Source organism: uncultured Eudoraea sp., from assembly GCF_947258525.1.
Lineage (GTDB): Bacteria > Bacteroidota > Bacteroidia > Flavobacteriales > Flavobacteriaceae > Eudoraea.
The window spans coordinates 1-57671 of the sequence record NZ_CAMYIP010000212.1 but is presented as its reverse complement, the minus strand read 5'-3'; the positions used below and the strand labels follow the sequence as shown (position 1 = coordinate 57671).

Genomic DNA, 57671 nt, shown 5'->3' with positions numbered 1-57671 from the left:
AACATGGAACCTTAATATGTTTACTCTAATAGGTATAGGGGCAGGTGTAGCCTGGTTGTTCAGCCTGCTTGGGATACTCTTTCCAGATTTTTTTCCCACCCAATTTAAAACAGAATCGGGAAGCGTACATGTCTATTTTGAAGCCGCTACTGTCATTCTTACCTTGGTCTTGTTAGGACAGGTGCTTGAGGCAAAGGCACACAGTAAAACAAATACTGCGGTGAAAGAATTGCTGAAGCTGGCTCCCAATAACGCAGTTAGGGTTGTTAATGGTCAGGAAAGCCAAGTACCTATAGACCTAATACAATTAGGGGATATTCTAAGAGTAAAACCAGGCGACAAAATTCCCGTGGATGGAAAAATTACCGAAGGCGTAACTTCAATTGATGAATCTATGATCACTGGAGAACCTATTCCTGTGAGTAAAGTTCCTGGAGATGCGGTAAGCAGCGGAACTATTAATGGCAATCAGTCCTTTTTGATGAAGGCAGAAAAAGTTGGATCGGATACCTTACTATCCCAAATTATCCAAATGGTCAACGATGCCAGTCGCAGCCGTGCACCTATTCAAAAGTTAGCGGATACGGTATCGGGTTATTTTGTTCCGATAGTTATAATTATAGCGGTAATCACTTTTATAGCCTGGGCTGTTTGGGGCCCGGAACCAACTTATGTATATGCGCTAATCAATGCGATTGCGGTATTGATAATTGCCTGTCCTTGTGCATTGGGTCTTGCTACTCCCATGTCGGTCATGGTAGGTGTTGGTAAAGGTGCACAGAACGGAGTACTTATAAAAAGTGCCGAAGCCCTTGAAACGATGAACAAGGTAGATACGCTTATTGTTGATAAGACCGGAACCATTACCGAAGGAAAACCAACGGTTGAAAAAGTAGGTGCTGTTGGGGGTAATTTTAATGAAAATGATGTTTTAAAATACATTGTAACACTGAATAGTCAAAGTGAACATCCCTTAGCGGAAGCTACGCTGAAATATGCCAAAGAACAAGGGGTGGAAACCCTCAAAGTTGATAGTTTTAATTCGGTTACAGGCAAAGGGGTTGAAGGAACTGTCAATGGAAAGAAAACTGCTCTGGGCAATACCAGGATGATGGAACAGGTCAATGCTTCCCATTTAAAGGAAATGGAATCCGAATCCCGGATATATCAAAAGCAAGGTAAAACAGTTTCTTATCTCTCTGTTGATCAAAAGACCGTTGGCTATATTGTTATTGGGGATAAAATAAAAGAGACAAGTGCTAATGCAATCAAGGATTTACAGGATAATGGGATTGCCGTTATTATGCTAACCGGTGACAATTACGAAACTGCACAGGCCGTGGCAGGAGAACTCAGTCTGATGGATTTTAAGGCGGAAATGCTTCCTGAAAATAAACTACAGGAAGTAGAAAGACTACAAAAACAAGGGAAGCTTGTTGCCGTGGCAGGCGATGGTATCAATGATGCTCCTGCCCTGGCAAAAAGTAATGTGGGCATTGCTATGGGTACCGGAACAGATGTGGCTATTGAGAGTGCAGCTATTACTTTGGTAAAGGGAGATTTACAAGGAATAGTAAGGGCAAGGAACCTAAGCAACAAGGTAATGGAGAACATTAAGCAGAACCTGTTCTTTGCTTTGGTGTACAATACCCTTGGGGTACCAATTGCAGCCGGGGCTCTCTATCCCTTTTTCGGGATATTGCTATCTCCGATGATAGCCGCTGCAGCCATGAGTTTTAGCTCTGTTTCTGTAATTGCCAATTCACTCAGATTAAGAAATGCAATGATAGATTAAACTTGTGGTTCAAAGGAAAATAGAAAAAAAACAGGATAATCACATCCTAATCCAGGAGGTAGACCCATAGATTTGGCTTATTATGTGAACCATATATTAGAAAGACAAAAAAGTAAATTTTTGAATTATGAAAAAAAATATTCTTTATATCGGATTAGCAGTAATCGGGGGTTTGTTGGCCGGATACCTGATTTTTGGAAATAACTCAAGTAAAAATTTATCCGAAGAACATGATCATAGCCAGGAAATGACAGAAAGTCAAATGTGGACATGTTCTATGGATCCGCAGGTTATGCAACCCGAACCTGGTTCATGCCCAATTTGCGGAATGGATTTGATTCCTGCTGAACCCAAAACCAATGGCCTGGAAATAAGTGAGTTTAAATTGACTAAGAATGCAATGGCCCTGGCCAATATTCGTACTACCAAAGTTGGTCTGGCTGCTTCGGGCGATAATGTCCTCAAACTTTCCGGCAAAATAAAGGAGAATGAAAAGGCTTTGGAAACACAAGCTTCCTACTTTGCTGGACGTATAGAGAAGTTATTTGTTAATTTTGAGGGGGAGCAAGTCCGAAGCGGACAACAACTGGCCACAATCTATTCTCCTGAACTTGTATCAGCCCAGCAGGAATTGATTACGGCTGCCAGCCTGAAAGAATCCCAGCCAGATTTGTATCAGGCTGTCAGAAATAAGCTTAAACTTTGGAAATTATCTGAAGAGCAAATCCAGCAAATCGAGAAGTCTGGCCAGGTTAGAGAAAACTTCCCGGTATATGCCAATGTTTCAGGGACGGTAACGGAAATCATGGTAAAAGCCGGAGACTATATCAATCAAGGTTCACCCATGTTTAAAATCACTAATTTAAATACTGTTTGGGCAGTTTTTGATGCATATGAAAATCAGGTCTCTCTTTTAAAGCAAGGTCAAAAAATTGACATAATAACCAAGGCTTATCCGGACAAGAAATTCGATGCTAAAATATCTTTTATAGATCCCGTATTGAATTCGGCCACAAGGACAGTAAAGGTCAGAGCAGTGCTTCAAAATACAAAAGGTCAGTTAAAACCGGGAATGTTTGTGACCGGGAACCTGAGGCTCAGATCGAAAATTATAAATGATATGATTGTTATTCCTGAAAGTGCTGTTCTTTGGACAGGAGAACGCTCGGTGGTCTATGTTAAGACCGCCCCGGAAAATCTAACTTTTGCAATGCGCGAAATTGCCCTTGGCGATCTTATCAATGATGGATATGTTGTCCTGTCGGGCTTAGAAAAAGGCGAGGAAATCGTTACAAATGGAACCTTTACGGTAGATGCGGCGGCACAACTTAAGGGGAAAAAATCCATGATGAACGATAAAGCCGGTAAAGTAACAACAGGTCATGAGAATCATAATTAGAAATTTACGGTTTGTAAATATTATATTTGAGATATCCTGATTTAAATATGTATAGCTAACACCCAGATTTTATTATATCCATTTTTTTATCCACCTTTTTTGAGTTTCCTTACCAAATGTTTGTGATTTAATATTAATGGAAATAAACACGTTGTAAGGAAAACTGATTTCATCACACTAAACAGGTGCAGATGAAAAAGAATGCTTCTACGATCTATCCCTTTTATAAGTTTTATTCTCCTTAGTTTCCCTATGGTATCCCAAACCTGTTGTTCGGGTGGTGTACCTCTATCTAATAATTTAGGATTACCCATAGAAGAAAGAGGTATTTGGCAGTTTGGACTGAACTACGATTACAATAATTTGAATACACTGAACGCAGGTAGTACGAAATTGGATGATAATTCACGCAAAAGGATAACAAATTCAGTTTTATTCAGCAGTGCATATTCCATTACGGACAGGTTTGCACTGGAAGCTCTATTAAGCTGGGTTAACCAAACGAGAAGAATTACACAATTCGGGAACGAAAATTTTACAGAAACTTCAGGCATTGGAGATGCGGTGCTTATGGCAAAGTATGCCTTCCCCGAAGCCTTGGGTGCAAAAAGCACTGTTAATTTAGGTCTTGGTGCAAAAGCACCGCTTGGAAGATCGGATCTTGCGAATGAGGATGGTTTTCTATTAACGGCAGACCTTCAGCCCGGAAGCGGTGCCTGGGACATCCTGGGATGGTTATCGCTCTCAAAGGCATTTGAATTTAGGCCTTCAGCCACTTTTTCAGCTAATTTCATATACAGATCTACAGGAGTTAATAATTCATACTTAAACGGTACTTCTACCTATGAGTTTGGGAATGTCTTTCAGGCAAATGTGGGATATACAGATCAATTTTTACTGTTCAACACTGTTTTTAATCCGGGACTTATCTTTAAATACAGAAATGCATCAATAGATAAAATAAACAGTATTAACCTCCCGAATACAGGAGGCGAGTGGGTTTTTGTCAGGCCTGAATTAAGTGTCAATATAATAACCAATTTTTTGGTTACCCTGCGTTTGGAGTTGCCTATTTACAGTTATGTTGTTGGAACACAATTAACACCAACAACAAGATTTACAGCCGGAGTTTATTTTAAACTCAATAACAAAAACAATACAATAAATTTATAGCTATGAAAAAAATCGTAACGTTTATTATTTGTGCCATGCTATGCCAATTTTCATGTAGTTCGTCAAGCACTCAGGATCAGAACACAGATCCTGATAATGAAAATCCGTCTGAATCTTCTATATGGAGTATACCCGTAGCGGATATTTTTGACGGAGGTCCCGGGAGGGATGGGATACCTGCATTGGAGAATCCGGGATTTGTATCTGTAGAGGATGAGTTTGTGCTTTTAGACCAAGATTTGATTTTGGGATACAAGAACGGCGATGATATAAGGGCCTATCAACATATTGTGTTGGATTGGCATGAGATAATAAATGACAATGTTGGTGATGTTTCCATAGCTGTTACATATTGCCCTTTGACAGGAACTGGTATTGGCTGGAACAGGGTAATAAACGGAAAGGAAACCACTTTTGGAGTTTCCGGATTACTTTACAATACCAACCTTATTCCGTTTGACAGGGAAACAAAAAGCAATTGGGCTCAAATTTTGAATGAATCTGTAAATGGAGAGCTAATAGGTGAAAAAGCAGAATTGATTTCACTGGTTGAAACAGACTGGAAGACATGGAGGACTATGTATCCTACCACAAAAGCATTAAGTTTAAATACAGGTTTTTCAAGAACTTATGGGGTATACCCGTATGTAGACTACAAGACGAATAATAATTTCTTTTTATTCCCGGTTCCAAAAGATAACCGGTTGCCTTTAAAGGAACGCGTACTAGCGGTTATAGACGAAACAGATGCACGGGCTTACCGTTTTACAGATCTGGTTTCGGAAAATCTGGTAAGGGAGACTTTTAAAGGCAAAGAATACCTGATTGTTGGAAATGAAAACTTTATGATTTCGTTTGAGCTCGATGCCAATTATGAGGGCTTGCAGTTTAATTATGTGTTTAATGGTTCTGAAATTGTGTTACTAGATAATGAAAACAACGAATGGAACATCTTTGGGGAAGCAGTTTCCGGTCCGCGTATTGGACAACGGTTGAAGTCAGCAAAGTCTTTTATGGGATATTGGTTTTCTATACCTGCTTTTTATACCACCGAGATTTATAATAATTAAACTGTCACATAAAAAAACCGTTCTTAAGAAAAGAACGGTTTTAAAATTTAAACTATTTAGAGTCTTACATCATTCCAGGCATTCCACCGCCACCCATTGGTGGTCCTGCCGGAGCAGACTCTTCCTTGATGTCCGTTAAGGCGCATTCTGTAGTCAGAATCATTCCCGCAACAGAAGCTGCATTCTCTAATGCTATTCTGGTAACCTTTGCAGGATCAATGATTCCCGCTTCAAGCATATTAACATAGGTCTCGGATTTTGCATCATATCCAAAATCACCTTTGCCATCATGAACTTTTGCAACAACTACAGAGCCTTCACCACCTGCATTGGATACAATAGTTCTTAATGGAGCTTCAATAGCCCTTGTAACTATTTGTAAGCCCGTCTCTTCATCGGCATTTTCTACAGAGACTTTAGCCAGGGCAGATTTTGACCTGATAAACGCAACACCACCACCGGCAACAATACCTTCTTCTACAGCTGCTCTTGTTGCATGAAGTGCGTCGTCTACACGGTCTTTCTTTTCCTTCATCTCTACTTCAGATGCTGCACCAACATAGAGTACTGCAACTCCTCCGGCTAATTTAGCCAAACGTTCCTGAAGCTTTTCTTTATCATAATCTGACGTAGTGGTCTCTATCTGAGATTTAATTTGATTAATTCTGGTCTTTATATTTTTTGCCACACCGGAACCATTGACAATAGTTGTATTATCCTTGTCTATGGTCACTTTTTCACAGCTTCCCAACATATCCAGTGTTGTATTTTCAAGAGAGAATCCTCTTTCTTCTGAAATTACCGTACCACCTGTCAAAATAGCGATATCCTCCAACATTGCTTTTCTTCTATCACCGAATCCGGGAGCTTTTACCGCGGCTATCTTTAAGGAACCTCTTAATTTATTAACCACTAATGTTGCCAATGCTTCACCATCTACATCTTCAGAAATGATTAATAATGGTTTCCCGGATTGCGCTACCGGCTCAAGAACAGGTAACAGGTCTTTCATTGTTGAAATCTTTTTGTCGAACAACAAAATATATGGGTTTTCAAGATTTGCGATCATCTTGTCTGAATCAGTCACAAAATAAGGAGAAAGATATCCTCTGTCAAATTGCATTCCTTCTACAACATCTACATAAGTGTCCGTTCCTTTGGCTTCTTCAACTGTTATTACCCCTTCCTTGCCAACTTTTCCAAAAGCCTGGGCAATAAGTTCTCCTATGTTTTCATCATTATTGGATGAAATAGTTGCTACTTGTTTAATTTTTTCAGAAGAATCGCCTACTTTTTTAGATTGCTTGGCTAAGTTATCTACAATAGCTTCAACTGCTTTATCAATACCTCTCTTAAGATCCATTGGATTGGCACCTGCAGCAACATTTTTAAGCCCTTCTTTAACAATTGCCTGTGCTAAAACAGTAGCTGTTGTAGTTCCGTCACCTGCAAGATCATTGGTTTTCGAAGCAACTTCTTTTACCATCTGTGCTCCCATATCTTCCAGAGCATCAGCCAATTCTATTTCCTTCGCAACGGTAACACCATCTTTAGTTACAACAGGAGCCCCAAACGATTTACTTACTATTACGTTCCTTCCTTTAGGTCCTAAAGTTACCTTTACTGCATTAGCAAGTGCATCAACGCCTCTGCGTAGACCATCCCGTGCTTCAATATCAAATTTTATATCTTTTGCCATTTTCTATTCGTAGTTTTTGGTTATTAAATAATTGCTAAAATGTCGCTTTCACGCATCATAAGATAATCCGAACCGTCAAGCTTTAGCTCGGTACCCGCATATTTTCCATAAAGTACTGTATCACCAACTTTAACTGTCATTTTCTCATCTTTTGTACCCGGGCCAACTGCCACGACTTTTCCATTTTGTGGTTTTTCCTTGGCAGTATCCGGGATATATATCCCCGATGCCGTCTTGGTTTCCGCTGCCATAGGTTCTATAAGGACCCTGTCTGCAAGTGGTTTAATGTTTACTTTAGCCATATTATTTAGTTTTTAGTTTATAAATTTCTCCTTCTATTGGGCAGAAATTATGCCATTGCTTAAAAACTGACATAATGTTAAAATAAAAATGCCAGCTTGTCATTTTTGCTGGCATTAGGATATCTCATTTCTAAGTTCTATTGAATTGTATCGGACGAATTACTACTGTCAGATCCAGGTACTTGTTCAGGAACTTCCTCTGGCACAGTTTCCGGGACTGTACTCTCAATATCATCACCTTGCAGTAATTTGGATTCGGCTTCTGCAAAATTACCTTTTAAGGCAACATTAGATAATAGAATAAGAACTATCAAAAGCGTCGCTAAAGTCCAGGTACTTTTATCCAGGAAATCCCCGGTCTTTTTTACACCCCCAACAATTTGTGTTCCTCCACCGCCAAATGAAGAAGATAATCCTCCTCCTTTTGGGTTTTGAACCATGATAACCAGTATCAACAGTAGACAAACTACTAAGATAAGGACCAAAAAGATTGAAAATGTGCTCATTTATTTTGTGTTTTCCTGCTGTAACTTACGTACTGCTTTAATTCGGTTTGCAAAGAAACTACTTTTTTCTGGATATTTCAAACTTAAAATCTTGTATGCCTGAATAGCTTTTTTATACTTTTTTTGCTCCAGATATACCTTCGCCAATGTTTCAGTCATTAACTCATTTTTATCGAGCTTGGTCGATTCTTTAATATTGACCTTTGAAGTCAGATTCTCTGATGGTACTATTTTAGGTTTGTTTTCTATAAACTTGTCTATTAACTCAAATTTTTTCTTTTTTAGGACTTCTTCCTCTAAAGGAAAATGAATATCCTTCATTTCTGGCTCTTTGAATTTTTCCTTATCCCTTTTTATAGATTTAAATGAGGTAAGCTGTAACCACTCCCCAAAAGAATGTTTTTCCCGTTTTGTGAAAGACAAGGGTTTTCCAAGCTCTAATTCTTCTTCTGCCTTTTTTTTAGCAGCTATTAGTTCGTCTACTTTAGGATCTTTTGAGGCAAATAGAAGTGGATCAAGAATTTTATTTGCATCCTTAGTGCTCTGTGGTAAAGGATGGTCCTGAGAATCTTCGATAAGGTGTGTATCTGTATCCGGATTAGGTTCAACTTCTTCAGAGATGACCTCCTTATCTAACAAGGGTAATGTTTTACCAGAAATGGTGTCCGCTATTGAATTTTGAAGAAATACTCCAGATGTAATAAAATCGAAGAGTATATCCCTGTCGGCGGTATAAGCAGCAGTTGCCTTTAAGGCATTATTATACTTAAAACTATTCAGATTTTTGAGTCCTTTTAAATGAAGAGCACGCGCAGCCTGGAAATACGGATATTCTTTTAGGATATCTTCTAATTGATTGGTCTGGACAGGTTCCAAGACCTTATCCGGATTCTGCAATAAGAATGTAAAATCTGCTACGTTCATACATTAGGGTGTGATCACTTTATTGATTTTTCACAAAATACAAAGCGACTCATACTATATATTCTAATTTATTACCAGTCTGCCAGGGATTCATTAAAAATATCCTGGTTTATTCTTTCAAAAATTTCACTTAGTGCCTCATCTCTAACCGATGAGAATTGCGTATTGGCATCATAATCATAAAAGAAAGAAAATCGCTTTTCAAAATCTACATCTTCCTTTGTTCTGTTAAAAAAGCGAACGTTAACTCCCATGGTCAATCTATTCTGAGCCGCCCGCTGTTGAGCAGTTGCGGTCATTGGAGATATCCGAAATTCTACAATCTCGCCTTCATATACCAAATCTGCATCAGAACTTCTTAAATCCAGACTTGTTTGATTTAGGATCAGATCCTGTAATGCCAAAGTAAAATCTCTATCTAAACCCGGTTCAAAGGTAGACCCAGGGCTTTGAGTTGCATAATTCTGAAAATAATTTACTTGAAACGAGGTTGCCGTACCTACATCACCACCAGTAAAGTTATATGCTCCACAACCAACTAAAAAGAACATCGCGGAGATGCTCAGAATATTAATAAGTGCTTTTTTCAAAAGATAAAGTTCAAAGAGTTATCCAATTAGTTCAATTTAAAATTTGCTTATAAGTCGTATTGTTTAATTTTTCTGTAAAGCGTTCTTTCGGAAATTCCTAATTCTGAGGCGGCAGCCTTTCGTTTACCCCTGTTTCTCTCCAGTGATTTTCTAATTAGTTCAATTTCCTTTTCCTGTAAAGAAAGCGTTTCTTCCTCTTGTATTTCCTCTGCAAAATGGTATTTGTCTTCCTTTACTATTTCAGGGTGTGCTTCAATTCTGGCCTCCGGAAGGGGTAAGACCTTCAAGGCCTCGGTCTTTTCTTCCTTAATATCCTCACCATTGGTGCCGTATATTTTTCGAATCAAATTTTCATTTTCTTCCTGCACTTTAGAGGGATCATTATTTTGCAACATTTTCAAGGTTAGTTTTTTGAGATCATTCAGATCTGCTTTCATATCAAACAAAACCTTGTAAAGAATCTCTCTTTCATTACTAAAGTCGTTTTCCTTTTTCGCTCTTCCGATTACTGCAGGAAGATTAGAGTCGTTTGCATGAGGCAAATACCCATTTAATGTTGTTAGACTTATATTTCTTTCCGCTTCTAGCACAGAGATTTGTTCTGCAACATTTCTTAATTGCCTGATATTTCCGGGCCATCTGTATTTTGTAAGAAGCTGTATAGCATCATCCTGAAGCCTTATAGTGGGCATTTTGTATTTCTGACCAAAATCAGAGGCAAATTTTCTAAACAATAAATGGATATCCTCACTTCGATCCCTTAAAGGAGGAATATGAATATCTACAGTACTTAATCTGTAGTATAGATCTTCCCTGAATTTACCCTCTTTTATTGCTTCTGTCATATCCATATTGGTGGCCGCTACAATTCGAACATTCGTTTTTTGAACCTGAGAAGACCCTACTTTTAGGAATTCTCCATTTTCCAAAATTCTTAGTAATCGTACTTGCGTTGTAAGCGGGAGTTCTCCTACTTCATCCAAGAAGATAGTACCACCGTCTGCAACTTCAAAATAACCCCTTCTGGTTTGTGTTGCACCCGTAAAAGAACCTTTTTCATGACCAAATAACTCACTATCAATAGTTCCTTCCGGGATAGCACCGCAATTGACAGCTATATATTTTGCGTGTTTTCTATGGGATAAAGAGTGAATAATTTTAGGCACTGCCTCTTTCCCAACCCCACTTTCACCAGTGACCAGGACAGATATATCCGTGGGGGCAACCTGTATGGCCTTCTCCAGCGCACGATTGAGTTTTGGATCATTACCAATAATCTCAAAACGTTGTTTTATTGCCTGAACGCTTTCCATGCTTAATTGTTTTCAGAATAACTAACCGCTTTACCTAATAAAGTTGCGGAGGTACAATCTTCTATTCGTACCATTACAAATTCTCCGACAGAATAATTCTCTTTGGGAAAAACCACCACTGTATTCTGAGAATTCCGTCCCATCCATTGTAGTTCAGATTTTTTTGATGTTCCTTCAATGAGGACTTCTTCAACCTTGCCTAAATGTTGTTTTGTTCTATGTAAGCTATGCTTTAATTGGAGATCAATAACCTCATTTAACCTTCTTTTTTTTACTTTCTCAGGGATATCATCCACGAGTTTCCTGGCTGCCAAAGTTCCCGGACGTTCAGAATAAGCAAACATAAAACCAAAATCATATTTAACGTATTCCATTAAAGATAAAGTATCCTGATGATCTTCCTCGGTTTCCGTTGGGAAGCCCGTTATAATATCCTGACTTATGGCACAGTCTGGCAAGATCTTTCTAATGTTATCTATTAATTCAAAATATTCTTCCCTGGTGTGCAGCCTATTCATTGCCTTTAATATTCTATCGCTACCACTCTGAACAGGTAAGTGAATATAATTGCAGATATTTTTGAAATTTGCCATAGTTTCAATAACATCAAGAGTCATATCCTGAGGATTTGAAGTAGAAAAACGAATCCTTATTTTAGGTTGAGCTTCTGCAACTAGCGCAAGTAAATTGGCAAAATTTACTGCAGTGGCTTTCTGCATGGCAGAGGCTGCATCAAAATCTTTTTTTAAACCTCCACCATACCACAAATAACTGTCAACATTCTGTCCCAGCAGGGTTACTTCCCTGTATCCTTTTTCCCAGAGTTCATTTACTTCATGGACGATTGATTGAGGATCCCGGCTGCGTTCCCTGCCTCTGGTAAATGGTACTACACAAAAGGTACACATATTATCACAGCCCCGGGTTATTGATACAAATGCCGTTACCCCATTTGAATTTAATCTCACAGGAGCTACATCCCCGTAGGTTTCATCTTTGGAAAGTATAACGTTAACTGCATTCCTTCCCTCATCTATTTCCTGGATAAGATTTGGAAGATCTTTGTAGGCATCAGGACCAACTACCATATCTACAATCCGTTCTTCTTCCAATAATTTGCTTTTCAGCCTTTCTGCCATACATCCCAATACCCCAACTTTTATATGAGGTCTGGTCTTTTTAACGGCATTAAACTTTTCAAGCCTCTTTCTTACGGTAAGCTCAGCTTTTTCCCGAATAGAACATGTGTTTACCAAAACCAGATCTGCCTCTTCTAAAGATGTCGTGGTATTAAATCCTTCTTGAGCCAGGATGGAAGCAACGATTTCGCTATCTGAAAAATTCATTTGACAGCCGTAACTTTCTATATATAAATTACGGGTGTTTTTCTGATCTTTTTCCAGAGTAAGTGTGGTACCCTGATTTTTTTCTTCAATAATTTTCTCCATGCTATAATGTCTTCCTCGATCTCTCAGACAGTCTGCAAAGATAATACATTCTGCATACTAGTGACAAATTGACAGTTAATTATTTAACAAAATTTACGCAACTGGAATTCAAAACAAGTATCTCATTTAATACAATCCAATACGATTATTTAAACAATCAAGCTATGAAAAAATGTATTATTACTCTGCTCGTTGTCGTAGGTTTAGTATCCTGTGACAAGAAAGAAGAAGGCGATTTTGCTGATTATCTAGTGGCTACGCCAATTACAATGAGTTTGGAGGATTTTAAGAACAGTGTGGATATCGTTGCCCCGAGACCTATAAATGAATCAGGTAAGATCTATGTCTATGAGAACTATATTTTTGTAAATGACAAGTACAAAGGAGTGCATGTTATAGATAATAGTGACCCAGCGTCACCACAAAAAGTTTCCTTTATAAAAATAGCGGGTAATGTAGATATTTCAATTAAAGGAAATTTCCTTTACGCGGATAGTTTAACAGACCTTATGGTATTAGACATTTCCGAAATTAATGCTATTAGAATTGTAAACCGGCTAGAGGATGTCTTGCGAGATAATATAGTTTGGCCAATTGCTGATATTTATGAATATGATGGAATAGATTATGAAAATGAAATTTTGGTAGGATGGGATGTCAAGATTGAGAGCAGATTAATCTCTGAAGTGAATAATAGATTTGACGATCAGATTTTCCTGGCTGAAGCTGTTAATGATGTCCAGGTTGGACAAGGGGGTTCATTAGCGCGATTTAAAATTGTTAACGATTATTTGTATGCCGTAGACAGTCATACAATTAATGTATTTGATATCAGTGATTTGGAAAATCCAAGGGACCTGGAAGATGTTTACGCAGGATTCGATATTGAAACTATTTTTAACAGAGGAAATAATTTGTTTCTGGGAAGTATGCGTGGGATGTATATATATGATATAAGTTCTCCCGCTACACCAACATTTATTTCAGAATTTCAGCACGGTACTGCTTGTGACCCAGTGGTAGTCGATGGAGATTATGCATATGTTACCTTGCGAGGGGGTAATAATTGCGGTGCAACTGAAAGCGGTTTGTTTATTGTTGATATTTCCGATCTGACTTCCCCAGTGCTTGCTACTTCCTATGCAATGGACGAACCTTACGGGTTGGGAATAAAAGACAACAAATTATTTATCTGTGACGGAAAATCGGGTCTTAAGATCTATGACAAAACAGATATTGAAAATCTTGTATCCTTAAATCATTATGAAAATATTATCACTTTTGATGTCATTCCTATGAATGAATCTTTGATAATGATAGGGGATGAAATCTTGCACCAATATAGATATTTAGATAATGATATTGAACTGATAAGTTCTATGAATCTAAACTAAATTCTTTCGGTTTTTAAAGAAAACATCCCATGATTTAGGGATGTTTTTTTGTGTTTTGATATAGGTTGAAAACACCAAATAAAAAATTTGATATACTTTTGTTTTTTCAAAAACTGATGAATGGCTAAGAATTTAGTAATCGTAGAGTCGCCTGCAAAGGCTAAAACAATAGAGAAATTTCTGGGAAAAGATTATAAAGTTGAATCCAGTTTTGGACATATAGCAGATCTTCCGTCCAAAGAACTCGGAGTTGATGTTGAAAATAATTTTAAACCAAAATATATTGTAGACCAGGAGAAGAAGTCAGTGGTAAAAAAGTTAAAGGACCTCGCAAAAAAAGCAGACACAATATGGCTTGCGAGTGATGAAGACCGTGAAGGAGAAGCCATTTCCTGGCATTTGGCCGAAACGCTAAACCTTGATCGATCCAGAACTAAAAGAATTGTATTTAATTCTATTACCAAGTCGGCTATCCAAAAGGCAATTGAAAACCCCAGAGAAATAAATTACAACCTGGTAAACGCACAACAGGCAAGAAGAGTTTTGGACAGACTGGTTGGGTATGAGCTATCACCGGTTCTTTGGAAAAAAATTAAACCAGGGTTATCTGCAGGAAGGGTTCAGTCTGTAGCAGTTCGATTAATTGTTGAAAGGGAACGCGACATTGATGTTTTTAAACCGGAAGCTTCCTACAGGGTAGTGGCGGAATTTAAAACGGAGAATGGGAATGTATTTGGGGCAAAACTGGGAAAAAACTTTCAAACAAAGGAAGAGGCGTTTGAATTTTTAAATAAAAATGCAGGGGCTCTTTTTAACGTTGCAAGCCTGGATAAAAAACTAGCTAAAAAATCCCCGGCGGCACCTTTCACAACTTCTACTTTACAACAAGAGGCATCACGTAAGTTGTATTTTTCAGTAGCAAGAACAATGCAGGTTGCCCAGCGTTTGTATGAAGCCGGTCTAATAACGTATATGAGGACAGACAGTGTAAATTTATCAGGGGAGGCAATTGGGGCTGCAAAAGACACTATAATTAAGAATTATGGTGAGAAGTATAGTAAAGTCAGAAATTACAAAGGCAAATCCAAAGGAGCTCAGGAGGCGCATGAGGCCATACGCCCCACGGATATGAATTTACAAACTCCCTCATTGGAGAGAGATCAGTCTAAATTATATGAATTGATTTGGAAGCGTACGCTTGCCTCACAAATGAGCGATGCAGAATTAGAACGTACTAATGTAAAAATAAAGACCAACTCCTATCAGGAACAATTTACCGCGAATGGTGAAGTCATTAAATTTGATGGATTTTTAAAAGTTTATCTGGAGGGCAAAGACGAAGAGGATATAGCCGAAGAGCAGGAAGGATTGCTTCCGGCAATGAAATCTGGAGATCCGCTTTTCTATAATTACATAACGGCAACCGAACGATTCACAAGACCTCCTTACAGATATACAGAGGCAACATTGGTAAAGAAGTTAGAGGAGCTGGGTATAGGAAGACCCTCTACCTATGCACCAACAATATCTACTATTCAAAATAGAGGTTATGTAGAGAAGGGGAGTGTTGAAGGTGAAGAAAGAAAGTATTCACAACTGATATTGAAATCAGATAAAGTTGAAGAAAAATCACTAACTGAATTAATTGGTTCTGATAAAGGAAAATTAGTCCCCACGGATATTGGGATGATTGTCAATGATTTTTTGGTGAATCATTTTGCACATATTTTGGATTATAACTTTACCGCCAAAGTGGAGAAAGATTTTGATGAAATTGCAGAAGGTCACGAAGACTGGCAAAAAGTATTAAAAGAGTTTTACCAGGATTTTCACCCTAATGTACTTGATGTTGAAGAGAATGCCATGCGTGCAAGCGGAGAACGTGTCCTGGGCACGGATCCAAAATCGGGAAGACAAGTGGCAGTTCGTTTGGGACGATTTGGTCCTATGGTACAAATTGGTACGGTAGAGGAAGAAGACAAACCATTATTTGCCAGTTTACTCCCGGAGCAATCCCTTTCTACAATTACCTATGAGGAGGCAATGGATCTTTTCCAATTACCCAGAAAATTAGGGGTATTTGAAGGAGAAGAAGTAGAGGCCAATGTTGGAAGATATGGCCCTTATGTTAGATTCGGCAAAAAATTTGTATCCCTGGACAAAGGCGAAAGTGCTTTTGATGTTGATTTAGAAAGGGCAATAGAATTAATTCGGGAAAAACAAAAAGCAGATGCTCCTGTAGCGGTTTATGAAAGTAAAGATGTTACCAAGGGCAAAGGACGTTTTGGACCTTTTATCAAATGGGATGGAATGTTCATAAATGTCAATAAGAAGTATGATTTTGATAATCTTACTCAGGCTGACATCATTGAATTGATAGAAAATAAAAAACAAAAAGAGGCGGAAAAGCTTGTCAAGGAATGGACTGATGAGGGTATCCGAATTGAAAAAGCGCGATGGGGAAGGCATAATATTATTAAAGGAAAGACCAAGGTAGAAATTGCCAAAGATGTAGATGCTGCCAAAATCTCGCTGAAAGATGCACAATCATTGCTCGAAAAGAAAAAATCATCAAAAAAGACCAAGAAAACCTAAGATTAGCTTACCCATATGGCATTCGATTTTTTACTTCCTGTAGATGAAATAGCCCTTGCACATTGTGAGCTATTACCACCCCAATCCCTTGGCAGGAATATTAATAAGCATACCGAGAAAAATGGGTTACCTGTTTTAGCCAATGCTTCTTTTGCCTTAATGGGTGTTCTGGAATCCAGAAATGCATTTGAAAAGAAGACAGAACGTCTGGATACTACTGAGATCAGAAATCAGATTTATAAGCTAATGTTGGGTAATTGGAATTCAGTTTTCGTGGATCTCGGTGATATAGAAGAGGGAGAATCAGTTGAGGATACTTATTTTGTGGTAAAGGAAATTGTAGCCGAATTACTTGAAGAAAATGTTATTCCTATAATTATTGGGGCCACTCAGGATATTACTTACCCTACTTATAGGGCCTTCGACAAAATTAAGGACATGGTAAATCTGGTGTCAATAGACAGCAGGTTCGATTTCGGTGCAGATGAGGAGCTTATTTCTTCACATTCCTATATGAGTAAAATAATTACCGATAAGCCAAACAATCTTTTTAACTTCTCAAATATTGGTTATCAGAGCTATTTTAATGCCCAGGAAGAAATAGATCTTATGGACCGTTTGTTTTTTGATGCATACCGCCTGGGAGAAATATCTTCAGACATTTCGCTGGCAGAACCAGTTTTGAGAAATGCACATATCGTAAGCCTTGATGCCCGGGCAATTAAAGCCGGGGAAATAGGCGGGTCAAAGAATTTTTCACCAAATGGATTCAATGGAAGAGAAATATGTGCAATAGCCAGATATGCCGGCATGAGTGATACTGTTGCAATATTTGGTATATATGAAAGTGAGAATACCGTTCAATCCTTTCAATTAATTGCACAGATTATCTGGTATTTTATGGAGGGCTTCAACTATAGAATAAAAGAAATGCCGAGTGCAAAAAGCAAAGACTTCAATAAGTTTAATGTACCTACTGAAACCGAGCAATTAATTTTTTATAAAAGTTTGCTTACGGAAAGATGGTGGGTTGAGATTCCATCAATTTTATCTTCACATAATAAAATAAATTCACCTGCGTTATTACCATGCACTGAACAGGACTATTTAGACGCATGTAATCAAAATATTCCCGAAAGGTGGTTCAAGGCCTATAAGAAAGGTTTTAACTAACATTAAATTATTTTAAAGGATAGACTGTTTTATACAATAAATTACTCAAAATGTAGTTTTAGAGAATAATCATTGTGAATACTGTTTATAGTCTTAATCGAAATTTAACCTAAAGTATGAAGAAGCTATTGTTATTATCTATAGCGTTTGTTTTTTTGCTCACAAGCTGTGGGTCTAAAACAAAAGGAGAACTAGTCGGAGTCCAAGGTAAAAAGTGGTATCCGGAAAAACCTTATGGAATGGAACTGATCCCCAGAGGATCATTTATCATGGGTAAAAGTGAGGAAGACATGGGAAAAGTTCTGAACGCTCCAACTAAAACTGTTACCGTACGATCTTTTTATATGGATGATACGGAAATAACGAACAGTGAATATCGCCAATTTGTAGAATGGGTGAAAGATTCCATCGTAAGAACTAAGTTGGCAATCCTCGCTGATGAATTAGGAATGGGTCCGGAAGACGGAGGCATTGGTGAATTTGCATTTAAAGATGCAGATACTACGAATATGTCTACCTATGACAAATATATGTTGGATAACTATTCCGGCATGGGTGAAACCGGATATGAAGGCAGAGGATTAAACAGGGATGAGGATTTGATCTGGGACACATCGGAATATCCTGATGAGTACTATACCGAAATTATGGATTCAATATATATTCCCGAAGAGGAATCGTATAATGGTCAAAGGACTATAGACGTTACAAAACTAAAATACAAGTACAACTGGATGGACATTGAAGCTGCGGCTCGTTCAAGAGATGCCAGAAGAAAAGATTTTATTAAGCACGAGGAATTGGAGATATATCCCGATACAACTGTTTGGATAAGAGACTTTCAGTATTCCTATAACGAACCAATGCATAATGACTATTTCTGGCATGATGCCTATAGTGATTATCCGGTTGTTGGTGTATCCTGGCAACAGGCCCAGGCTTTTTGCAACTGGAGGACGAAATTTAAAAATGACGATCAGAGGAGTAGAGGCAGACAATTCGTTAATGGGTTCAGATTACCTACTGAAGCTGAATGGGAATATGCTGCAAGAGGAGGAATCGAAAGTGGAACTTATCCCTGGGGTGGTCCTTATGTGATTAGTGATACAGGTTGCTTTATGGCAAACTTTAAACCACAGCGTGGTGATTACGCTGCTGATGCGGCTTTGTACACTGTAGAAGCCAAGTCTTATGAACCAAATGATTATAATCTTTACAATATGGCAGGAAATGTTTCTGAATGGACCAATTCCAGCTATGACCCAAATTCTTACGATTATGTATCTACTATGAATCCAAATGGTGGAGATTATGGAAACAAAAGAAAAGTAATTCGTGGAGGCTCCTGGAAAGATGTTGCTTATTTCTTACAGGTTAGTACCAGAGATTATGAGTATAGAGATTCTGCCAGAAGTTATATAGGTTTTAGGACCGTTCAAGATTATATGGGAGAAGAAGACTCAACACAGTAGTTTTTACGTACATAAATAAATCAAACAATAAACCAAATACTTATTTTTAACATTAAACTTAAATTAAATTTAGAATTATGGCACAGTCAAAATCAACAAAAAAATTATTTAACATGGCCTACGGGCTTGGAGCGTCGGTGGTTATCATTGGTGCGTTATTTAAAATCCTGCACTGGGAATTCGGACCTCTTACAGGTGGTCTTCTGCTAGCAGTAGGTCTTATTACGGAAGCACTTATTTTTGCAATTAGTGCATTTGAACCGGTAGATGATGAGTACGATTGGTCTCTGGTATATCCTGAATTAACAGGCGGAATGACTAGCGGTAAAAATGATGTTCAGGATGCTAAAGAGGCAGAAGGAATATTGTCTAGAAAATTAGACGAGCTTTTAAAAGAAGCTAACATAGACGCTAACCTAATGGAAAGCCTTGGCGAAAGCATTCGTAATTTTGAAGGTGCTGCAAAAGGTATCGCTCCTTCAGTGGATGCAATGGAATCTACCAAAAAATATTCTGATGAAATGGTAGAGGCAGCTTCTCAAATGGAGTCTTTAAACAGCTTATATAAGGTACAATTGGAAAGCGCTAGCAGACAAGCTTCTGTAAACGAAGAAGTTGTTCAAAATGCAAGTGCTCTTAAAGACCAAATGGAATCTCTTGCTTCCAATCTTTCTTCCTTAAATGGAGTATACGGAGGTATGTTATCTGCAATGAATAAAAACTAATTAGTGCATTAGTAAACCCAAATCAAAATTTTAATCAAAAACTAATTAGAAAACATGGCAGGAGGAAAATTGTCACCACGTCAGAAGATGATCAACTTAATGTATTTGATCTTCATCGCAATGCTGGCGCTAAATATGAGTAAGGAAGTTCTGGCAGCATTCGGTCTTATGAACGAAAAGCTGGAAGCTTCTAACGCAAAAACCACTGAGAACAACCTAGCGTTCTTAAATGGTTTAGAAACTAAAGCATCTGAAAATGCGGAAAAATTTGGTCCGCTACTGGAAGATGCCAAAAAGATTAAGGAATTGTCCCAGGAGTATTATGATTATCTCGAAGGGCTGAAAGGAAGAATGTTAGCCGAGATAAAAGATCCTAAGGATTATCAGGTTATGGATAAGTCTGATTATTTAGATCAGAAATTTTTTCAAGGTGATAACCTGGCTCCTGAAGGGAAAGAATTCTTAAAAAGGATTACGGATTACCGTACTCAGATTTCAGCTATTTTACCGGAAAGCATGAGCGAAGTGAAGGCTTCTGTTCAAACCAGATTTGAAACTGGCGATGCTAATGGTAAAGTTGAGAAGCGAGATGGTACCAAGCAGGATTGGATAAATTATCAATTCGAAGGTTTTCCGGTAGTTGCTTCTTTAACTAAGATTACACAGATACAAACTGATGTTAAGGCTACAGAGCAGGATGCTTTGAAATCTATGTTAGAAGGCCAGTTGACCAGTGAAGTATCTATGACCAATTATACTACGCTTTTAGAGCAGGAAAAATCAGCTTTTTATGCTGGTGAGAAGTTCCAGGGTGCAGTTGTATTAGGTCGTAAGGATGCTACAACAAGGCCAAATGAAGTTAATCTAACTTTAGATGGCAGAAAACTTAGTGAAGGTAAGGATTATGAGATCAAGAATGGTCAGGTAAAACTTTTAGTTAGTGCCGGAAACCCGGGAGATCATAAGATTGCAGGTAACCTGGTATTTATTCAGGATGGTGAGAGAACAGAAGTTCCTGTTTCTCAAACATTTGCCACGATCACTAAGCCTAATGCTGCATTAATTGCTGCAGATAAGATGAATGTGGTTTACCGCGGAGTATCTAACCCAATGTCGATTTCCATACCTGGAATTCCAAATAACAAGGTAAGCGCATCTGCACCAGGTCTTAAGAGAAGACAAGGTAGTAAGTATATCATGAACCCTGGAACAGGAAGAACAGTAACTATTGTCGCATCTGGTACTTTACCTGACGGACAACGTGTTTCCTCAAAATCTGAGTTCAGGATCAAGGATATTCCAAGACCTTCAGGATCTATTAGAGGAGAAACCGGTAGTGCTAAAATGCCTAGAAGAAACCTTGAAATTGCGACAATTGGCGCACTGCTTGAAGACTTCGATTTTGACTTGAATCTTGCAATTAGCGGATTTAAATTCAAAGTGCCTGGTCAACCAACAGTAAGTGTTAATGGCAACAAATTGGATAGTAGAGCTAAATCGGCCCTGAAAAGAGCTAAAAGAGGCGATGCTGTTCAGGTATTTGATATTCAAGCTTATATCACAAATAACAAAAGCTATAAACTGAAGAAGGTATCTCCGGTAATTGTGGAGATTACGAACTAAGAATAGTATAAATTATAATTTTATGAATTGGAAGAATGTTTTAATTGCTGGAGCTGTAGCGCTACTACCAATATCTATGATGGCACAGGCTAATATATTAAATGCCAAACTGCCTGAGGAAATTGGTAAAAAAACAGAAGCGCAAATAGCAGCGGATAATGATGCTCCGCTGCCATACGGCTACGTAGATGACAGGGATATACTTTGGTCTAAGACTGTATGGGAGGTAATTGATCTCGATGAAAGAGTAAATTTCCCACTGTACTATCCGCTTGACACCATAGATATTGGTGCGGACAGAAGGTCGTTATACGATGTTTTTATGAAAAACATTAAAAACGGTGAACTTACTGACGTATATGTAGATTCTTATTTTACTGAAAAAAGAAATTTGAGTGACCTGGAAGCTACATTGAAAAAAGTAGATACTACAGATCTTGGATATGAGCAAATCAATGCCGGTGAACAGCTTTCTCCCGAATATGTTAATCAAAGGGAACTTACTGCGGCTGATATTGAAGAGTATCGTATCAAAGGGATATGGTATTTTGATAAGCGACAGGGCGAATTGAAATATCGCATGTTAGGTATTGCCCCTGTAGCACCCGACGTAAACTTTATAGATGATGAATCTATGGATCCCAATGATAATAAAGTTGAACTTTTTTGGGTTTGGTATCCCAGTGCCAGAGAGATATTACATGAAGCCAAGGTTTTTAACCAACAAAACTCGGCGCAGCCAATATCTTTTGATATGTTGTTGAATGCCAGACGTTTTAATGGTCTTATCTATAGAGAAGACAATGTTCAGGGTGATCGTGTAATTAATGATTACATAGCCGATAATGCTCTGTTCCAGCTTCTTGAAGCAGATCGTATTAAAGAAACAATACGTGACAGGGAACAGGATATGTGGGCTTACTAGAAGTAAGTTTTGAATTCCAATTCAGATATAAAATAAAAAACGCTGCACCATTTGGTGCGGCGTTTTTTAATTTTACAAAATGGTAGATTACATAATAGTAGGTCTTGGCCTGGCCGGGATAGCATTTTGTGAAAGGCTTGAACAGCATAATAAAACCTTTGTTGTAATCAATGATGAATCACAAACATCATCTAATATTGCCGGCGGATTATACAATCCTGTTATTTTAAAAAGGTTTAGCCTGGCCTGGAAAGCAGATGAACAATTGGAGATGGTATCCCCATTTTACAAAGCCCTGGAGGATAAACTGGGAGAATCATTAGATCATAAAGTGCCCGTCTTAAGGATTTTTGCTTCCGTGGAAGAGCAAAACTTATGGTTTGAGGCGGCAGATAAAATAAAATTACAACCCTATCTTTCGACCCAATTACTCGTTAATAAAAACCCGTGTCTTCATGCACCATTTGGCTTTGGACAGGTCTTACATACCGGAAGACTAGATACAAAACGGTTGGCAAAACTCTATTCCGAATATTTGTCTAAGAAAAAGTGCTTATACAAAGAAACTTTCAACTTTGCTGATTTAAAGATAGGAACGAAGAGTATATCTTATAAAGCTCTAATTGCCAAAAGAATTGTTTTTGCAACAGGCTTTGGACTAAAAAGCAATGGGTATTTTAATTATTTACCACTTAATGGTACAAAAGGAGAACTTTTAACAATTAAAGCCCCGGCTCTTAAAGAACGGAGCGTTATTAAATCTTCAGTTTTTATTATTCCTGTAGGCAATGATCATTACAGAGTTGGAGCTACGTACAAATGGAAGGATAAAAGCAATGAACCAACTTCAGAGGCCAGACACGAACTCCAAACAAAGCTGGATACCTTTTTAAACTGTGATTATAAAATAACGAGCCATGTAGCCGGAATAAGACCCACAGTCGCAGATAGGAGACCTTTGGTAGGCAAACACCCGGTTTTTAATCATATGTACTTATTAAATGGTTTTGGATCAAGAGGAGTTATGATAGCACCATATGCTTCAGACCAGTTATATCAATATATAGAAAATGGCAGGTCTTTAGAACCTGAGATGGACATCTCAAGATATGACAAGGATTATATTAAAGTTTAATCAATGTGGACAGTTCCCGGATCGTATTTTATAAAGATGTTGATCCAAATATTTCTGGAAAGCCTGATGATAACCGGCATAAAGACAACCATTGTAACTACTATTGCAATAAATGTCTCTAGTAAACCAATACCAATTATTAAAAAAGCAATGACAAAGGCCGCTACTGCAAATGCTATTCCAACGGCATAGCTAACATACATCGCTCCATAGAAAAAGGACGGCTCAATTTTGTACTTAGTATTGCAGTGTGTGCAACGGTCATGCATTTTAAAAAGAGAACCCAGATGATAAGGATTAGTATCTTCATACATACTTTCTCCGTGGCATCTTGGACAACTTCCTGTTAAAATACTGTAGAGTTTGTTTCCTTTTTTTAACATTTGCAAAAGTTTAGGCAAAACTACAATTTTAAGAAGTTTATTATTGTAACACCAATTACAAAAAATGCTAAATATTCATAATCTTTCTGTTTCTTTTGGAGGAGAATACCTGTTTAAAGAAATCGCGTTTAGATTAAATGCGGGAGATAGGGTTGGGCTTATTGGAAAGAATGGCGCAGGGAAATCTACCCTGCTAAAACTTCTATCTAAAGAAATGAGTCCGGATTCGGGGACACTGGCCACAGAAAAAGATATAAAAATAGGCTGCCTAAAACAAGATCTTGATTTTGAATATGGAAGATCCGTCCTTGATGAAGCTTACGAAGCTTTTGTTGAATTAAAAGCACTTGAAAAGAAGTTGGAGAATATAAACCTGCAATTGGCTGAAAGAACGGACTACGAGAGTGATAAATACAATCAATTAATAATAGACTTAAATGATTTAACACATCAGTATGAAGTCCATGGAGGATACAATTATCAGGGACAGACAGAAAGAATCCTTTTAGGTCTTGGTTTTAAAAGGGAGGATTTTAATAAAAGTACAGATACATTTTCCGGAGGATGGCGGATGCGCATAGAATTGGCCAAATTACTCCTGCAGAATAATGATGTTCTCCTATTGGATGAGCCCACCAATCATTTGGATATTGATTCTATACTTTGGCTGGAGCAATTCCTGCTTAATTTTACCGGTGCACTGGTGTTAGTTTCTCATGATAGAATGTTTTTGGATAATGTTACCAACAGAACCATAGAAATATCTCTTGGTAGAATCTATGATTACAATAAACCGTATTCTAAATATTTAGAGCTAAGAGAAGAAATAAAAGAACAACAACTTAGCGCCCGTAAAAACCAGGAGAAAGAAATTCAGCAAACTGAGCGACTGATAGATAAATTCCGGGCCAAGGCTTCAAAAGCTTCTATGGCTCAGTCGCTGATTAAGAAACTGGACAGGATGGAGCGTATTGAGGTAGATGAGGATGACCTTAGTGCTATGAAATTGCGCTTTCCAATTTCTGTAACTCCCGGAAAAGTAATATTTGAAATGGAGAACCTTTCCAAAAGTTATGGTAATAAGGAAGTATTAAACGGTGTAGACATAATTTTAGAAAGGGACAGCAAAACAGCTTTTGTAGGCCAGAACGGGCAAGGGAAAACTACTTTGGCTAAAATCTTGGTAGGCGAATTGGAGTATCAGGGGAAACTAAAATCTGGTCATAACGTTGAGATAGGTTATTTTGCACAGAATCAAATGGAGTATCTGGATGGTGATAAAAACATACTTGACACCATGATTGATGCAGCAAATGAGAAAAACAGGAGTAAAGTAAGGGATATATTGGGCTCTTTTCTTTTTAGTGGGGATGACGTGGATAAATATGTCAAGGTTTTATCAGGAGGGGAAAGGAACAGGTTGGCTTTGGCTAAAATGTTGCTTCAGCCTTTTAATGTTCTTGTAATGGATGAGCCAACAAATCATCTTGATATTAAATCCAAACATATTTTAAAAGAAGCATTAAAACAATTTGAAGGTACTTTGATAGTAGTTTCACATGACCGGGATTTTTTGCAGGGACTTACCAATAAGGTTTATGAGTTTAAGGATAAAAGGATTAAGGAGTATTTAGGCGATATTGATTATTTTCTTGAACAGCGAAAAGTTCAGGATTTCAGGGAAATTGAAAAGAAACAAGCTATACCGACAAAGAAAGAAAAAAGCAATAGCAAACCTTCAGATTACGAAAGTCAGAAAAGATTAAAGTCGCTAAAGAATAAGTTAAGTACTATTGAGAGTACTATATCCTCATTGGAGAAAGAGATTGCCAAAATAGATCATGATCTGCTAATGGATTACGATGCTACAATCGCGATTCCCGATTTTTTTGACTCGTATCAGGCCAAAAAAAAAGAACTTGAGGCCTTAATGATAAGGTGGGAAAATACTACTTTAGAGCTTGAAAACACTGGGCCAGCCGACTAAAAAGTAAGGCAGAAAATTTTTCACAACAAAAAACAGGCCTTTCACAACAAAAACGCGCACTTCATCGACTAAATAGGTTGTTTATCTGCAAAACGTCGTATATTTGTAGGGTAATTCTTAAGTATTGTAAAGTTTTTATTTAAGTAAAGATACAACTATTTCTTAAAGCCAAATTTAATGAAAAAGCTGCTCCTACTTCTTGTTATTATAATGACAGCTAGTCAAGTGATAAATGCCAAGGTCAGCAAGGCTGAAAAGCAGGCCTTATTAGATCTATATGAGAGCACCAATGGAACTTCGTGGCTAAAACAATGGAACACAGACCAGCCGGTATCCGAATGGTATGGAGTTACGGTTGAAGGAAACCATGTAGTAGAGATAAATTTATTTCGTAACAACCTTTCAGGAATAATACCCCAGAGCATTGGTAACTTGAATCATCTAAGGATCCTGAACCTTGCATTCAATACCCTCAGTGGAGAATTACCCAATACCATTTCACAATTACAAAATCTGGAGATACTAAAAATTGAAATGAACAGATTGAAAGGAAACCTTCCTTCTGAGATAGGCAACCTGGTCAATTTGTTAGAGCTTACTGCTTTTAATAACTTTTTCTCAGGAAGTATTCCTGATAGTATTGGAGATATAGAGAATCTAAGGGTTTTAAATTTATCCAGTAATAATTTTGTGGGCCATATACCAGATTCAATAGGAAATCTAACCAGACTTGAAAGTCTCGGACTTTTTGAGAATGCACTTGATGGTGATATACCGCGAAACTTAGGGCAATTGGTTCTGCTCAAAGAACTTGTCCTTGCTAATAATCAATTAGGGGGGGCTATTCCTGCAGAATTTGGACAGTTAGCCAGTCTTAAGGTATTCCAAATTCAGAATAACAAATTTAATTCATACAAAAACCTGGAACTTATGGACACCAGAGAATTCCTGGTTTTTGATTACGATAAAGACGATGTAAAATTAGATTTCAAGGATGTCAATTTTTCCAAAACACGTATGGCAGATACGAAATTTGAAGACGATGAAGAACATTAGTAATTGACTTTATACTTTAGTTAGTTTGGCCAAAGGGATGCGATAAGCATCCCTTTTTGTTTTACGATAAATTAAAATAATTAGACATAATTTAAGTTTTATTTAACGTTAGTTGCATATGCAACTAATAAAATATAACGTTATATTTGCAGCATGAACAATTCGGATATTTTAGTAGATTTTGATACGTCAGTAGGTCGTTGGATAGGCAGTACTGCTAAGATGGTGGATAATTATTTGCACGAAGCTTTTCAAAGCCAGGGCCTTGATCTTAGTAAAGAACAAATGATTGTCCTTAAAAAATTACATGAAAATGATGGCCTTATTCAAAATGAATTGGCATATCTGACTTTAAGGGATAAATCTTCTTTGGCGAGATTACTGGCTAAAATGGAGCGTAAAAATTATATAACCAGGGAACAGGATGAATTTGACAAGCGTGTAAACAGGGTTTTTATTACCGAAACCGGCAGAACAACATTTAGATTAACACGCCCCATAATAGTTGGACTAAAAGAAATCATGGAAAAAGATATTAAGGAAGAAGAAATATATCAACTTACAAATACGCTGAAGAGTATTCAACGAAACATTAGCTCCGAAGAGGCCCAAATTTAATAACAAAACAATGAGAAAAATTATTTTATCAATATTAGGAATCTTAATTATAGTAGCCTCGTTTTTTTTGGCTAAGCAAATTATCAACAGTAAAACCCGGCCAAGGGCGAAAGTAGAAAAAGTTGTAAAAACTGTTTTTACTGAAACTGTTACCAATAGGACAGTTCCTATTATAGTTCCGGCCAATGGTAATCTAATGGCAAAAAGGAGAGTGGAACTCTATGCTGAAGTTCAGGGGGTATTCCAAAAAACGAATAGACTTTTTAAAGCAGGACAACCCTATAGAAAAGGTGAGACAATTATTAAAATAGATGCAGCCGAATATTATGCAAGTGTACAGTCGGCTAAGAGTAATTTATACAATTTGATTACTTCTATTATGCCCGATCTTCGTTTGGACTACCCGGAAGTATTCCCTAAATGGCAAGCTTATTTAAGCGAATTTGACCTCAACAGAACCACACCTCCACTTCCGGAAATGACAACTGAAAAAGAGAAATTCTTTATTTCGGGCCGTGGTATTCTCACAAACTATTACAATGTCAAAAATCAGGAGCAACGTTTACGAAAATACAGTATTTCTGCTCCGTTCAATGGTATACTCACTGAAGCGCTCGTTACAGAGGGTTCGCTGGTTAGATCCGGGCAGAAATTGGGAGAATTTATCAATACAGACACCTATGAATTGGAAGTTTCCATCAGTAAAACATATAGTGACCTTTTAAAACTTAATGAGCATGTAGACCTTGTTAATCTCGATCGTACTAAAACGTACAAAGGTGTTATTTCCAGAATTAACGGGAATATTGATTTGGCTACACAGACTATTAAGGCCTTTATTGAGGTAAGCGATCCGGATTTAAAAGAAGGGATGTATCTCGAAGCAAACCTTAATGCCAAACAGGAAACGGATGCGATCGAAATAGACAGGAGCCTTTTGCTGGAGAACGATCAGATTTTTGTGGTACGGGATTCATTACTTGATCTTATTGATGTGAGGCCCGTATATTTTTCGGACAAAAAAGTTGTGCTAAAAGATGTCCCCGAAGGTATTTCAATACTAACCAAACCTGTTGTTGGCGCTTTTGACGGAATGTTGGTAAAAAAATATAAAAGAGAAACAGCAAAAATAGAAAACTAATGAGAAAAGTAATCTCGTATTTCATAAAATATCACGTTGCCGTAGATGTAATAATTATTGCTTTTTTCATTTTCGGAATTGTTGGAGCTACTTCTTTAAAATCTTCGTTTTTTCCATTAACGGATTCAAAGAATATCTCAGTAAATATAACCTACCCTGGCGCATCTCCACAGGAGATAGAAGAAGGTATTGTTTTAAAAATTGAGGATAATCTTAAGGGCTTAGAAGGTGTTGACAGGGTAACCTCAACTTCAAGAGAAAATAGTGGAAATATAAACGTTGAAATTGAAAAAGGCCGCGATATAGACTTTATGCTGCTGCAAGTGAAGAATGCGGTAGACAGAGTGCCTACATTCCCTACAGGCATGGAACCATTAATTGTTTCAAAATTAGAAGCAGTAAGACAAACTATTAGTTTTGCAATTAGTGGTGAAAATATTCCTCTGGTAACCCTAAAACAAATAGCCCGTCAGATTGAAAACGATATTCGGTCAATTGATGGCATATCTCAGATATCTATTTCTGGGTTTCCACAAGAAGAAATTGAAATTGCAGTTAATGAAAATAATCTTCTGGCGTATGGTTTGTCTTTCTCTGAGGTTGCAAGTGCAGTTTCCAATGCCAATATTCTCGTAACCGGAGGGAACATAAAAACAAGTGAAGAGGAATACCTGATACGCGCAAATAACAGGTCCTATTATGGTGATGAACTTTCAAATTTAATCATAAGAGCTGATGCCGCCGGACAGACAGTTCGCCTGAAGGATATAGCAATTATAAGGGATCGGTTTTCTGAAACACCTAATGCATCTTATTTCAACGGAGACCTTTCCGTACGAACTACTATTACAAGTACGAATACAGAGGATCTTATTTCTTCTGCGGAAAAAGTTCGCAATTATATTGAAGATTTTAACCAGAAAAATAATAATATTCAGTTAAGTGTTGTTAGTGATCTTTCAAATACACTTACACAACGTACCCAACTACTTACGGAAAACGCCATAATTGGTATGATCCTGGTACTTCTTTTTCTATCTGTATTTCTCAATACAAGGTTGGCTTTTTGGGTAGCATTTGGATTACCTGTTGCCTTTTTGGGGATGTTTATTTTTGCAGGTTTTTTCGATGTTACCATAAATGTTCTGTCCCTTTTTGGGATGATTATAGTCATCGGGATTCTTGTAGATGACGGGATTGTAATTGCCGAAAACATATATCAACATTATGAGAAAGGAAAGACTCCGGTACAAGCTGCGATAGATGGAACTATGGAGGTAATCCCTCCTATTGTATCTGCAATTATAACAACAATACTTGCGTTCTCGATATTTTTATTCCTGGACGGACGGATAGGGGAGTTCTTTGGAGAAGTTTCTGTAATCGTCATACTAACTCTTGTAGTTTCCCTTGTAGAAGCCCTTATAATACTGCCGGCTCACCTGGCACACTCCAAAGCCCTGCAGGCAGAAGATAAAAGACCAAAGACAGGGCTAGCCAAAATATTTTCAAAGCTTAGAGCTATCAATAAAGGTGGAGATCAGATTATGATTTGGTTTCGGGATAAGGCCTATAGTCCCACATTAAAATTTGCCTTGAAATACAAATTATTAACCTTTTCCTTTTTCGTTTTTGCATTAATTCTCACTTTCGGATCTATTGGCGGAGGAATTATTAGAACGGCATTTTTTCCCAGAATAGCCAGTGACAGGGTTCAGGTAGAATTACTTATGCCAAATGGCACCAATGAAAAAATAACAGATTCCATCATAACCTTAATTGAGGAGAAGGCAGAAATTGTCAATCAGGAACTAACAGAACAATATCTTCAAGGCACTGGTAAAGAACTTTATGAAAATGTAATAAAAAATGTAGGACCCGGATCTTCGGCGGCAACCCTTACCATTAATCTATTGCCGGGTGAGGAACGTCCGAATGAAATTCGGTCAGATGTTGTTACGAAAAGACTACGAGAATTGGTTGGACCCGTAATAGGCGTTGAAAGTCTTATATATGGCTCAGGAGGTAATTTTGGAGGTGACCCGGTATCTGTTTCGCTATTGGGGTATAACATTCAGGAATTAAAGGCAGCAAAAGAGGAGTTGAAAAATGCAATGATTAATAATCCTGACCTTAAGGATATTTCAGATAATGATCCGGCAGGGATTAAAGAAATCCGCCTGGAACTCAAGGAAAATGCATATTTGCTTGGTCTTAATTTAAGGACGGTAATGAATCAGGTTCGGGCTGGATTCTTTGGAACTCAAGCCCAGCGATTTCAAAGAGGCCAGGATGAGATAAGGGTTTGGGTAAGATATGATCGCGAAAACAGATCTTCAATAACAGACCTGGATGAAATGCGGATAGTTACTCCAAATGGAAGTAGAATACCTTTAAAAGAAATTGCCACCTATACTATTGAACGTGGAGATGTGGCTATCAATCATTTAGATGGCCAGCGTGAAATTCAATTATCATCAGATCTTAAAGATGCCAAAAAGGTTAGTGCAACGGATGTGATGACTGAAATTCGGACGGAAATCATGCCTGAAATTTTAGCCAAATATCCAACGGTTACACCTTCCTATGAAGGTCAAAACAGAGAAGCCGGAAAACTCGTAGGCTCACTGCGCTTTGTTGGTCTAACCGTATTGTTTTTGATTTATGTTACCATAGCCTTTACCTTCCGAAGTTTTAGCCAACCTTTAATGCTTATCTTATTGATACCATTTAGTTTAACTGCAGTCGCATGGGGGCATTGGATTCATGATTTCCCAATTAATATTTTGTCAATGTTGGGTATTATTGCTCTTATTGGGATTATGGTGAACGATGGACTTGTGCTTATAGGAAGATTTAACAATAACCTGAGATCCGGGATGACGTTTGATGATGCCATGTATGATGCAGGTCGCTCCCGATTCAGAGCTATCTTTCTAACTTCGTTGACCACCATTGCAGGATTGGCTCCGTTAATACTGGAACAAAGCAGACAAGCACAGTTTCTTATTCCTATGGCTATTTCAATTGCCTATGGGATAGCTTTTGCTACAGTGCTAACACTGGTAATGTTACCAATATTTTTATCGTTCAGTAATAAGGTTAAGGTAAATGCTAAGTGGTTGGCAACGGGTAATAAAGTGCCAAAAGAACTTGTGGAACGAGCCATAAAAGAGCAAAAGGAAGAACTGCACCAACAGAATCAGTTAGTAACCAAACTTATTAAAGAATCTCCGAACAGTTCGGTCAAAGGAGAAAACAAAAAACAAGCTTCAATTGAACTAGAAGGTAAGGAAAAATGAAAAACTATATCTGGATTATTGTGCTTTTAGCATTGAATATTAATGCTAATGCACAGGAAAGCTTATTGTCAAAAAGTGAGGCCATTAATCTCGCTTTAGAGCAGAATTTTGGAATAAAAGTTGCCGAAAATACGGTAGAAATTGCAGATAATAACCAGGGGATTTTAAATACCGGGTTTTTACCTATTCTTTCCGGCGTAGCCAATGCAAGTTTTGCCGAGGATAATAATACTATCGAATTTCCCGGTCAGGTTGATGAAAATGGAAATCCCCGCCCGGATGTAGAAATTAACAATGCAGAAACGAAACGTTATGGTGCGAGTTTAAATCTCAATTATACCTTATTTGATGGGTTGGGGCGTACCTACAATTATAAAAGGTTAAAGGAACAGTACCAACTAACGGAATTACAGGCGAGGGAAACCATTCAGAGCACAATACTTCAGCTGCTCAGCATTTATTTTGAGGTAGCCCGGTTATCCGAAAATGAGTTTGCCCAAAAGGAGGCATTAGAGGTTTCGAAAGACCGGATTAAAAGGGCGGAATATTCTTTCGAGTACGGGCAAAACACTCAGCTTGATGTATTAAATGCTGAGGTAGATGTAACTAACGACAGTATCATCCTCCTGAATACAAAGCAATTATTAGAAAATACCAAAAGAGATTTAAATGTTGTACTAAATCAGGATATGTCTATTGATTATGCAGTAGATACCTTAATAAATTTTATTCCCATGCTGGAAATTCAGGCAATGGTAGACGATGTTTCCTTAAACAATCTGGCAATCCTGCAAACTGAAAGGAATTTGGCAATAAATGAATATGATATAAAGGTGAGTAAATCGGGTTATTTACCGGTAATTGGTTTGACTGGTTCTTATGGATGGAATTTAAACCAGAACCCTGCATCCGCATTCTTTCCCGGCACCATTAATAACAATCAAAATTTTTCTGTTGGGGCCGGTCTTACCTGGAACCTTTTTGATGGAGGAAACACCACGGTGCAGGTTCGTAATGCAAAAATTCTTTACGAAAATCAGGAATTGTTAAAGAAGCAGGTTGAACTGGAAGTTGAAAGGGATATCCAAAATGCATTGGAAACTTATAAGAACAGGTTGGCGATTTATGAAATCCAGGAGAAAGCGGTAATTACCAATCAGAATAACTTTGAAAGATCAAGGGAACAATACCAATTGGGTAGAATTACTTCAATTGAATTCAGGCAGGCACAAATAAATCTTTTAACTGCACAAACAACTAAAAACCTCGCTAAATACGATGCTAAACTGGCCGAATTACAGCTATTGGATTTAACCGGTCAGTTGCTGAATGTAGATTTTTAATATTTCATAAATACTGTCTATAACTTAATTTTGAATAACTGAAATGTATGAACATTTTTTTCAGTGTCCTTATTGCTGGGAAGAAATTTCTATGCTGTTAGATCCTTCCATTAAACAGCAGAAATACGTGGAAGATTGCGAGATTTGCTGTAATCCTATAGAGTTAACCATAGAATTTAGTGACGGCAACCCTGAAAGTTTCCAGGCTAATAATCTGGAACAATAAGCTTTTTCGTATTACCCTTTTGTTGATTTGTATAAATAGTCTATTTACTTCATAAAAAAGATATAGTTAAGAGGTTTTGATTATCTTACCTGGCGGAAAACTTTATTAGTAGCAATTATTCCATTTTCCCTTTTGATAAGAATTGGCTTTTAATGTATAATTTATGAAAGGACTTGATACATTAGACTGGGTAGTAATAACGATCTATTTTCTTCTATTACTGGGAGTTGCATGGTGGGTTATAAAACAAAAACAAAAGAATACTGAGGATTATTTTCTTGCCGGACGTAACATTGGGTGGTTTATCGTTGGGGCCTCCATTTTTGCTTCAAATATAGGATCTGAGCATGTTGTAGGCTTGGCGGGCAATGGAGCCGGAGATAAAATGCCTTTGCTTATTTATGAGTTACATGCCTGGATTGTTTTAATGCTGGGCTGGGTTTTTCTTCCTTTCTATGCGCGCAGTGGGGTTTTTACAATGCCGGAATTCCTTGAAAAACGATTTGATTCAAGATCAAGATGGGTATTATCTGTGGTGTCTTTAATAGCTTATATATTGACCAAAGTTTCTGTCACAATCTATGCTGGTGGCGTAGTGGTTTCAGCTCTGCTGGGAATTCCTTTTTGGATTGGCGCAGTTGCTACAGTAGTCCTTACAGGGATATATACAGTTTTGGGAGGGATGCGGGCAGTGGTTTATACAGAGACTATTCAGGCGATAGTATTGGTCCTGGGTGCGGGAATACTGACATTTTTGGGATTAGAGGCCGTGGGAGGATGGGGCGAGTTAAAGCAAACCATTGGACCGGAATATTTTAATATGTGGCGCCCTAATTCGGATCCGGATTACCCCTGGCTACCCCTCTTTATAACCAGCACAGTTGTAGGTATCTGGTATTGGTGCACAGATCAGGTAATTGTACAAAGGGTGCTTGCTGCCAAAAACATAAAAGAGGGTAGGAGAGGAAGCATTTTTGGAGCACTTTTGAAACTCATGCCCGTGTTCCTTTTTTTAATACCGGGAGTAATTGCACTGGCATTAAAAATTAAGGGAGAGCTCCATTGGGAAAGTCCGGATGAAGCATTTCCGGTATTGATGAGCAATTTAATGCCTTCAGGACTTCGGGGATTGGTTGCAGCGGGTCTGTTGGCCGCCTTAATGAGTTCACTTGCTTCTGTATTTAATTCATGTTCTACATTATTTACCCTCGATATTTATAAAAAACTTAGACCGGAAAAGCCGGAAGAAGAATTAGTAAAAACAGGGCGAATTGCCACCTTTTTTGTGGTTGGTCTTGGGCTTTTATGGATTCCGATTATTACGACACTATCCGACGGCCTTTATGAATACCTTCAGAATGTACAGGCCTATATTTCTCCCCCAATTGCTGCTGTTTTCTTGTTGGGTATTTTTTACAAGCGCATTAATGCCAACGGCGCTATTGCCACTTTAATTGGTGGTTTTATCATTGGTTTTGGCAAGCTTACCCTGGAGATTGTAAAATCGGGCTTTGCTGAAGGTAGTTTTCTTTATGCCATTGCAGATATAAATTGGCTGGTTTTTGGAGCTTATTTCTTTGCAATGTGCATTGGAATTGCAGTTGCTGTCAGCATGATGTATCCGGCTCCTACACAGGCACAATTGCAAGGCCTTACTTTTGGCACAATTAGCTCGGAACAAAGGGCCGAAAACAAAGCTAGTTACAATTGGGTGGACATTGTTACTTCTATATTGATTCTCGCAATTGTAGTATATATCATGATTTCATTTAGCACACTTGCATTATAGATATATCCTGCTCTATGAAATAAATGAGGATTAAATTTAAAAAATTTATAAATTGAATGCAGATGCGTTCCTTACTCCTGTTTTTATTGATTTTTATAGTTAGCTGCAATTCAGAAAAGGATAATAAACCTAATGTGGTTCTCTTTGTTGTAGATGATCTGGGTTGGACTGATTTGTCGAGCTATGGGAGCGATTTATATCAGACCCCAAACGTGGATAAGCTTGCTAAAAATGGGATGCTATTTACAGACGCATATTCTACATGTACGGTTTGTTCACCATCAAGAGCAAGTATAATGACCGGTAAATATCCGGCCCGGATCAATTGTACGGATTGGATCAGTGGACATAAAAAACCCTTTGCCAAATTGAAGATTCCGGACTGGACCCAATATATGGCGCAGGAGGAAACCACATTGGCTGAAGTATTCAAAAAGGCCGGTTACAAAACAATCCATATAGGGAAATGGCATTTGGGAGAAGAAGACAAATACTGGCCTGAATTTCAGGGATTTGACATCAATATAGGTGGCTGGTCAATGGGTGCCCCGCAAAAAAGGAATGGAGGAAATGGCTACTTCCCACCTTATTTAAACCCCCGGTTGAGTGATGGCCCGGAAGGAGAATACCTTACCGAACGATTAGGAGATGCAGCCTTGGAATTTATTGAAGAAAATAAGCAGGAGAAGGCACCATTTTTTATGAACTTCTGGTTCTATAACGTACATACCCCCCTACAGGCGAAAGACGATAAGATAAAAAAGTACGAAAAACAGATTAAGCAGGGCGCCAATCATGAAAATCCTGTATACGCCGCCATGGTTGAACATATGGATGATGCTGTTGGTAAAGTATTAAACAAGCTGGAGGAAAGTGGGATGCTTGAGAATACCATTGTTATTTTTACCAGTGATAATGGAGGACTTAGGGGGAATTACGAAAATAACAGGAAAAAAGTTACCTCTAATTTACCATTGCGTTCAGGAAAAGGAGATGTCTATGAAGGAGGTGTCCGTGTTCCCTTTATTGTTCATTGGCCCAATAATATTTTGGAAGGACAGGTTGCTGATACCCCCATAACTTCTGCAGATATTTTTCCAACAATTCTAGGACTAACAGGTGTTAAGATAAATGAGCAATCTGCTGAAAATATAGATGGGATAGATTTTGCGCCTCTTTTAACCTCTGGAGATGATATTCACAGGGATGCTATATACTGGCATTATCCGCATTATCACTTGGAGGGGGCAAAGCCTTATAGTGCAATTCGCAAAGGCGACTGGAAGCTAATTGAGATTTTTGAAAATAGGGAGCTGGAGCTATATAATCTTAAAGAAGATATTGGTGAGAAAAACAACCTGAGATTACGATATCCGGAAAAGGTGGTTGAACTTCAAAACGATTTAAATAGCTGGCGAAAAGATGTAAATGCACAATTACCAAAAACCAATCCTCAATTTATGGAGGAATATGAACATCATTGGAAAGCTGGGCAATGGAGAAATAGATCAGATGCGGAATTTTTGGAACATTTAAAGAAGGATAACTAATGAAGAAAACTGTAATATTCCTTCTGGGGTCATTTATTGTATTATCCTGCTCGGAAGTAAAGCAGAAGGAAGAACTAAGGCCCAATATCATTTATATCTTGGCAGATGATTTGGGTTATGGTGATTTGAGTTGCTATGGACAGCAAAACTTTCAAACGCCCCACCTGGATAATCTTGCCACGCAAGGCATGAAATTTACACAGCATTATAGTGGGTCTACTGTTTGTGCACCTGCCCGGTCTTCTTTAATGACCGGATTGCATACAGGACATACACCCATACGGGGAAACAAGGAGTTAGAAATTGAGGGACAAGTTTCTTTACCCGCATCATCTTTAACTCTTGCTGAATTACTCAAAGAAGCGGGTTATAAGACAGGAGCTTTTGGAAAATGGGGCCTCGGCTTTATTGGTCAGGAAGGAGATCCTAATAAACAGGGTTTCGATGAGTTTTATGGTTATAATTGTCAGCGTATGGCACACAGGTATTATCCTCCCTATTTATGGCAAAATGGTACAAAAGTATTTTTAAATGGAAATGATTGGACTAATACCGTTACTTATGCTCCGGATAAAATTCAGGAAGCTACGTTGCGGTTTATTGAACAAAATAAGGACACAACATTTTTTGCATATGTTCCATTAGTGCTGCCTCATGCTGAATTGATTTCACCCAGTGACTCGCTCTTGCAACAATTTCAGGGGAAATTTACAGAAAAACCTTATTTGCCAACAAATCCCTATACTTCTGATTATGGTCCGGACATTATACCACATCAATATTGTTCTCAGGATTCACCTTATGCTGTTTTCGCTTCTATGGTAACCCGCCTGGATGCATATGTAGGACAAATAGTAACTAAATTGGAAGAGCTTGGAATTAAGAAGAACACAATAATTATGTTCGCCAGTGATAATGGTCCTCATGAGGAAGGTGGCGCAAATCCTGAATTTTTTAATAGTGCAGGCGGTTTGCGGGGAGTAAAGCGGGATCTCTATGAAGGAGGTATTCGTACACCTATGATCGTAGTTTGGCCGGATAAAGTAAAGGCCGGATCAACCTCAAATCATATTTCCGCATTTTGGGACATAATGCCAACGTATGCCGAAATTGTGGGGGTTCAATTAAAATCGGAAACAGATGGGATCTCTTTTTTGCCCGAATTATTGGGCCAAACGGCCCAAAAAAAGCATGAATATCTCTATTGGGAATTTAGTGAAAGAGGCGGAAGACAGGCTATCCGGATGGGTGATTGGAAAGCCATAGTATACGATTTGCAAAAAGATCCCAATCCAAAAATTCAGCTTTACAATCTGGCAGAAGATGAATTTGAAAATAATGATATCTCCTCCGAACATCCGGAAATAGTCAGTAAAATGAGCCAATTGATGAAAGATGTAAGAGTAGAATCACCATTATTTCCATTGTTTAATTAAAAGATCCTTACTGTTATGTTTTCTGCCCAATCAAATTAAATTCAGGTCATGAAAAAAATAAAAATATGTCTGATAGGTCTACTTTTCTTTTGCTGTAAGGAACATAATTCCAACGTAAGTCAATTGACCCAAAACCCAAATGTAATTATTGTTTTTACGGATGATCAGGGCTACGGAGATTTGGGATATCATGGAAACCCGATACTGCAAACACCAAATCTGGATGCTTTTGCAGAAGCATCCCTGGAACTTACAAACTTCCATGTAGGGACTACTTGTTCACCAAGCCGGGCAGGTTTGTTAACCGGTCGGAATGCCAATAGAAATAATACATGGCATACCATTGCAGGATGTTCTATCCTCTCAGCGAACGAAGAAACCATAGCAGAGGTTTTTGAGAATAATCAATATGAGACAGCGATGTTCGGGAAGTGGCACTTGGGGGATAATTACCCTTACCGTCCTATAGACCGGGGATTTCAACATGCCTTATACCACGGAGGAGGCGGTATTGGTCAGACCCCGGATTATTGGGGAAATGATTATTTCAATGACACCTATTTCCGTAATGGAAAGCCGGAGAAATTTAATGGATATTGCACAGATGTATGGTTTAACCATGCCATCGAGTTTCTGGAAGAAAGAGAAAGTAGAGAACCATTTTTTATGTATTTGGCCTCAAATGCTGCGCATAGTCCATTTAATGTACCGGATGCCTTTGCAGAAATGTATGAGGATGCTCCTTTGAGTGAAGAACAAAAACGTTTCTATGGGATGATTACCAATATTGACCATAATTTTGGCAGATTGATTGAATACCTCAAGAAAAACAAGCTATTTGAAAACACGATCTTGATTTTCACAACAGACAATGGAACGGCCAGGGGGATCTCCCATCTAAAGGATAAAGATAAAGTACTTGGCTATAACGCGGGTTTAAGAGGAATTAAAGCAAGTCATTATGACGGGGGTCATAGGGTTCCATTTTTTATAAGCTGGCCAGATGGTGAACTGCTGGAAAAAAAAGAAATCAACGAGCTAGTTGCTCATGTAGACCTCTTGCCTACTTTGGCCAAGTTGTCAGGAATTTCGTGGACACCGAAGAATCCTGTAGATGGGACTAATGTTGCCGGAATTTTAAAAGGAGATGGTCAAGGTCTAGATAGAATGTTGGTGGTTGATACACAGCGGAACCAGTGGCCGGAAAAAGGAAGAAACAGTTGTGTGATGTCTACTCAATGGAGATTAATTGATGGTAAAGAACTTTATAACACGATTAACGACCCCGGACAGATGAATGATTTGGCAGAAGAACATCCGGATATTGTAACCAAAATGAATGCCTTTTATGAGCAATGGTGGGATAGTGTGTCACAAGATTTTGCCTACGCTCAAATACCGGTTGGCCATCAGGAACACAATCCTGTAAGGCTTACAATCCATGACATGCATACCGATGACAATCTTCCATGGAATCAGCTGCTGATCCGCGAAGGGGAGATGGATCCTGATGGATTTTATAGTATCAATATAATTAAAGATGGCACCTATCAATTTAGGTTGAGGCGCTATCCTGCTGAATCTGAATTGGCAATTAATGATGTGGCACAGAAAACCCCCTCAACTTTGTACACCGATGGAGCTCCTGAAGGTAAATCATTAAAGGCTATAAAAGCCATTGTTGCTTTAGATAGCATAATAATGCAAACAGACGTAAATGATGATCAGCCCTATGCCGTGTTGGAAGGTAAACTTCGGAAGGGCAGCTATAAATTGAAAAGTAAATTTATTTCTTCTGATGCCAAGGAATTTCCAGTGTATTTCACAACAATTGAATCTATAGAACCCAACTGATTGAATTAATATGAAAAATATAACCTTATGGGCCATTCTGCTATTACTTTTTTCTTGTAGTGAGGAAAAAAAGAAAGAAAATGCGCAACCCAACATCGTCTTTATTTTTGCGGATGATTTAACTTATTCGGCAATTAATGCTTTAGGCAACAAAGAAATACAAACTCCTAACATAGATCGATTAGTCAATGCAGGTACAACTTTTAGCCACGCCTATAATATGGGGGCATGGAACGGAGCCGTGTGCTTAGCTTCGCGGGCAATGATAATATCGGGCAGAAGTGTATGGAATGCAGATAAATTTAGACAGGAGTGGCTTCTGGGCAGGGGTCTTGATCAAACCTGGGGAAAACTGATGGAGAATGCAGGATACAATACCTATATGACAGGGAAATGGCATGTTGATGCAAAGGCGGAAGATGTTTTTCAAAATGTAGTCCATGTGAGACCGGGTATGCCCAAAGATGCCTGGAAAAATGATGAAATGATAGAGAATTTCAAAAGCATTGCAGGTACCGATACATCACCCGGCAAGTTTATGCCTGTTGGTTATAACCGACCGATAAGCGAGGCAGATTCAAGCTGGTCAGCTGCAGATACGAAATATGGTGGGTACTGGGAAGGAGGAAAACACTGGAGTGAAGTCTTAAAGGATGATGCGCTTGGTTTTGTAGCCAACACTAAAAAAAGTGATAAACCCTTTTTTATGTATCTTGCTTTTAATGCGCCACATGACCCAAGGCAGGCACCTCAGGCCTACCTGGATAAATACCCCATGGAAAATATCAGTGTTCCCAAAAGCTTTTTGCCTGAATATCCTTTTAAAGATGGCATTGGGAATGGCCCTGATTTAAGGGATGAAGCATTGGCTCCTTTTCCAAGAACAGAATATGCTATCAAAAAACACATACAGGAGTACTATGCAATAATAACCCATTTGGATGATCAGATAGGGGCTATTTTAGATAGTCTGGAAGAAAGTGGGCAAATGCAAAATACTTATATCATTTTTACGGCAGACCACGGGTTGGCAATGGGCAGGCATGGGTTGCTTGGCAAACAGACGCAGTTTGATCACAGTATTCGCGCACCTTTTGTTATAATGGGACCAAATGTGCCTAAAGGGAAAATTATTTCTTCGGATATTTATTTGCAGGATGCTATGGCTACGAGTCTGGAATTGGCCGGAATACAGAAACCTGGTTACATTTATTTTCACAGTTTGATGGATTTGTTGGAAGGAAAGCGGGATAAAAGCGCCTATAATGGCATTTATGGAGGTTATGTAGACTTACAAAGAATGATTCGCAAGGAAGGATTCAAACTTATTGTATACCCTAAGCTGGACAGGGTCTTATTATATGATATGGAAAACGACCCTGAGGAAATTAATGATCTCTCAGATGAACCATCTTATCAGGCTAAAGTTGACGGACTTTTTCAGGATTTATTAGAATTACAGCAGCAGTTGAATGATACACTCAATATAAGCCATTTAAGAAAAAAGAATGATTTATAAAAATCTGAGAATTCAATTGTTGGCCAGGATAAATCTTTGAGGTTGACTGCCTATCTTATTTTGTTTTAAGACCAAAGCTGGTTTTTATTTGAATGAATTCTATAAGTTCTGTAACCATAAGTTCCCACAACAAAAAAGCATATAAGTGGCAATACAAACGAAAAATTTACTTCGGGAACTCCAAGAATTTCAATGTCGGTATAACCCGAACCACCAAAGTCCAAAATTGAACCCTGGAGAACAGGCATAATGGCTCCGCCTACTATGGCCATTACTAAAAATGCCGCCCCAAATTTAGAATCTTCGCCAACCCCTTCTAAAGCAATTCCATAAATTGTGGGAAACATAACCGACATACACAATGAAATACCCACAAGGGAATATAAGCCCATCATCCCCGGTATAAATATCGCCCCCAGGGTGAATGCAATGGCCCCAAAAGCGAAATACATCAGCAATTTACCTGAAGGGACATATTTTAGTAAATAGGTACCGATCCAACGGCCAATTAAAAAGAGGATCAATGCCCAATAGGCGTATGTTACGGCACTTCGGTTGTCAATTCCCAGGGTTTCTGCATATTGATAAATATAGGTCCAGCACATAATCTGAGCCCCAACATAGAACATTTGTGCTATTGTGCCTTCTACAAACTTTTTATTCCGAAATAGACGCTTTACTGCAGAAGTTACTGAACCCCCCGCTTCTTCTTTTTTCTCGGGCATCTTAACGAGCGCAATAAGAACAAGCATGAATAATACAAATAAGCCCAGAATGACATATGGGTTGCGTACAACCATTAAATCTGATGATCTTACAGCTATTTTTGCGGTTTCTGAAAGTGTATCATATATTGTATTTCCTTGAGCGTCCAGGTCATCTGACTGCAGAGAACCTAGAATAAATGTTTGCGCTATAAATAAACCCGTTAGGGCTCCTATTGGATTAAATGCCTGTGCGAGGTTTAATCTGCGTGTTGCTGTTTCTTCATCCCCCATGGATAATATAAAAGGATTAGCAGTGGTTTCAAGAAAAGCCAAACCAAAGGTTAGTATGTACAATGCTGCCAGAAAAAACCCAAATTCTTCATAGGCCGCGGCAGGGTAGAATAAAAGGGCACCTATGGCATACAGGATAAGCCCCAGGATGATTCCTTTCTTATAGGTGTATTTTTTAACAAACATGGCTGCCGGAAAAGCCATAGTAAAGTATCCGCCATAAAAAGCCATCTGAACCCAGGATGCCTGGGTATTGTTCAATTCCAAAATCTTTTTAAAAGCAGATACCATGGGATTCGTAATATCATTGGCAAATCCCCATAAAGCGAATAAAGAAGTTATTAATATAAATGGGATTAACACCTGCTTAGAGACTACCGGTATTCTCTTCTTGTTTTCCATAATGATTATTTCCTGACTAGTTTAATCATTTTCTTGTGTTAATAGTGATCTATCCAGATGAACGTAACCTCCGTCCACAGTGATAAATTGCCCGGTTGTATGTGAAGATTTATCAGAGATAGTAAACAAACAGGTATTTGCTATTTCCTGCGGCGTGGTCATTCGGTTTTCCAGGGGAATATTTTTTATAATCGATTTAAGTTTTTGGTCTCCATTATCAATAGATTCTATCCAGCTTTTATAAGAAGGTGTCCAGCACTCTGATATAATCATGGCATTAGAGCGAATACCATATTGAATGAGGTCTACAGCCCATTCCCGAGTAAGCCCCAATACGCCCCCTTTGGCAGCAGCATAGCCCGATGTTCCTCCCTGTCCGGTTAAAGCAACTTTAGATCCGATATTAAGAATATTCCCTTTTGATTCTTTTAAGAATGGCACGGCATATTTGACTATTAAAAAAAAGCTTACCAGGTTTAGCTTTAGTGAATTCATAAACTCCTCATAAGTGGCGTCTAATCCTGCTCCGTCATTTACGCCTACATTATTAATAACCACATCTATGCGTCCGTACTTTTGACTGATCTTTTTAATTGCATTTTCAATTTGTTCAGGATCTGTAACATCTGTTTTACAAAAGAGGGCATCAATACCGTTTTTTCGAATTTCCTCAACATATTCAATAGCCCTGTCATTTCTGTCTATAACCGCAGGAATAGCTCCTTCTTTCGCCAAATTGTGTAAAATGGTTTCTCCAATACTGCCTTTCATTCCCGCCGCTCCGGAAATCACCACAACCTTGTTTTTCAATCCCAAATCCATATACTATTGTTTTTAGATTATGTAATTATATCATATTCAATTTCAATCCTTTATGCCTGAGGGGCCTTAATTTTTACCGGGACTTAATCTATTAAATTTAAAATAGCTCCGTGCATTCCCTTATTTAGTATTGAATGAAGGCTCGAAATAACTTCATTTCGTAATCCTTCAATTTTCGTCAAATCCCGGTCCCAGAAATTAGAATTGGACAACACCGAATTAACAATTCTTGTAATACTTTCTTTCGAACTATTTACCTCTGACCATTGTAATTTAAAAAAGTCGAGTACTTCCTTATCATCAGCAAGCTTAATTGCTACACCATTCCTATCACCTTTATAGAAAACAATTAAAGCAGCCAGTGAAAATAATAAATGTTCAGGCAGTTTATTCTTCCTTTTAATAAATTCCAGAACAGAGGGTAGAACCCTTGTTTTGTATTTGGAAATAGAATTTAGTGAAATGCTCAGAAGGGCATGTTCCAAATAGGGATTTTTAAACCTGTCTAAAACATCATACGAGAATTGAATCAATTCCTTTTCAGGGAAATCCAGAGTTGGGCAAATTTCATTGAATATGGCATTTTTTAAAAATACGCCCACTACCGGATCTTCCAAAGATTCACGTACAGTATCTATGCCATACAGATAACCTACCGGGACTAATGATGTGTGTGCTCCATTTAATATTCGGACCTTTCTGGTTCTGTATGGTTCCATATTATCCGTAAAGACAATATTCAATCCGCTTTGTACTGCAGGAAATTCCTCTTTAACTTCTTTTGGCCCTTCTATAACCCATAAATGAAATTGTTCACCCTCAACGACCAGATTGTCCTTGTACCCTAATTCTTTCGTAATTTGGTCTATCTTATTTTTAGGATATCCAGGGACTATCCTGTCTACCAAAGTATTACAGAATATGTTGTGTTTATTGATCCAGTTGGTAAATTCTCCGGCCAAATTCCATTCAGCCGCATATTGAAGAATTATTCTTTTTAAATTATCCCCGTTTCTGTCTATTAATTCACAGGGTAGTATAATTAATCCTTTATGCGAAGCGCCTTTGAAAGTTTTGAATCTTTTGTATAAAAAAGCGGTTAATTTTCCAGGAAAACTTTTCTGAGGTGAATCTGCTAATTTATCAGCTTTATGATAGGCTATTCCCGCTTCTGTTGTATTGGATATAACGAAACGCAAGTCGGGATTTTCGGCAATAGACAAATAAGCTGAATATTCTTTATAAGGATTAATTGCTCTTTGAATACAATCTATGATTTGATGCTCACTAACGGCAAGACCATTTTTGATCCCATTTAAGTACAACGTATATAATCCATCCTGATCATTAAGTGTTTTGACCAGTCCCTGCTCTATAGGTTGTACCACAACTACGCCGGTATTGAAACCGGGATTTTTGTTCATCTCATGAATCATCCAATCCGCAAAGGCCCTCAAAAAATTACCTTCCCCAAATTGTATTATTTTTTCCGGATAGGAATTGGCAGTTACAGTGCTTCTGTTTAGTGTTTTCAAAAGTTATTTTGTTTACCGGAATCTCAGGGCTTTTAAAATTATACTATTATAGCGATATGCCTCTTTTCCATGGAATAAAGTCGTTCTGTCCTTTTAGATTTGCTTTGGCTGTTATTTCACCACTGGCCGTTGCTATGATGTAATCCAGAATTTTAACTCCCATACTTTCAATACTATCTTCACCACTGATTACCGTACCCGCATTAATATCTATGATATCCTTCATTTTTTCGTACAGGTGAGTGTTACTTGAGAGCTTTAAAACAGGTGCTATGGGATTTCCTGTTGGTGTGCCCAGACCTGTTGTAAACACTATCATATTGCATCCGGATCCTGCAAGTCCGGTTGTGCTTTCCACATCATTGCCGGGAGTACAGAGGAGGTTTAGTCCGGCCCTGGTAATTTTTTCAGTGTAATCGAGTACATCAACAACCGGGGAAGTCCCTCCCTTTTTAGCAGCTCCGGCAGATTTCATAGCGTCCGTAATAAGGCCATCCTTAATATTGCCGGGTGATGGATTATTTTCAAAAGCTGAGCCCACAGCTTTAGCCGCTGCAGAATATGAATCCATAAGTGAAGCAAATTTTTTTGCAGCTTCATCAGTTTCACATCTATTGATAAGTTCTTGTTCAACTCCGTTGAGTTCCGGAAACTCCGAAAGAACTGTTGTGCCTCCTAATGCCACCAATAAATCTGAAGCATATCCCAATGCAGGGTTGGCTGAAATTCCTGAAAATCCATCAGAGCCGCCACATTCCAACCCCAAAACCAATTTGTTCAATGGAGCCGCTTTTCTTTCTAATTTATTGGCTTTGGTTAATCCGATAAACGTTCGTTTTACGGCTTCTTCAATAAAATCACGTTCACTTTTGCTTTTTTGCTGTTCCAGGTAATACACAGGTTTTGAAAAGTCTGGATCCTTTTGCTCAATGGACTTTTGAAGGAATTCAACTTCTGCGTTCTGACAGCCCAAACTCAATACGGTAGCTCCGGCTACATTAGAATTCGTTATATACCCTGCAAAAAGATTACACAATGCTTCTGAATCCTGGCGGACTCCCCCGCAACCCCCGTCATGCTTTAAAAATTTTATTCCATCAACATTCGGAAATACACGGTTTTTAGATATTTCGTCTTTTGAATGGATAATAGGAGTAGCATATATTTCATCTTCGTTGGCCCCGGCTTGATATATATTAATCAATGCCTGGGTGTCCACGGCAAAATCTTTTTTTGTTATATATCCTAATGCCTCCGATAGCGCTGCCTCCAAGACATCTACATTTCGGTTCTCACAAAATACCATGGGAATGATCAACCAATAATTAGCAGTGCCAACACTGCCGTCTTCCCTGTGGTACCCATTAAATGTTCGTCCATTAAATCTTGAAATATCCGGTGCGATCCATTTAAAGTTTTCTTTGGTACTACTATAGGCTGATGAAGCATGTTTGACATTCTCTACAGTAATTGCGCAGCCGCTTTTAATTGGTTTAACCGCTTTCCCAATAAGGACACCATACATATAAATCTCATCACCAATACCAAAATTTTGCATGGCGAATTTGTGCTTGGCCCTGATATTTTCCTTTAGAATAATTTTTATACCATTTATATCGGTGATGGTGCCTTCCTGAAGGTCTGTTATGGCAACGATAATATTATCCCTGAGATCTATTTGTACATATTTTTTGGGCATAACTTTTAAGTAATTAACTCCTTACAGCTTTAATTATATCCAGCGTCTTTCTTACATCTTCTTCCAATTTCTTAAAATCTTTTTGAAGGAGAATTTCTTTTGAAATTAGTTTTGACCCCATTCCCACACAGCTTACACCAGCTTCAAACCACCCCCTGAGATTAGATTCTTCGGTACTAACACCTCCAGTAGGCATAATGTCTGTCCATGGGCAAGGCCCTTTAATAGCTTTTACAAAGCCAGGGCCATAGGTAGAACCAGGAAAAAGTTTTACTATTTCACAGCCTAATTCTTCGGCTCTTGCAATTTCTGTTAGGGACCCACAGCCCGGAGACCAAAGTACTTTTCGCCGGTTGCAGATTAATGCAATGTCTTCCCTGAGTACAGGCGTAACAATGAAATTTGCCCCTAATTGCATATAGAGCGAGGCTGCTCCGGCATCTGTTATCGATCCAACTCCCAGTATCATTCCGGGTAGTTCAGACTGGGCATATTTGTTTAGCTCGGCAAATACCTCATGCGCAAAATCGCCCCTTGAAGTAAATTCCAATAGCCTGGCACCTCCTGCGTAGCAGGCCTTTAGTACTTTTTTGCCAAGTTCTGCATCGGAATGAAAAAATAAAGGAATCATCCCACTTTCTCTCATTGCCATTGCCACTTCTAATCTTGAATATTTTGCCATAATATGTTATATATAATTATCTGGCTACCCTGCCTGAGGCATCGCCACCCATTAATTTCCGGACCTCTTCTACTGTTACCAAATTGGCATCTCCTTTTATAGTGTGTTTTAAACAAGACGCTGCTACCGCAAAATTTAAAGCATTCTGATCATCTTCGGGATACTTTAATAATCCATAGATTAATCCGCCCATAAAAGAATCTCCTCCACCAACCCTGTCTACGATATGTGTTATTTGATATTGGGGCGATTCAAATAAAGTCTTACCATCATAAATTACCCCCGCCCAGGTATTATGTGAGGCAGAAAGCGAACCCCTTAAGGTAGTGATCACCTTCTTCGCCCTCGGAAACTTTTCCATCATTTGCTGGCAGACAGAGAGGAACGCTTCGGCTTTTACATCATGTCCCTGTGTAGTGATATCTAAGCCTTCCGGTTTAATCCCAAAATGTTTTTCAGCATCTTCTTCATTTCCCAGAATAATATCACAATAGGAGGTTAGCTGGGTCATGATTCCTTCGGGTTCAACGCCATACTTCCAAAGTTTAGCCCTGTAATTCAGGTCGGTAGATACGGTTATTCCCAGTTCTGAGGCTTTTTGTACAGCTTCGAGGCATACATCTGCTGCTCCTTGTGATATGGCCGGAGTAATACCCGTCCAGTGAAACCATCCGGCACCCTCAAAAACCTTTTCCCAATCAATCATACCCGTTTTAATTTCAGCGATGGCTGAATGAGATCTGTCATATATTACTTTACTTCCCCTGGATACCGCACCTGTTTCAAGAAAATAGATGCCTAATCGGTCTCCACCAAAAATAATATCATCTACCCCAACACCTCTTTTGCGCATTTCCATCAAAGCGCATTTGCCTATATCATTGTTTGGCAAACGGGTTACAAAACTCACGGGAATACCATAATTGGCTAAGGATACAGCTACATTAGACTCTCCTCCACCATATACTATATCGAAAGAGTTTGTCTGTGAAAACCGCAAAAATCCTGGCGGCGCAAGGCGCAGCATAATTTCTCCGAAAGTGACTACTTTTTTCATGGATTAATTTGATTTTGTTGTTTTAAAAATTAACTGTTGCCTTTATCACACCATTTCCAGGGTCTAACCAATTATCGAATTGATGTATCATTTCGGAAAAACCCACGTTATGTGTTATGTAAGAATTTACGGGGAATTCACCCTTTTCTAAAATAGTAATTACAGTTTCAAAGTCTTCTAAGGTAGCATTTCTGCTGCAGATTATTGTAGTTTCTTTGGCATGTATTGCCGGATGCTCAAATTCAATTTTTCCTTTCGATAAGCCAACCAAAATATACCGACCACCATTTGCCATATAATTTATGCCTTTTTCTAAAGCTTCTTTATTACCTGTGGCATCAAAGACGGCAGTAGCCATCTCACCTTTAGTAAGCTTTGAGATGATATCCGCAGCTGATTCTCCGGCTATGACAGCATGATCCACACCAATTTTATCTTTGGCATAATTTAGTCTTCCGGCATCTATATCCATGGCAATTACTTTGGCTCCTGCAATCTGTGCCAATTTCATTATGCCTATTCCTATTGGTCCACAACCTATGACAACAATATATTCATGGGGTTGTATCTGAGCCCTTCTTATGGCATGTGCACCTATAGCCAACGGTTCTGTAATTGCCATCTCTGCATAACTCAATCTGTTTGCAGGGATCAATAGGTTTACGGGTACCGAAATCTGTTCCTGCATACCGCCATCTATGTGTACTCCAAATACCTTGATACTGGTACAACAATTGGTTTTTCCATTTCTACAGGCAATACAGTTCCCACAACTGATATAAGGCATAACAATTACCTTATCCCCGACTTTGATATTTTGGACATTTTTGTCTATCTCTATTACTTCAGCGGCCAACTCATGACCTAATATCCTTGGGTAAGTAAAAAATGCCTGATTTCCCTTATATGCATGCAAATCTGTTCCGCAAATTCCAATTTTCTTAATGCTAAGAATAGCTTCTCCAACCGCTTTTACAGGTTTGCTTTTTTCTTTGAGTTTAAAGCTGCCGGGTTTTTCACATATAATATACTTCATCAATAGCACTGTTATTTTTGAAAGCAAACATTCTTTCGAACATTCTTTACTAAACTAATTGAAAAAATTTAAAATGATATTTTTTCTCGCCTTATAAATTTATGCAAACCATATATAATGCCGCTTGAATTCAACATTTTTGTAATTGAATACTTTAAACGAACTTTGAAGAAACCGGTTGATCTACTTTGCTGAACTGTAATGATTAATGTTTATTTAAGCTATTTCCTATACTAACCTAATGTGCGACATCTAAATTATGCCCGTAAAATGTAAAGCAGCAATTGCTACAGGAAATGGCAATTTCACTATAGAAAATATTGTGGTTAATGAACCTCGGGCAGATGAGGTTTTAGTAGCTGTTAAGGCAGCCGGCCTATGCCACACTGATTACGACTCCTTAAATTGGGGAAAACCTCTGATATTAGGTCACGAAGGGGCAGGAGTAGTAAAAGCGATTGGTAAGGATGTTAAAGATATTCAGGTAGGGGACGTCGTTATTTTAAATTGGGCTACTCCTTGTTATAATTGCTTTCAGTGCAGTCTAGGGAATCAGCATCTTTGTGAAAATAATTCCCCGGTTGTTGCGGGGTCTAATGGCTATACAGAAGGTCATGCCCATTTGGAAGGAAGTTTGTGGAAAGGCAATCCTATAGAGCGTTCCTTTAATATTGGGACTTTGTCCGAATACACCCTCGTAAAGGCCTCAGCGGTTGTAAAAAACAAATCGGCGGGCATTTCTTTTGCGTCGGCCAGTATAATTAGTTGTGGGATAATGACCGGATATGGATCTGTGGTAAATTCTGCAAAAGTAAAATCCAATAGTTCTGTAGTTGTTTTAGGAACGGGTGGGGTTGGTTTAAGTGTTATTCAGGGAGCTAAACTCAGTAAAGCTTCTATGATCATCGCTATAGACATAAATGAACATAGATTGGCTATGGCTGAAAAGTTTGGCGCAACAAACGTAATTCTTGCCAGTAAAGAAGATAAAGGATTACTTAAAGCGGCAGAGGCTGTAAAGTTATTGACTGAGGGCAGGGGAGCAGATTATGCCTTTGAATGTACTGCAGTTCCGGAGTTGGGTGCAGCACCCCTTGCGATGGTTAGGAATGCAGGCACGGCGGTACAGGTGAGTGGAATTGAACAGGAAATTACTATTGATATGAATTTATTTGAATGGGATAAAACCTACATAAACCCATTATATGGGGGATGCAAACCTCAGGAAGATTTTCCAAAAATCATTGAACATTATGAAGCTGGTGAATTAAAGCTTGATGAAATGATAACCCAAACCTATAATTTACACCAATTACAGGATGCTTTTGACGATATGTTGGCAGGAAAAAATGCCAAAGGTGTTATTCTATTTGATTAATTTTAAGGATGTTCAGAACCATTGAAAAATCAAATCCGGAATTTGAGAGTAATCACTTAAGTTTTATTACGGTAAAATCAAAAAACTTAAAAGGCCGGGGTGATATTTGTCTTTTTGTCCCTCCTTTAGAAGGCCTGAAGGATATCCCTCTGGTTATTTTGCTTCATGGGGTATATGGCAGTGCCTGGGCATGGTCGCAAAAAGCAGGTGTGCACCTTAGTGCCTGGGAGATGATTCAAAAGAAGGAATTAGAACCTATGGCAATAGCTATGCCTTCCGACGGACTTTGGGGTGATGGCTCCGGGTATCTGCCGCATAGCGATTATGATTTTGAAAAGTGGATTGTGGAAGATGTAATCAATGCGGTTATTGAGAATGTTGAGGCGGTTAGTGGAAAATCTGATCTTTTCATTTCCGGACTTTCTATGGGCGGTTTTGGAGCCCTGCGTTTAGGAATCAAATATTCCGATAAATTTATGGCAGTTTCTGCACATTCGTCGATAACTGAATTAGAACAAATGTCCTTATTTGTGGAAGAATCACTAAAGGATTATGAGCAGCTTAACAAGCAGGAGGAGTCTGTTTTAGAAATGGCTCTTAACAAGAAGCAACATTTACCAAAATTGAGATTTGATTGTGGGACCGAAGATTTACTGATTAATTATAACCGATTTCTCCACGATCAATTAAATAAGGCACAAATAGACCATGAATATGAAGAATTTTCCGGTGGACATGAATGGAGTTATTGGCAGGAACACATAAAAGACAGTTTGCTGTTCTTTAATAAGTTTATCAAATAATTTAAAACTATTTGTACCTTATAGTATTCTATGAATTTGATTTGAAACTATAATATTAGAAGATTAGATATGGCAGCAGTAAAAGACCTTGCGGATTATCACGAATTGGTATCGGACCTTTTTAAGCAACCAAAATCGCGAGAAGAATGGGATCAATACAGGTTAACTGATGAACAGGTAGCTCATTTTCACGAGTATGGTTATTTGGCCGGGATTAAACTATTGGAAGATGATCAAATAGAAGTTTTACGCCAACAGTTGACTGAGGTTATGGATCCTAAACACCCGGCACACCATTTATTCTATGAATTCCACAGCAATGAATCTGAGGATTCCGATTCTGTTTTATTCCATTCACTTGGACAATGGCGTATTGCAAGTGGTTTTCACGATATTCTCTGGAACCCCGCATTCGTTATGGCGGCACATCAGTTATTGGAGAATAAACCGGTAAGATTCTGGCATGATCAATTATTCTATAAACCCGCCAAACACGGAGGCGTAGTAGCATGGCACCAGGACTATTCATACTGGACCCGTACTATAGCCATGCAACATTTAACCTGTTGGACTGGCCTTGACGATGCAACCGTAGAAAATGGGTGTTTGTATTATATCCCAAAAAGCCACAAATGGGGACTGCTCGATGCACCTTCATTAGCCGGTGATATGAATGGCTTGATGAAATATCTTACTGAAGAACAAAAAAAGGAATTTAAACCTGTCGCCATAGAATTGAAAAAAGGTTTTGGAACCTTTCATCATCCCTTATTGGTACATGGATCCTATGAAAACAATTCTGAAATGAGCAGGAGGGCATTTGTAATAAATGTTTTTGCTGATGGTACCGTAAGCAATACGGATGACGAACTCTTAGTCGGGGTCCCCATAATACCAAAAGGTCACAAAATGCAGGGTAAATTTTTCCCTTTATTATTCAATCCGGAGGGTTCGTTATAATTGGGTAATGGTTATTCATATATACTCACAGAATCTTATGGCATGTTAAACTACTAGAGGCAATGAAAATTAATATTTTAAAAAGGGCATTAGAGGAAGGTAAAACTGTGTTTGGTCCCTTCTGCAAGATACTGGACCCCGCTGTTGTTGAATTAGCCGCTTTGGCCGGTTTTGATTTCGTGATTATTGATATGGAACATGGGCCTTATAGTATAGAAACCGTTCAGCAAATGCTAAGAGCCGCAGAGGCCAAGGGGATTACTCCGGTAGTAAGGGTGACCGAAAATAGTGAGACTTCAATTCTTCGAGTGCTGGATATCGGTGCACAGTGTATTCAGGTACCTCAGATATCAACTCACGAAGATGCACAGAAAGTAGTTAAATCTGCTATGTTTCATCCCGAAGGAGAACGTGGTATGTGCCGTTATGTAAGGGCCGGGGACTATACCGCCATTGATAAAGCCCAACATTTTGGCAGGGCGAATGAAAACATAGTAACAATTATCCATATTGAAGGAGTTACCGGCCTTGAGAATTTACCTTCTATCCTCGCTAATGACGGCATTGATGTTATCTTTTTAGGACCTTATGATCTGTCTCAATCTTGCGGCGTACCCGGACAAGTACACCATGAAAAGGTAATAAAGCGCATGGAAGAAGCTGTTGTTTTGGCCAAAAAAAGTGGCAAGGTAGTGGGTACTTTTGTTGAAAGTGTTGAGGATGCCAAAAAGTGGGAGGAAATAGGGGTTCAGTATATCTCCTTTGCTGTGGATACGGGAATAATTTTAAAGGCATTTCAACAAATAACCCACGGATTAGGTCGGGGTTAAATTTTACCCATCGCGGCAACTGGCATTATTCATCCATTGCCTCTTGGAAAGCCTTCAAATTTGAATGCTTTCCTTCAATGGAAAAGGTTTTTGTCTTTTTAAAAATTGCCGTAATTGCTCCTGCTCCCGCACCCATGGCCCCTAAAATTAGTCCAAAACCACCTGCGCCCTCACCTTTGCCCCACCATTCATTTTCACCACCGGAAGCTAACCCCAATATTGCACCCGTACCGGCGCCTATCGCCGCTCCGTACAAGATATTATTGCCGACTGAGCGTTTTGTTTTTATAAAACCAATTTTGCTCAATTCAAGATTGACCGGTTTTTCTCCGCGACTGACTACAAGGGAACTGTCTGTTATCCTGGCAATTCTACCTTTGGATATTTTTGTGCCTTGTAAGTCATATACCCTAATGAACGGCGCTGCCTTATTTTTTTCTTTTTGAGCATGAAATGTAGTGCATGAAAGAAGCGCAAGCGCAAGAACAAGGATCTTTGGAGAACTATTGTGGATTGATAACAGCATAATTAAGAGATCTAAAAATTGTCTAAAGTATAAATATCAGATTATTAAGACAAACAGTGCGGGAAGTGCTGTCTTTGGAGGTTACTTAAAAGTAGAAAAATAAATCTAAAAGCACATATTGTCTCGACTATTTACTGAAACTCATAGTGTTCTAAATTAAATCTTCCAGGGTGGATCCTTCCTGTTAACGCCACCATAGTATAGAATTATTTGATTCCCATCAAGATCTTTTAACCTTGCTTCCCTCCATAGCCAGGGTTTATCATTTGGTAATTCATCAAATTCAATTCCTTTGGAAACCAGGTCCTCAACATATTTATCCAATTCCTGGCATTCAAAATAGACATAGATACCCTCGCTTGATGGGAGCTGTTCAGTTTGATGAATGGAAAAAGTGGCATCGCCGTCAGGACATTCAAACCTTGCGTAATGCGGCAAGGCCTTTACGATTAGTTTTAAACCTAATTTTTCATAGAAAGGAATTGATATTTCCAGATCGCGCGAAGGAACAGTTATTTGATTTAAGTTCATTAAAAAGCGCTATTCCGATTTGTGCACTTCCAGTTCAATTTCTATCATAAACTCCGGCAGGGCCAGTTCCTTTACCCCAAGCCAGGAACCTGTGGGAAATTGCTTGGTATAGATTGTACTCCGGTAAGCAGCAAGCTCCAGAAATAAAGGCATATTGGTAGTAAAAATATTCTCAACAACAACATCATCAAAAGTGCAACCATAATGCGTTAATATTTTTTCCAGATCTGAATAACAATTTTTCATTTGTTGCTCAAAATCTCCTATTGCGGTTGGATTTCCGGCATCGTCCATACTTACAGCTCCGGATATTTTAATATCATTACCAATTTTCACGGCGTGCGAATACCCGTAGGCTTTTTCGGTTTCCGGGCGAAGTAGAAAATACTCAGGTTTTACTTGTTCCACAATAATTTCTTTCTCTTCGACCTTCGGTGCCTGATTGCAACTTTGAACAATAAATGCAATAAGAATGATTACAATAAGTGAGGTTGAGTTGTAAATTAATTTGTCGATTTTTTTCATGTTTTAAATTGTGATTGGTTAATTACAAGATTTCTAAATTACTAAACTTTAGAATAAATGCCTGATATATTTTTAATGTATGCATGAATACTATGATGATATTTTTCATCAGAAGTAATTGAAAAGAAATGTGCTGCATTATGATCCTGTTCCCATGGAGTATCTGGGTTGTACTACGCTTTGGGACATTAGAAATTCATAGAGTTTATAGTAAATTATTGAATTTGGTCTGCTTTCTTACTAATATTTTATAGGATCACTAATTGTTTTTGTTTCATCCCAAAGTCTTTTTATTAACATCGGACCAATTATTATATAAATCAGAGCTGTATATAATCCGGAAAAATATCCTCCAACATAAATGGCGATCAATATATGTCCCAGGGAATTCAATAGCACGCCTACAAGGATAAAAAACAATGGAATTATCATCAACTCCTTTATTTTCTTAAACAAAATGATTCCTCCAATTATAAAAATGAAGTAGGCTACCATATTAAATACTAACCAATAATCTAATGGGTATGCGTCCTGACCTAATAGTTTAGGTACTTCTATAATAAAATCTGTTAAATATTCTTCAGTGAAGTGAAGAAATTGAATTCCCAACAAGAATAAGTATAAGGGTAATATTCTTTCCGGATTCGGGGTCTTCTTGTAAAATGTAATTAGATAAACTATATAGGTTAGAATTATTCCGGGGATGAATACTATTACTGAAGAAAGAGTTGAAGAAACAAATATAAAAATTGCGATCAATATGATTACAATCGCTAATGGCATCACTATATACTTGTTAATCTTCATCAAAATAATGATTTACTTTGGATATCATCTATTATTAAAACATAACTTTTCTTTAAGTTAGCATCAGAATTCTTTCAATTTAAAATATCTGTGCTCATCAAAAACTTTGTCATTCTTGTATATTGCATTTTTAAAAACACCTTCTTTTTTGTATCCGCTATTTTCAAGTGCTTTCATTGATGCGATATTATATTCAAATACACCTGCATAAATACGAATCAGTTTTAAGTCCTCAAACCCATAATTGGTAATTAGTTTAATAGCATTTGCTGCAATTCCTTTTCCCCAAAAGAGCTCTCCAATCCAATAACCAATTTCAGCCGATTTACAATAAACATCGTTTTGAATGATTAACCCTATTACCCCGCAAAGATCACCGGCGTATTCAATTGCGAAATTTTGCTTTGGGTTTTCTTCTGTGGTTAATTTTATAAATAATTCCGCATCACTTTCGCTATAGGGACACGGGAAAGAATCTCTTAAATTATCCCATATTTTCTTATTGTTGGCAAGTTTTGCCAATTGCCATTTATCAGATAAGCGGAGTGCTCTTAATTTAACTTCTTTTGATCTCAATAGTTACTTTTTCTTTTTGGCTACCGGAGCATAAGCAGATGATTGTTTCTATGCCAAAGGCTTAGATAGGTTGGTTATTTTTTCTGAATTTTATACAATAGCAGTTCCTCATCATCATCGGGTAATGTAATAATATCTGCCATCTCCAAACCCAATTTTTCCAAAAGTCGTTGAGAGGAAATATTCTCTTTTGATGTAATTGCCTTTATTTCTTCAATTTCAAATTCTTCAAAAGCAGCTTCTTTTAACCTATTTGCGGCTTCAAAGGCAAAACCCCGACCTTCATACTGGGGGAGGAAGGCAAACCCTATATCTATACCATCAAGTCCTTCTCTGTCATAGAGCCCGCATGTTCCAATTTTTATATTGTCCGACTTTTGAAATATGGTATAGTTAGAATATCCCAGTCTTTGGAGTTGGGGTAACATTTTGGTTTTTATATAGTCTTTTGCACTTAAGACTGATTTGATATCTCTATCTCCAATATATTGAATAAACTTCGGGGTATTCATTAGTTTATAAATAAACTCCGCATCTCCTTCAGAAGTTGGCTTAATATGTACTCTTTCTGTTTCGAATTCTTTGTACATTATTTTTTATAAGGATAAACTCAATCCTCTCTGACAGCAAACTCCCCCGTTTACCTAGAAGTTTGTTCATTCACAGAACTTAGAAAATAATCTCTGAAGTTAACTATTTCAATTCCGTTTTTTTCTCGTTACTGACAGGCTTGTTCTTTACATATTTCTCCAGCCATTGATCCTGCTCCCACAGCAAATGCAGTATAGATTCCTTTGCCCTGTACCCATGACTTTCGTTTGGTAACATCACTAACCTTACCTGAGCACCTAATCCTTTTAACGCATTAAAATATCGGATACTCTGCATTGGATAGGTTCCCGAATTATTATCTGCTTCACCATGAGTCATAAGCAAGGGTGTCTTCATTTTGTCGGCATGCATAAACGGAGACATAGTGTAATAAACCTCCGGAGCTTCCCAATAATTTCTTTCTTCACTCTGGAACCCAAAAGGGGTC

At 38.2% G+C, this 57671-nt stretch carries 49 protein-coding genes and 1 pseudogene (1 of these 50 running past the window's edge); 28 read left to right on the top strand and 22 right to left on the bottom strand.

Annotated features, from left to right (window positions below):
* From Q0X89_RS16375 to Q0X89_RS16360, 4 genes and pseudogenes are all read left to right on the top strand, one after another.
* Positions 1–1795 carry the 3' portion of a heavy metal translocating P-type ATPase gene (locus Q0X89_RS16375; protein ID WP_297696161.1) on the top strand. It extends 707 nt beyond the left edge of the window, so 1795 of the gene's 2502 nt are visible here — the last part of the coding sequence; its start codon lies beyond the left edge, outside the window; it ends in the stop codon at positions 1793–1795.
* 127 nt (positions 1796–1922) lie between these two features.
* A pseudogene (locus tag Q0X89_RS16370) lies at positions 1923–3188 on the top strand (efflux RND transporter periplasmic adaptor subunit); the annotation flags it as partial.
* Between the two features lie 207 nt (positions 3189–3395).
* A complete protein-coding gene (locus tag Q0X89_RS16365) occupies positions 3396–4367 on the top strand; it encodes a transporter (protein ID WP_297696159.1) in 972 nt (323 codons plus the stop codon).
* A 2-nt stretch (positions 4368–4369) separates the two neighbouring features.
* Positions 4370–5437, top strand: a complete 1068-nt coding sequence (locus Q0X89_RS16360) for a DUF3179 domain-containing protein (RefSeq protein WP_297696157.1) — start codon at positions 4370–4372, stop codon at positions 5435–5437.
* A gap of 64 nt (positions 5438–5501) precedes the next feature.
* On the opposite strand, the gene groL is transcribed toward Q0X89_RS16360, so the two are convergent.
* From groL to miaB, 7 genes are all read right to left on the bottom strand, one after another.
* Positions 5502–7136, bottom strand: a complete 1635-nt coding sequence (gene groL, locus Q0X89_RS16355) for a chaperonin GroEL (protein WP_297696155.1) — start codon at positions 7134–7136, stop codon at positions 5502–5504.
* A 23-nt stretch (positions 7137–7159) separates the two neighbouring features.
* The gene (groES, locus tag Q0X89_RS16350) at positions 7160–7438 is read right to left on the bottom strand and encodes a co-chaperone GroES (RefSeq protein ID WP_297696152.1); all 279 of its coding nucleotides are present in this window, start codon (positions 7436–7438) and stop codon (positions 7160–7162) included.
* 137 nt (positions 7439–7575) lie between these two features.
* Entirely contained in the window at positions 7576–7944 is a 369-nt protein-coding gene (secG, locus tag Q0X89_RS16345) for a preprotein translocase subunit SecG (protein ID WP_297696150.1), read from the bottom strand.
* Complete coding sequence (locus tag Q0X89_RS16340) at positions 7945–8868, bottom strand: hypothetical protein (RefSeq protein ID WP_297696148.1); 924 nt, start codon at positions 8866–8868, stop codon at positions 7945–7947. It lies immediately after the preceding gene.
* 71 nt (positions 8869–8939) lie between these two features.
* Positions 8940–9419 (bottom strand): LptE family protein, encoded by a 480-nt coding sequence (locus Q0X89_RS16335; RefSeq protein ID WP_297696170.1) that lies wholly within the window; start codon positions 9417–9419, stop codon positions 8940–8942.
* 86 nt (positions 9420–9505) lie between these two features.
* Positions 9506–10771, bottom strand: a complete 1266-nt coding sequence (locus tag Q0X89_RS16330) for a sigma-54-dependent Fis family transcriptional regulator (protein ID WP_297696146.1) — start codon at positions 10769–10771, stop codon at positions 9506–9508.
* Between the two features lie 2 nt (positions 10772–10773).
* The gene (gene miaB, locus Q0X89_RS16325; RefSeq protein WP_297696144.1) at positions 10774–12219 is read right to left on the bottom strand and encodes a tRNA (N6-isopentenyl adenosine(37)-C2)-methylthiotransferase MiaB; all 1446 of its coding nucleotides are present in this window, start codon (positions 12217–12219) and stop codon (positions 10774–10776) included.
* A gap of 164 nt (positions 12220–12383) precedes the next feature.
* Between miaB and Q0X89_RS16320 the strand changes: the two genes are divergently transcribed.
* The 8 genes from Q0X89_RS16320 to Q0X89_RS16285 all read left to right on the top strand — a co-directional run bounded on the left by Q0X89_RS16320 (position 12384) and on the right by Q0X89_RS16285 (position 23261).
* Entirely contained in the window at positions 12384–13613 is a 1230-nt protein-coding gene (locus Q0X89_RS16320) for a hypothetical protein (RefSeq protein WP_297696142.1), read from the top strand.
* 120 nt (positions 13614–13733) lie between these two features.
* A complete protein-coding gene (gene topA / locus Q0X89_RS16315; RefSeq protein WP_297696140.1) occupies positions 13734–16208 on the top strand; it encodes a type I DNA topoisomerase in 2475 nt (824 codons plus the stop codon).
* A gap of 15 nt (positions 16209–16223) precedes the next feature.
* On the top strand, positions 16224–17381 hold the full coding sequence (locus tag Q0X89_RS16310; RefSeq protein ID WP_297696138.1) for a formimidoylglutamase: 1158 nt from the start codon (positions 16224–16226) through the stop codon (positions 17379–17381).
* Positions 17382–17497: 116 nt separating this feature from the next.
* Positions 17498–18853, top strand: a complete 1356-nt coding sequence (gene gldK, locus Q0X89_RS16305) for a gliding motility lipoprotein GldK (RefSeq protein ID WP_297696136.1) — start codon at positions 17498–17500, stop codon at positions 18851–18853.
* 77 nt (positions 18854–18930) lie between these two features.
* Positions 18931–19578 (top strand): gliding motility protein GldL, encoded by a 648-nt coding sequence (gene gldL, locus Q0X89_RS16300; protein ID WP_297696134.1) that lies wholly within the window; start codon positions 18931–18933, stop codon positions 19576–19578.
* 54 nt (positions 19579–19632) lie between these two features.
* A complete protein-coding gene (gene gldM / locus Q0X89_RS16295) occupies positions 19633–21201 on the top strand; it encodes a gliding motility protein GldM (protein WP_297696132.1) in 1569 nt (522 codons plus the stop codon).
* A gap of 22 nt (positions 21202–21223) precedes the next feature.
* Positions 21224–22126, top strand: coding sequence for a gliding motility protein GldN (gene gldN / locus Q0X89_RS16290; RefSeq protein ID WP_297696130.1), 903 nt, complete (start codon positions 21224–21226; stop codon positions 22124–22126).
* Positions 22127–22205: 79 nt separating this feature from the next.
* Entirely contained in the window at positions 22206–23261 is a 1056-nt protein-coding gene (locus Q0X89_RS16285) for an FAD-binding oxidoreductase (RefSeq protein WP_297696128.1), read from the top strand.
* On the opposite strand, the gene Q0X89_RS16280 is transcribed toward Q0X89_RS16285, so the two are convergent.
* The gene (locus tag Q0X89_RS16280) at positions 23258–23644 is read right to left on the bottom strand and encodes a DUF983 domain-containing protein (RefSeq protein WP_297696126.1); all 387 of its coding nucleotides are present in this window, start codon (positions 23642–23644) and stop codon (positions 23258–23260) included. The genes Q0X89_RS16285 and Q0X89_RS16280 overlap by 4 nt on opposite strands.
* Positions 23645–23708: 64 nt before the next feature.
* Between Q0X89_RS16280 and Q0X89_RS16275 the strand changes: the two genes are divergently transcribed.
* The 12 genes from Q0X89_RS16275 (at position 23709) to Q0X89_RS16220 (ending at position 41465) form a co-directional block, all read left to right on the top strand.
* The gene (locus Q0X89_RS16275; protein WP_297696124.1) at positions 23709–25631 is read left to right on the top strand and encodes an ABC-F family ATP-binding cassette domain-containing protein; all 1923 of its coding nucleotides are present in this window, start codon (positions 23709–23711) and stop codon (positions 25629–25631) included.
* Positions 25632–25808: 177 nt separating this feature from the next.
* Complete coding sequence (locus tag Q0X89_RS16270; protein WP_297696122.1) at positions 25809–26687, top strand: hypothetical protein; 879 nt, start codon at positions 25809–25811, stop codon at positions 26685–26687.
* Positions 26688–26840: 153 nt separating this feature from the next.
* The gene (locus Q0X89_RS16265; RefSeq protein WP_297696120.1) at positions 26841–27305 is read left to right on the top strand and encodes a MarR family transcriptional regulator; all 465 of its coding nucleotides are present in this window, start codon (positions 26841–26843) and stop codon (positions 27303–27305) included.
* Between the two features lie 10 nt (positions 27306–27315).
* The gene (locus Q0X89_RS16260) at positions 27316–28446 is read left to right on the top strand and encodes an HlyD family efflux transporter periplasmic adaptor subunit (protein ID WP_297696117.1); all 1131 of its coding nucleotides are present in this window, start codon (positions 27316–27318) and stop codon (positions 28444–28446) included.
* On the top strand, positions 28446–31748 hold the full coding sequence (locus Q0X89_RS16255; protein WP_297696115.1) for an efflux RND transporter permease subunit: 3303 nt from the start codon (positions 28446–28448) through the stop codon (positions 31746–31748). The genes Q0X89_RS16260 and Q0X89_RS16255 overlap by 1 nt, the downstream gene beginning before the upstream one ends.
* The gene (locus Q0X89_RS16250) at positions 31745–33091 is read left to right on the top strand and encodes a TolC family protein (RefSeq protein WP_297696113.1); all 1347 of its coding nucleotides are present in this window, start codon (positions 31745–31747) and stop codon (positions 33089–33091) included. The genes Q0X89_RS16255 and Q0X89_RS16250 overlap by 4 nt, the downstream gene beginning before the upstream one ends.
* 43 nt (positions 33092–33134) lie before the next feature.
* Positions 33135–33317: a CPXCG motif-containing cysteine-rich protein gene (locus tag Q0X89_RS16245; protein ID WP_297696111.1), complete on the top strand. Its 183-nt coding sequence runs from the start codon at positions 33135–33137 to the stop codon at positions 33315–33317.
* Positions 33318–33480: 163 nt separating this feature from the next.
* Entirely contained in the window at positions 33481–35106 is a 1626-nt protein-coding gene (locus Q0X89_RS16240; protein WP_297696109.1) for a sodium:solute symporter, read from the top strand.
* Between the two features lie 62 nt (positions 35107–35168).
* Positions 35169–36656, top strand: coding sequence for a sulfatase (locus tag Q0X89_RS16235; protein WP_297696107.1), 1488 nt, complete (start codon positions 35169–35171; stop codon positions 36654–36656).
* Complete coding sequence (locus tag Q0X89_RS16230; protein ID WP_297696105.1) at positions 36656–38092, top strand: arylsulfatase; 1437 nt, start codon at positions 36656–36658, stop codon at positions 38090–38092. Before Q0X89_RS16235 ends, Q0X89_RS16230 begins: the two co-directional genes overlap by 1 nt.
* A 48-nt stretch (positions 38093–38140) precedes the next feature.
* The gene (locus Q0X89_RS16225) at positions 38141–39946 is read left to right on the top strand and encodes an arylsulfatase (protein ID WP_297696103.1); all 1806 of its coding nucleotides are present in this window, start codon (positions 38141–38143) and stop codon (positions 39944–39946) included.
* 10 nt (positions 39947–39956) lie between these two features.
* The gene (locus tag Q0X89_RS16220) at positions 39957–41465 is read left to right on the top strand and encodes a sulfatase-like hydrolase/transferase (RefSeq protein ID WP_297696101.1); all 1509 of its coding nucleotides are present in this window, start codon (positions 39957–39959) and stop codon (positions 41463–41465) included.
* A 65-nt stretch (positions 41466–41530) separates the two neighbouring features.
* Here the strand turns inward: Q0X89_RS16220 and fucP are convergent, their stop codons facing one another.
* The 7 genes from fucP to Q0X89_RS16185 all read right to left on the bottom strand — a co-directional run bounded on the left by fucP (position 41531) and on the right by Q0X89_RS16185 (position 49696).
* Complete coding sequence (fucP, locus tag Q0X89_RS16215) at positions 41531–42865, bottom strand: L-fucose:H+ symporter permease (RefSeq protein ID WP_297696099.1); 1335 nt, start codon at positions 42863–42865, stop codon at positions 41531–41533.
* Positions 42866–42886: 21 nt separating this feature from the next.
* Entirely contained in the window at positions 42887–43687 is an 801-nt protein-coding gene (locus Q0X89_RS16210) for an SDR family oxidoreductase (RefSeq protein WP_297696097.1), read from the bottom strand.
* Between the two features lie 83 nt (positions 43688–43770).
* Positions 43771–45222 (bottom strand): tagaturonate reductase, encoded by a 1452-nt coding sequence (locus tag Q0X89_RS16205; RefSeq protein ID WP_297696095.1) that lies wholly within the window; start codon positions 45220–45222, stop codon positions 43771–43773.
* Between the two features lie 46 nt (positions 45223–45268).
* Positions 45269–46921 (bottom strand): UxaA family hydrolase, encoded by a 1653-nt coding sequence (locus Q0X89_RS16200; protein WP_297696093.1) that lies wholly within the window; start codon positions 46919–46921, stop codon positions 45269–45271.
* A 13-nt stretch (positions 46922–46934) separates the two neighbouring features.
* The gene (locus Q0X89_RS16195; RefSeq protein WP_297696091.1) at positions 46935–47603 is read right to left on the bottom strand and encodes a bifunctional 4-hydroxy-2-oxoglutarate aldolase/2-dehydro-3-deoxy-phosphogluconate aldolase; all 669 of its coding nucleotides are present in this window, start codon (positions 47601–47603) and stop codon (positions 46935–46937) included.
* A 16-nt stretch (positions 47604–47619) separates the two neighbouring features.
* Positions 47620–48660: a sugar kinase gene (locus Q0X89_RS16190; protein WP_297696089.1), complete on the bottom strand. Its 1041-nt coding sequence runs from the start codon at positions 48658–48660 to the stop codon at positions 47620–47622.
* Positions 48661–48682: 22 nt separating this feature from the next.
* Entirely contained in the window at positions 48683–49696 is a 1014-nt protein-coding gene (locus Q0X89_RS16185; protein WP_297696087.1) for a zinc-binding alcohol dehydrogenase family protein, read from the bottom strand.
* A 259-nt stretch (positions 49697–49955) separates the two neighbouring features.
* Between Q0X89_RS16185 and Q0X89_RS16180 the strand changes: the two genes are divergently transcribed.
* The 4 genes from Q0X89_RS16180 (at position 49956) to Q0X89_RS16165 (ending at position 53667) form a co-directional block, all read left to right on the top strand.
* Complete coding sequence (locus tag Q0X89_RS16180; protein ID WP_297696085.1) at positions 49956–51074, top strand: alcohol dehydrogenase catalytic domain-containing protein; 1119 nt, start codon at positions 49956–49958, stop codon at positions 51072–51074.
* Between the two features lie 8 nt (positions 51075–51082).
* Entirely contained in the window at positions 51083–51877 is a 795-nt protein-coding gene (locus tag Q0X89_RS16175) for an alpha/beta hydrolase-fold protein (protein WP_297696083.1), read from the top strand.
* 69 nt (positions 51878–51946) lie between these two features.
* Positions 51947–52837 carry a phytanoyl-CoA dioxygenase family protein gene (locus tag Q0X89_RS16170; RefSeq protein WP_297696081.1) on the top strand — a complete coding sequence of 297 codons (891 nt, stop codon included), beginning with the start codon at positions 51947–51949 and terminating at the stop codon, positions 52835–52837.
* 62 nt (positions 52838–52899) lie between these two features.
* Positions 52900–53667 carry an aldolase/citrate lyase family protein gene (locus tag Q0X89_RS16165; protein ID WP_297696079.1) on the top strand — a complete coding sequence of 256 codons (768 nt, stop codon included), beginning with the start codon at positions 52900–52902 and terminating at the stop codon, positions 53665–53667.
* 25 nt (positions 53668–53692) lie between these two features.
* Here Q0X89_RS16165 and Q0X89_RS16160 read toward each other — a convergent pair whose 3' ends face one another.
* The 7 genes from Q0X89_RS16160 to Q0X89_RS16130 all read right to left on the bottom strand — a co-directional run.
* Complete coding sequence (locus tag Q0X89_RS16160) at positions 53693–54193, bottom strand: hypothetical protein (RefSeq protein WP_297696077.1); 501 nt, start codon at positions 54191–54193, stop codon at positions 53693–53695.
* A 156-nt stretch (positions 54194–54349) separates the two neighbouring features.
* Entirely contained in the window at positions 54350–54724 is a 375-nt protein-coding gene (locus Q0X89_RS16155) for a VOC family protein (protein WP_297696075.1), read from the bottom strand.
* Positions 54725–54733: 9 nt separating this feature from the next.
* Positions 54734–55249, bottom strand: coding sequence for a RidA family protein (locus Q0X89_RS16150; RefSeq protein WP_297696073.1), 516 nt, complete (start codon positions 55247–55249; stop codon positions 54734–54736).
* Positions 55250–55489: 240 nt separating this feature from the next.
* Positions 55490–56056, bottom strand: a complete 567-nt coding sequence (locus Q0X89_RS16145; RefSeq protein ID WP_297696071.1) for an HXXEE domain-containing protein — start codon at positions 56054–56056, stop codon at positions 55490–55492.
* A gap of 63 nt (positions 56057–56119) precedes the next feature.
* A complete protein-coding gene (locus Q0X89_RS16140) occupies positions 56120–56632 on the bottom strand; it encodes a GNAT family protein (protein ID WP_297696069.1) in 513 nt (170 codons plus the stop codon).
* A 74-nt stretch (positions 56633–56706) separates the two neighbouring features.
* Positions 56707–57222 (bottom strand): GNAT family N-acetyltransferase, encoded by a 516-nt coding sequence (locus Q0X89_RS16135; RefSeq protein ID WP_297696067.1) that lies wholly within the window; start codon positions 57220–57222, stop codon positions 56707–56709.
* Between the two features lie 103 nt (positions 57223–57325).
* On the bottom strand, positions 57326–57671 hold a 346-nt coding region (locus Q0X89_RS16130), incomplete at its 5' end, for a prolyl oligopeptidase family serine peptidase (RefSeq protein ID WP_297696066.1).

Excerpts from the sequence above, each read along its gene's own strand:
- Q0X89_RS16365 (WP_297696159.1), top strand. The coding sequence starts at position 3,396 with ATGCTTCTACGATCTATCCCTTTTATAAGTTTTATTCTCCTTAGTTTC.
- Q0X89_RS16360 (WP_297696157.1), top strand. The coding sequence starts at position 4,370 with ATGAAAAAAATCGTAACGTTTATTATTTGTGCCATGCTATGCCAATTT.
- groL (WP_297696155.1), bottom strand. The coding sequence starts at position 7,136 with ATGGCAAAAGATATAAAATTTGATATTGAAGCACGGGATGGTCTACGC.
- groES (WP_297696152.1), bottom strand. The coding sequence starts at position 7,438 with ATGGCTAAAGTAAACATTAAACCACTTGCAGACAGGGTCCTTATAGAA.
- secG (WP_297696150.1), bottom strand. The coding sequence starts at position 7,944 with ATGAGCACATTTTCAATCTTTTTGGTCCTTATCTTAGTAGTTTGTCTA.
- Q0X89_RS16340 (WP_297696148.1), bottom strand. The coding sequence starts at position 8,868 with ATGAACGTAGCAGATTTTACATTCTTATTGCAGAATCCGGATAAGGTC.
- Q0X89_RS16335 (WP_297696170.1), bottom strand. The coding sequence starts at position 9,419 with ATGTTCTTTTTAGTTGGTTGTGGAGCATATAACTTTACTGGTGGTGAT.
- Q0X89_RS16330 (WP_297696146.1), bottom strand. The coding sequence starts at position 10,771 with ATGGAAAGCGTTCAGGCAATAAAACAACGTTTTGAGATTATTGGTAAT.
- miaB (WP_297696144.1), bottom strand. The coding sequence starts at position 12,219 with ATGGAGAAAATTATTGAAGAAAAAAATCAGGGTACCACACTTACTCTG.
- Q0X89_RS16320 (WP_297696142.1), top strand. The coding sequence starts at position 12,384 with ATGAAAAAATGTATTATTACTCTGCTCGTTGTCGTAGGTTTAGTATCC.
- topA (WP_297696140.1), top strand. The coding sequence starts at position 13,734 with ATGGCTAAGAATTTAGTAATCGTAGAGTCGCCTGCAAAGGCTAAAACA.
- Q0X89_RS16310 (WP_297696138.1), top strand. The coding sequence starts at position 16,224 with ATGGCATTCGATTTTTTACTTCCTGTAGATGAAATAGCCCTTGCACAT.
- gldK (WP_297696136.1), top strand. The coding sequence starts at position 17,498 with ATGAAGAAGCTATTGTTATTATCTATAGCGTTTGTTTTTTTGCTCACA.
- gldL (WP_297696134.1), top strand. The coding sequence starts at position 18,931 with ATGGCACAGTCAAAATCAACAAAAAAATTATTTAACATGGCCTACGGG.
- gldM (WP_297696132.1), top strand. The coding sequence starts at position 19,633 with ATGGCAGGAGGAAAATTGTCACCACGTCAGAAGATGATCAACTTAATG.
- gldN (WP_297696130.1), top strand. The coding sequence starts at position 21,224 with ATGAATTGGAAGAATGTTTTAATTGCTGGAGCTGTAGCGCTACTACCA.
- Q0X89_RS16285 (WP_297696128.1), top strand. The coding sequence starts at position 22,206 with ATGGTAGATTACATAATAGTAGGTCTTGGCCTGGCCGGGATAGCATTT.
- Q0X89_RS16280 (WP_297696126.1), bottom strand. The coding sequence starts at position 23,644 with ATGTTAAAAAAAGGAAACAAACTCTACAGTATTTTAACAGGAAGTTGT.
- Q0X89_RS16275 (WP_297696124.1), top strand. The coding sequence starts at position 23,709 with ATGCTAAATATTCATAATCTTTCTGTTTCTTTTGGAGGAGAATACCTG.
- Q0X89_RS16270 (WP_297696122.1), top strand. The coding sequence starts at position 25,809 with ATGAAAAAGCTGCTCCTACTTCTTGTTATTATAATGACAGCTAGTCAA.
- Q0X89_RS16265 (WP_297696120.1), top strand. The coding sequence starts at position 26,841 with ATGAACAATTCGGATATTTTAGTAGATTTTGATACGTCAGTAGGTCGT.
- Q0X89_RS16260 (WP_297696117.1), top strand. The coding sequence starts at position 27,316 with ATGAGAAAAATTATTTTATCAATATTAGGAATCTTAATTATAGTAGCC.
- Q0X89_RS16255 (WP_297696115.1), top strand. The coding sequence starts at position 28,446 with ATGAGAAAAGTAATCTCGTATTTCATAAAATATCACGTTGCCGTAGAT.
- Q0X89_RS16250 (WP_297696113.1), top strand. The coding sequence starts at position 31,745 with ATGAAAAACTATATCTGGATTATTGTGCTTTTAGCATTGAATATTAAT.
- Q0X89_RS16245 (WP_297696111.1), top strand. The coding sequence starts at position 33,135 with ATGTATGAACATTTTTTTCAGTGTCCTTATTGCTGGGAAGAAATTTCT.
- Q0X89_RS16240 (WP_297696109.1), top strand. The coding sequence starts at position 33,481 with ATGAAAGGACTTGATACATTAGACTGGGTAGTAATAACGATCTATTTT.
- Q0X89_RS16235 (WP_297696107.1), top strand. The coding sequence starts at position 35,169 with ATGCGTTCCTTACTCCTGTTTTTATTGATTTTTATAGTTAGCTGCAAT.
- Q0X89_RS16230 (WP_297696105.1), top strand. The coding sequence starts at position 36,656 with ATGAAGAAAACTGTAATATTCCTTCTGGGGTCATTTATTGTATTATCC.
- Q0X89_RS16225 (WP_297696103.1), top strand. The coding sequence starts at position 38,141 with ATGAAAAAAATAAAAATATGTCTGATAGGTCTACTTTTCTTTTGCTGT.
- Q0X89_RS16220 (WP_297696101.1), top strand. The coding sequence starts at position 39,957 with ATGAAAAATATAACCTTATGGGCCATTCTGCTATTACTTTTTTCTTGT.
- fucP (WP_297696099.1), bottom strand. The coding sequence starts at position 42,865 with ATGGAAAACAAGAAGAGAATACCGGTAGTCTCTAAGCAGGTGTTAATC.
- Q0X89_RS16210 (WP_297696097.1), bottom strand. The coding sequence starts at position 43,687 with ATGGATTTGGGATTGAAAAACAAGGTTGTGGTGATTTCCGGAGCGGCG.
- Q0X89_RS16200 (WP_297696093.1), bottom strand. The coding sequence starts at position 46,921 with ATGCCCAAAAAATATGTACAAATAGATCTCAGGGATAATATTATCGTT.
- Q0X89_RS16195 (WP_297696091.1), bottom strand. The coding sequence starts at position 47,603 with ATGGCAAAATATTCAAGATTAGAAGTGGCAATGGCAATGAGAGAAAGT.
- Q0X89_RS16190 (WP_297696089.1), bottom strand. The coding sequence starts at position 48,660 with ATGAAAAAAGTAGTCACTTTCGGAGAAATTATGCTGCGCCTTGCGCCG.
- Q0X89_RS16185 (WP_297696087.1), bottom strand. The coding sequence starts at position 49,696 with ATGAAGTATATTATATGTGAAAAACCCGGCAGCTTTAAACTCAAAGAA.
- Q0X89_RS16180 (WP_297696085.1), top strand. The coding sequence starts at position 49,956 with ATGCCCGTAAAATGTAAAGCAGCAATTGCTACAGGAAATGGCAATTTC.
- Q0X89_RS16175 (WP_297696083.1), top strand. The coding sequence starts at position 51,083 with ATGTTCAGAACCATTGAAAAATCAAATCCGGAATTTGAGAGTAATCAC.
- Q0X89_RS16170 (WP_297696081.1), top strand. The coding sequence starts at position 51,947 with ATGGCAGCAGTAAAAGACCTTGCGGATTATCACGAATTGGTATCGGAC.
- Q0X89_RS16165 (WP_297696079.1), top strand. The coding sequence starts at position 52,900 with ATGAAAATTAATATTTTAAAAAGGGCATTAGAGGAAGGTAAAACTGTG.
- Q0X89_RS16160 (WP_297696077.1), bottom strand. The coding sequence starts at position 54,193 with ATGCTGTTATCAATCCACAATAGTTCTCCAAAGATCCTTGTTCTTGCG.
- Q0X89_RS16155 (WP_297696075.1), bottom strand. The coding sequence starts at position 54,724 with ATGAACTTAAATCAAATAACTGTTCCTTCGCGCGATCTGGAAATATCA.
- Q0X89_RS16150 (WP_297696073.1), bottom strand. The coding sequence starts at position 55,249 with ATGAAAAAAATCGACAAATTAATTTACAACTCAACCTCACTTATTGTA.
- Q0X89_RS16145 (WP_297696071.1), bottom strand. The coding sequence starts at position 56,056 with ATGAAGATTAACAAGTATATAGTGATGCCATTAGCGATTGTAATCATA.
- Q0X89_RS16135 (WP_297696067.1), bottom strand. The coding sequence starts at position 57,222 with ATGTACAAAGAATTCGAAACAGAAAGAGTACATATTAAGCCAACTTCT.